The 57,671-nt window shown below is 47.6% G+C and carries 44 protein-coding genes and 2 pseudogenes (1 of these 46 running past the window's edge); 21 read left to right on the top strand and 25 right to left on the bottom strand.

Annotation, left to right across the window (positions count from 1 at the left end):
- Positions 1-221 (top strand): four helix bundle protein (locus tag AB1611_04550; protein ID MEW6378859.1); only part of this gene is annotated, 221 nt, incomplete at its 5' end.
- A gap of 149 nt (positions 222-370) precedes the next feature.
- On the opposite strand, the gene AB1611_04555 is transcribed toward AB1611_04550, so the two are convergent.
- The 19 genes from AB1611_04555 to yidD form a co-directional block, all read right to left on the bottom strand.
- Positions 371-4,696: a hypothetical protein gene (locus AB1611_04555; protein MEW6378860.1), complete on the bottom strand. Its 4,326-nt coding sequence runs from the start codon at positions 4,694-4,696 to the stop codon at positions 371-373.
- A gap of 55 nt (positions 4,697-4,751) precedes the next feature.
- Positions 4,752-5,606: a DUF4007 family protein gene (locus AB1611_04560; GenBank protein ID MEW6378861.1), complete on the bottom strand. Its 855-nt coding sequence runs from the start codon at positions 5,604-5,606 to the stop codon at positions 4,752-4,754.
- 38 nt (positions 5,607-5,644) lie between these two features.
- A complete protein-coding gene (locus tag AB1611_04565) occupies positions 5,645-10,957 on the bottom strand; it encodes a DUF87 domain-containing protein (GenBank protein ID MEW6378862.1) in 5,313 nt (1,770 codons plus the stop codon).
- Positions 10,954-12,624, bottom strand: a complete 1,671-nt coding sequence (locus tag AB1611_04570; protein ID MEW6378863.1) for a hypothetical protein — start codon at positions 12,622-12,624, stop codon at positions 10,954-10,956. The genes AB1611_04565 and AB1611_04570 overlap by 4 nt, the downstream gene beginning before the upstream one ends.
- Complete coding sequence (locus AB1611_04575; GenBank protein ID MEW6378864.1) at positions 12,617-15,016, bottom strand: hypothetical protein; 2,400 nt, start codon at positions 15,014-15,016, stop codon at positions 12,617-12,619. The genes AB1611_04570 and AB1611_04575 overlap by 8 nt, the downstream gene beginning before the upstream one ends.
- Positions 15,013-15,807 carry a phosphoadenosine phosphosulfate reductase family protein gene (locus AB1611_04580; protein ID MEW6378865.1) on the bottom strand — a complete coding sequence of 265 codons (795 nt, stop codon included), beginning with the start codon at positions 15,805-15,807 and terminating at the stop codon, positions 15,013-15,015. The genes AB1611_04575 and AB1611_04580 overlap by 4 nt, the downstream gene beginning before the upstream one ends.
- The gene (locus AB1611_04585) at positions 15,808-19,242 is read right to left on the bottom strand and encodes a hypothetical protein (GenBank protein MEW6378866.1); all 3,435 of its coding nucleotides are present in this window, start codon (positions 19,240-19,242) and stop codon (positions 15,808-15,810) included.
- On the bottom strand, positions 19,239-20,150 hold the full coding sequence (locus AB1611_04590; GenBank protein ID MEW6378867.1) for a DUF4007 family protein: 912 nt from the start codon (positions 20,148-20,150) through the stop codon (positions 19,239-19,241). Before AB1611_04590 ends, AB1611_04585 begins: the two co-directional genes overlap by 4 nt.
- Before the next feature lie 578 nt (positions 20,151-20,728).
- Positions 20,729-21,055, bottom strand: a complete 327-nt coding sequence (locus AB1611_04595) for a hypothetical protein (GenBank protein ID MEW6378868.1) — start codon at positions 21,053-21,055, stop codon at positions 20,729-20,731.
- 433 nt (positions 21,056-21,488) lie between these two features.
- Entirely contained in the window at positions 21,489-22,532 is a 1,044-nt protein-coding gene (gene lpxD, locus AB1611_04600) for a UDP-3-O-(3-hydroxymyristoyl)glucosamine N-acyltransferase (GenBank protein MEW6378869.1), read from the bottom strand.
- A 42-nt stretch (positions 22,533-22,574) separates the two neighbouring features.
- Entirely contained in the window at positions 22,575-23,222 is a 648-nt protein-coding gene (locus AB1611_04605; GenBank protein MEW6378870.1) for an OmpH family outer membrane protein, read from the bottom strand.
- Positions 23,223-23,276: 54 nt separating this feature from the next.
- Complete coding sequence (gene bamA / locus AB1611_04610; protein ID MEW6378871.1) at positions 23,277-25,547, bottom strand: outer membrane protein assembly factor BamA; 2,271 nt, start codon at positions 25,545-25,547, stop codon at positions 23,277-23,279.
- A gap of 68 nt (positions 25,548-25,615) precedes the next feature.
- Complete coding sequence (locus AB1611_04615; GenBank protein MEW6378872.1) at positions 25,616-28,051, bottom strand: ATP-dependent Clp protease ATP-binding subunit; 2,436 nt, start codon at positions 28,049-28,051, stop codon at positions 25,616-25,618.
- A 186-nt stretch (positions 28,052-28,237) separates the two neighbouring features.
- Positions 28,238-28,912 carry an ABC transporter ATP-binding protein gene (locus tag AB1611_04620; GenBank protein MEW6378873.1) on the bottom strand — a complete coding sequence of 225 codons (675 nt, stop codon included), beginning with the start codon at positions 28,910-28,912 and terminating at the stop codon, positions 28,238-28,240.
- Positions 28,909-30,153 carry a lipoprotein-releasing ABC transporter permease subunit gene (locus AB1611_04625; GenBank protein MEW6378874.1) on the bottom strand — a complete coding sequence of 415 codons (1,245 nt, stop codon included), beginning with the start codon at positions 30,151-30,153 and terminating at the stop codon, positions 28,909-28,911. Before AB1611_04625 ends, AB1611_04620 begins: the two co-directional genes overlap by 4 nt.
- Positions 30,154-30,181: 28 nt before the next feature.
- Positions 30,182-31,277 (bottom strand): peptide chain release factor 2 gene (prfB, locus tag AB1611_04630; protein ID MEW6378875.1). Its coding sequence is split into 2 segments (ribosomal slippage): positions 30,182-31,207 and positions 31,209-31,277, totalling 1,095 coding nucleotides; the frame shifts between segments, so codons are not numbered across the junction.
- Between the two features lie 9 nt (positions 31,278-31,286).
- Positions 31,287-32,870, bottom strand: a complete 1,584-nt coding sequence (gene lnt / locus AB1611_04635; protein MEW6378876.1) for an apolipoprotein N-acyltransferase — start codon at positions 32,868-32,870, stop codon at positions 31,287-31,289.
- Positions 32,857-33,402, bottom strand: coding sequence for a CDP-diacylglycerol--glycerol-3-phosphate 3-phosphatidyltransferase (gene pgsA / locus AB1611_04640; GenBank protein ID MEW6378877.1), 546 nt, complete (start codon positions 33,400-33,402; stop codon positions 32,857-32,859). Before pgsA ends, lnt begins: the two co-directional genes overlap by 14 nt.
- Positions 33,393-33,830 (bottom strand): membrane protein insertion efficiency factor YidD, encoded by a 438-nt coding sequence (gene yidD / locus AB1611_04645; protein MEW6378878.1) that lies wholly within the window; start codon positions 33,828-33,830, stop codon positions 33,393-33,395. Before yidD ends, pgsA begins: the two co-directional genes overlap by 10 nt.
- Positions 33,831-34,168: 338 nt before the next feature.
- On the opposite strand from yidD, the gene AB1611_04650 reads away from it, so the two are divergent.
- The 10 genes and pseudogenes from AB1611_04650 (at position 34,169) to AB1611_04695 (ending at position 42,846) form a co-directional block, all read left to right on the top strand.
- Complete coding sequence (locus AB1611_04650; protein ID MEW6378879.1) at positions 34,169-34,441, top strand: integration host factor subunit alpha; 273 nt, start codon at positions 34,169-34,171, stop codon at positions 34,439-34,441.
- A gap of 128 nt (positions 34,442-34,569) precedes the next feature.
- Positions 34,570-36,855 carry a hypothetical protein gene (locus AB1611_04655; GenBank protein MEW6378880.1) on the top strand — a complete coding sequence of 762 codons (2,286 nt, stop codon included), beginning with the start codon at positions 34,570-34,572 and terminating at the stop codon, positions 36,853-36,855.
- 212 nt (positions 36,856-37,067) lie between these two features.
- Positions 37,068-37,385 (top strand): annotated as a pseudogene (locus AB1611_04660) (transposase).
- A 76-nt stretch (positions 37,386-37,461) separates the two neighbouring features.
- A complete protein-coding gene (locus tag AB1611_04665) occupies positions 37,462-37,647 on the top strand; it encodes a hypothetical protein (protein MEW6378881.1) in 186 nt (61 codons plus the stop codon).
- Between the two features lie 67 nt (positions 37,648-37,714).
- Positions 37,715-38,842, top strand: coding sequence for a type IIL restriction-modification enzyme MmeI (locus tag AB1611_04670; protein MEW6378882.1), 1,128 nt, complete (start codon positions 37,715-37,717; stop codon positions 38,840-38,842).
- Positions 38,843-39,057: 215 nt separating this feature from the next.
- A complete protein-coding gene (locus AB1611_04675) occupies positions 39,058-39,363 on the top strand; it encodes a UPF0175 family protein (GenBank protein ID MEW6378883.1) in 306 nt (101 codons plus the stop codon).
- Positions 39,364-39,508: 145 nt separating this feature from the next.
- Complete coding sequence (locus AB1611_04680) at positions 39,509-39,877, top strand: hypothetical protein (GenBank protein MEW6378884.1); 369 nt, start codon at positions 39,509-39,511, stop codon at positions 39,875-39,877.
- Between the two features lie 832 nt (positions 39,878-40,709).
- Positions 40,710-41,201: a hypothetical protein gene (locus AB1611_04685; GenBank protein MEW6378885.1), complete on the top strand. Its 492-nt coding sequence runs from the start codon at positions 40,710-40,712 to the stop codon at positions 41,199-41,201.
- Positions 41,202-41,618: 417 nt separating this feature from the next.
- A complete protein-coding gene (locus AB1611_04690; protein ID MEW6378886.1) occupies positions 41,619-41,918 on the top strand; it encodes a HEPN domain-containing protein in 300 nt (99 codons plus the stop codon).
- A gap of 178 nt (positions 41,919-42,096) precedes the next feature.
- Complete coding sequence (locus tag AB1611_04695; GenBank protein MEW6378887.1) at positions 42,097-42,846, top strand: glycosyltransferase family 2 protein; 750 nt, start codon at positions 42,097-42,099, stop codon at positions 42,844-42,846.
- Positions 42,847-42,975: 129 nt separating this feature from the next.
- On the opposite strand, the gene fetB is transcribed toward AB1611_04695, so the two are convergent.
- The 5 genes and pseudogenes from fetB to AB1611_04720 form a co-directional block, all read right to left on the bottom strand.
- A complete protein-coding gene (fetB, locus tag AB1611_04700) occupies positions 42,976-43,785 on the bottom strand; it encodes an iron export ABC transporter permease subunit FetB (GenBank protein ID MEW6378888.1) in 810 nt (269 codons plus the stop codon).
- Positions 43,786-43,788: 3 nt separating this feature from the next.
- Positions 43,789-44,475: an ATP-binding cassette domain-containing protein gene (locus tag AB1611_04705; GenBank protein ID MEW6378889.1), complete on the bottom strand. Its 687-nt coding sequence runs from the start codon at positions 44,473-44,475 to the stop codon at positions 43,789-43,791.
- Positions 44,465-45,094 (bottom strand): L-threonylcarbamoyladenylate synthase, encoded by a 630-nt coding sequence (locus tag AB1611_04710; protein MEW6378890.1) that lies wholly within the window; start codon positions 45,092-45,094, stop codon positions 44,465-44,467. Before AB1611_04710 ends, AB1611_04705 begins: the two co-directional genes overlap by 11 nt.
- A 127-nt stretch (positions 45,095-45,221) precedes the next feature.
- The gene (locus tag AB1611_04715) at positions 45,222-45,770 is read right to left on the bottom strand and encodes a class I SAM-dependent methyltransferase (GenBank protein MEW6378891.1); all 549 of its coding nucleotides are present in this window, start codon (positions 45,768-45,770) and stop codon (positions 45,222-45,224) included.
- 171 nt (positions 45,771-45,941) lie between these two features.
- Positions 45,942-46,073: pseudogene (locus tag AB1611_04720) on the bottom strand (transposase).
- A 355-nt stretch (positions 46,074-46,428) separates the two neighbouring features.
- Here AB1611_04720 and AB1611_04725 point away from each other — a divergent pair.
- From AB1611_04725 to AB1611_04755, 7 genes are all read left to right on the top strand, one after another.
- Entirely contained in the window at positions 46,429-46,992 is a 564-nt protein-coding gene (locus tag AB1611_04725) for a formylmethanofuran dehydrogenase subunit E family protein (GenBank protein MEW6378892.1), read from the top strand.
- A 33-nt stretch (positions 46,993-47,025) separates the two neighbouring features.
- Positions 47,026-49,761 (top strand): formate dehydrogenase subunit alpha, encoded by a 2,736-nt coding sequence (gene fdhF / locus AB1611_04730; GenBank protein ID MEW6378893.1) that lies wholly within the window; start codon positions 47,026-47,028, stop codon positions 49,759-49,761.
- A 48-nt stretch (positions 49,762-49,809) separates the two neighbouring features.
- Positions 49,810-50,316, top strand: a complete 507-nt coding sequence (nuoE, locus tag AB1611_04735; protein MEW6378894.1) for an NADH-quinone oxidoreductase subunit NuoE — start codon at positions 49,810-49,812, stop codon at positions 50,314-50,316.
- 33 nt (positions 50,317-50,349) lie between these two features.
- Positions 50,350-51,114, top strand: coding sequence for a molybdate ABC transporter substrate-binding protein (gene modA / locus AB1611_04740; protein MEW6378895.1), 765 nt, complete (start codon positions 50,350-50,352; stop codon positions 51,112-51,114).
- 46 nt (positions 51,115-51,160) lie between these two features.
- Positions 51,161-51,847, top strand: a complete 687-nt coding sequence (gene modB, locus AB1611_04745; protein ID MEW6378896.1) for a molybdate ABC transporter permease subunit — start codon at positions 51,161-51,163, stop codon at positions 51,845-51,847.
- Positions 51,848-51,904: 57 nt separating this feature from the next.
- Positions 51,905-52,981: an ABC transporter ATP-binding protein gene (locus tag AB1611_04750; protein MEW6378897.1), complete on the top strand. Its 1,077-nt coding sequence runs from the start codon at positions 51,905-51,907 to the stop codon at positions 52,979-52,981.
- A gap of 102 nt (positions 52,982-53,083) precedes the next feature.
- A complete protein-coding gene (locus AB1611_04755) occupies positions 53,084-53,320 on the top strand; it encodes a DUF433 domain-containing protein (GenBank protein ID MEW6378898.1) in 237 nt (78 codons plus the stop codon).
- A gap of 107 nt (positions 53,321-53,427) precedes the next feature.
- Here AB1611_04755 and moaA read toward each other — a convergent pair whose 3' ends face one another.
- Positions 53,428-54,426 carry a GTP 3',8-cyclase MoaA gene (gene moaA / locus AB1611_04760; GenBank protein MEW6378899.1) on the bottom strand — a complete coding sequence of 333 codons (999 nt, stop codon included), beginning with the start codon at positions 54,424-54,426 and terminating at the stop codon, positions 53,428-53,430.
- 235 nt (positions 54,427-54,661) lie between these two features.
- On the opposite strand from moaA, the gene AB1611_04765 reads away from it, so the two are divergent.
- From AB1611_04765 to AB1611_04775, 3 genes are all read left to right on the top strand, one after another.
- Positions 54,662-55,705, top strand: a complete 1,044-nt coding sequence (locus AB1611_04765) for a molybdenum cofactor guanylyltransferase (protein ID MEW6378900.1) — start codon at positions 54,662-54,664, stop codon at positions 55,703-55,705.
- Between the two features lies 1 nt (position 55,706).
- The gene (gene glp, locus AB1611_04770; protein ID MEW6378901.1) at positions 55,707-56,903 is read left to right on the top strand and encodes a gephyrin-like molybdotransferase Glp; all 1,197 of its coding nucleotides are present in this window, start codon (positions 55,707-55,709) and stop codon (positions 56,901-56,903) included.
- A gap of 658 nt (positions 56,904-57,561) precedes the next feature.
- A protein-coding gene (locus AB1611_04775) for a hypothetical protein (GenBank protein ID MEW6378902.1) crosses the window boundary here: on the top strand, positions 57,562-57,671 show its 5' portion. It continues 769 nt past the right edge of the window; the window shows 110 of its 879 coding nt (coding positions 1-110); the start codon lies at positions 57,562-57,564; the stop codon falls past the right edge of the window.

Raw genomic sequence — 57,671 nt, forward strand, 5'->3', positions numbered from 1 at the left:
CTAATATCGCCGAAGGGTTTAGGAAAAGCAGTAAGGTGGATAAAAAAAGATTCATGAATACAGCTCGAGGCTCACTTGAAGAATGCCGCTATTATTTGATCCTGTCAAAGGATCTTGGCTATGGGGAAACTGCTGGAAGCCTATTGCCGATCCATTCCGACTCCTGGCTCCTGACTCCTGACTCCTTTGCCCGAATTGGGCTTTCAGGTTCACCTGGCTAGTTTTTTTCTGCCCATATAATACCGGAAACTTCAGTCAGGGGTGGGGGAATTTTGCGTTGTCACAAACCCCTAAAATGGGGGAATTTTAGATTATCACAATCACACCACCAGACCAAAAACAACTGGCCGCGTAATTATGGCGACCTGTACTAAGATTCGCTCAATATCTGAGAAGCAAGCTTAAGGAACTTTTTCTTGGCGGACTCAGGGAGAGCTTGAAATTTTTCGATGAGCCAGTCTAGGGCGAGCGTCTCAAGTCGTACCTCGATCTGTTTGATGAGTTTGGCAAGGCGCTTTTCATGTTGTTCTGTAAGGACAGATGGCGGGTTGTTTGCTTTCGTGTGCAAACGGTTAGCATCGGGAGCGGGCATGGTTGCAATATCAGATGCCTCAGACTCGACGGCCTCAATCCAGGATAAGCTCGCTTGGTTACGTTGCTTGGTGATAATATCGACGAAGCTTCCAAATGTTTCATCTACTGGCCAAGGGATTTCCGCTTCGCCATAGGTAGCTTCGATTTCCTGCCGAAGTTTTTCTGCCCGCGAGTTGAATTCCTGCCAAGTTAAACCTTCATTTTGCAATTGACGATAACACCCTTGATATGCCTGCAAGACGCTTCGAATAACACGGAAGTCATCAAGATCATCTTGGCAACCCTCGAATGCCCCTGTCAGTTCCTCTACTTCGTCAATTAACCTCTCAAGTTCCTCGATGGACCTTAATTTTGCTAGCCAAATTCTCCGAGTGCGTGCCATTATTTCGGATTCAGCTTTTTTTAGCTTGTCCATGAACTCAGCAAGGTCTGAGCGAATTTCACTAAGCTCAACCATCTCAATCATCTCGGTTCGCCGAGACATCCCTTGTAGTTTGTTAGAAAAATCTTTGCCAACTTCAAGATACCCCCGGATTTTTGCAATGCGGGGTATCCGGCAAGCGTCTCTATGTTGTTCGAGCCAGGACCGTACATCTCGGATCAGTTTTCGTGCGTCAGCGGCTGTTTCCGCATTGCGGATAAGTAAATTAGTGCGTGCCTCAAGCTCATTATACTGCTCATCAAGCCCAAGCCTTTTCAGGTTATTTCCTACTAAACGGAGCATCTTATGTTTAAAGTTGCCGATGGAATCGGGACTATCATCTTTCGGTGCCTGACGTGCCAGCCATGCAGGGAAGATTTGTATAATTATCTGCCGAGCACGCTCAACAAGAGGCTGCAACTCCTCGGTTTGGTGCCGAGTCCAGAGCACCCCTTCCGAAGTCATACGTTCTATTAGCTCCATGAGTGAGACCGCTCCCCAACTGAGTATACTGATACTATCTTGTTTAAATCCTAATTCGAGCTTGTTGATCGCATCATTTTGAGCGCTATCCATTTTCTTAAGCTCAATTGAAGCAGCCTTTGCCAGCTCTTCCAAATGAAAGAAGCGGTAGTTCGATGCTGGAGGCACTGGAACCCGCTTTTTCAATTCCTCGGCTCGTTCCAGACAATTGGCACGGTCTAAATAGCTCTCCGCCTGCTCCCACTCATCGAGAAAGCTCTCCCATTCTGAAGAGGCTTCACCAATAAAAGCAAGGGCAACATCCTTAAGGGCCATGAGATCGAGGAATTTGCTGCGAAATATTCTATCTTGAGAATCCATTACCCATTGAGAAACATCATATTGCTGGCCGTCACGAACTATGGCAAGCTTCTCAACACGTGGTGCGACAAAGATCCCTAAAAGCAATCCTGCAGAAGCGATATTAGCGCCATAGGGTGGCAGGCAAAGCTGGCGCAGCTCATTTCCAATGATGAATTGCTGCTGATTCGATTGAAGCGTATCGTCCCACTTCTCGGTAACGGCCCGTGCAACTGGATGTAATGGTCTCATCGACATAGCTCCGGACTTATGGAAAAATCCCCAATTGTCTCGCAAGACCGTTACCGCACGGTTCTTAACTTTTATCGGTTTAGCCATCACTGCATCATAATCAAGTTTCCCTCGCAGCAGTTCAATAGTGAGTTCCTGACAACTATCGGCAGCATTGCCTTTGGCTGTGCTGAAACCATCAAAAGGAAATGACAATGGTTTCTTGTAAATTCTTTTGAAAAGTTCAGTGCATGCAGGAACTAAACGATGCGCTTCTAACTCCTCACTCAATGAAGTAACATACTGCCGATTCTTGATCATTTCTTCAATTTGGTTTCGAATTCCCTGAAGCGTTTTCTCTTTATGCGCACCTATGAGGTTCCCGAACCGAGCGCGATCTTCATCGGTGATCGACTCCTCCAAAACTGCCAGTTCAGCCAAAGCTTGGCCCAATGTTCCATTTTCATCATAGAGGAGTAGGACCAATATGGGCAGCGCAGTAGTACCGTTTTCACGAGCTACATCGCTCTCACGAGCCGCACTACGAAGCAGCCTTTTGGCCTCGGAAGCTGCCGCATCAGGATCATAGCTCTGGCCGACATAACAATAAATAATAGTTCCTCTTGGTTCGTCAACCGCTACGGCTTTTTCCCATCGATCTGTAGCGAATTTAATATGCGTTTGTAAAATTTCAAGATTCGATGTTATCCCTTGATAACGCCATTCCTTGGTAGTGATAGAGTTATCTTCAGCAAAATTGCTTTCTATATCCCCAAGCAGGTCGCACCACTCAGATGCTTTTCTTACAAAAAGCTTGGCTTTTCCGTCTTCGTCGAAAATACTCGCTACCCTTTGCCTGATGAACGCCAAAAACTGCGTCCGTGGTATGGCGTCGCCCAGGATATCAAAACTTTTAAAGCGATCATCCCAATCGAGAACATTGTACTCCTCTTGGAGTTGAGTAGCTCCATCGCGTACCACAGGAAGCGATAACCCTGTGAGTGCAGCCAAGGCCATAACAGCCTCGTCACGGGAACCAACCTGCAATCCCATCTTGGAAGCCAGAACGACACCTCGAAGGATTCGTATGAGACGGTCCGGCAGTTGGGCACCATGTCGTGCATACACGGATGAAAAAGCATGAGTAATAGATCCCTGCTGGCCAGTTTCCTCAGATGAAATGAATTCCTGCTGTAGTTCATCTGACCACAGATCAACCGGTGCTAAAGACCAATTCCCTTCATCACTGAGCGTGAAGCCTGGGGAATTTTGGAAGAAATCACCAAGTAAAGTCAGGGCAGACCGCTCCTGGAGATGCTTGCCTGCTGCCGCAAGATAAAACAAAAACCATGTTGCATAGGGAGATAGCGGCCAGCAACCTTTTCTGATCACGGTATGAAACTGTTCGGGATCGCTCCACAGCCTGTAATTACGGGATTGTGGAAACCATGAATTGAGGTTATTTATTATTTCTTGTGATTTCCGGCGAGCTAACTCTCCATCAAACCATGAATCCAGCTTGTCTGGATCTTGCTTCTCCAGCAGATGAGCTATAAGCGTCTCCAGATTGGTGGAGAGATAAACTTTGCTGGCAGATTGATACCGTGTGACGTAGCGAAGAATTTCGTTTTTAAATTCCGGGGCAACTCGCTGTACATAAGCGTTAAGCTCAAATTGAATAAAACCCACAAAGCAAGCTGTGTCGGCATGCCCTTGAATCCCCTCAAACATGTCCTGAAGCACACCGCTTCCGGCAACCTGGCTGCGGACCGTTGCAAATTCAGTATATCGCCCAAATTCATCAAAAAGGATAAGAAGTCGTCGAAAAGGTTTGTCTACGCCGCAATACTCTCGTGCCACTACGTCAATCACATCTTGCACAGACTCGCCACCTAAAGCGCGGATTGGCATACCTTGTGAGGCGAAAAATTCATGGACTTTAGCATAAACATGTTCGTCCTGCCTTTCGAGCGCGTTTAAAATGGCATCGCGATTTACTGTACCACACGCATCGAGAAGCTCTTTGATGATAGTGTCGCTCGACATGCGGATCAGAGTGGCAGCTTGCTTGAATCGTGGCCTCAGTTCGTCAAGCGGCCTCGTGTCCATGTTTCTGACTCTTATTTGCTGTACCACTTGCCGAATTAACTCGGCTGTCAGATCGAAGCTCCCCATGCCGTTAAGCGCTACGATGAGGCAGGGATGGTTTGTTTCTCTCAGCATAGCACGGATTTCACTGCCGATACCTGAATCAGCAACGTCGAGGGATGATAGGATATGCTCAGAAATGCCATTTGTCGGATTGGCGAGTAATACGGCAAGAGTAAGGGCTAAATGTGACTTGCCTGTTCCGTAACCTGCAATCGTCAAGGTGAAGGGCTGGTCCTCAAGTCCGCAACAGCGCCGAACAATTGCACGTATGAAGCTGGCAGTGTCTTGCAGTTGATGACCGTGAGTGCTCCCCACATCTACTTGAGTAACACCGTGGTACTTTGGTCCGTGGAAGATAAATGCTTCGGCAGCCGCGCGGCACTTTTCTTCATCATTAAGAAACCAGTCAATATTTACAGCACCATGAAAGAGCCTATCACCTCGGAATTTAACTACATCCTGGACTTGTATTGGCATTACCTAAGCCTTCTTTTTATAAGAATCTGACATCAAGTAGTCTTTATATCAGATGTTATATCAGGTCGTTGTAGATTCGACACCACATCTCCTCAGCAGTAGCTTTTCGCCGCAAAATCCACGGATCCATGTGCCGGTCTACCTCAATGATTCCCTTCCGTTCAATCAAATAAAGAACACGTTGCACATTGGAAATATCCCAGCCGGGTATCGTACGCCAGCCAGCTTTCGCGTCCAATTCAGTAACCGTTACCTGACCAACCTTGGGGAAGTGTTCATCCATAAGCTGGAGCATCCAGGCACCATATGCGAAACCAAACTCATCAGCAGTCGGCGCCTGTTGCCGGGAAATGATATCGTTATTATCCGACGATAATACACCGCAATTTTTGAAAGACGCTTCGTCCTCATACATTCTTACGAGAGGGCCGATCAGACCACTTTGCTGAGTACTGTAAACAAGAGCTAGATATTCTGCGAGTTTTTCTCTTGGGAAACTCATGCCTAATGCCTGGGTGCCATCAAAAAATGCATAATACCAGACGTCAGCGCCCATCAGTGGTCCGCAGAGGTTAAAATGAGCAATCCACTGAGTTACCCGCTCTTTCAGGTATGGATCTTCCAGAAGGACAATACGCCCAAACGGTGTCAATTCTGGCCGTTTAATACCTGGCTGCTCCCCTCCTGCCAGCCTCACTAAACCCATGCCTCGGCAGTAATCCAAAATGGCAGGCACTTTGCCGCTGGAAACTCCCGTTGGGATACCCGTCACTGCCGATATCTCCTGATAATCTCCTGCCTTCCCAGAAGCAGCATACCGCAACATCGCATGGATATACTGTCGTTCTGGGATAAATGTCTTGTGAAAGTTACGCGGCAATCGCGTTGGCGTCTGACTTGCTTTAGACACTATCGCTCCTCTTAGGCATTAACGCTTCGCTCCGATGCTTAGATATTACTGCTCCGCTCCGATAAAGAGGTAATCCGGATCCTGAAGGGTTTAGCCTCCAGTTTTCCTGTTGCCTCATTCAGACTGGGACCGAGCGAGTAGCATTCTCCCTTTTCGAGTGATGTCAGATGGTTCATCCAGATATCGGCTTTTTCGTTCGTTGAAATAGCGATGATGTCCGCATATGTCCGGACTTCAGTGTCCGCTGGCCGGAAAAACAGCTTATGAGCTGCATTAAAGAGTCGATCGCGCTCGTCCTTCTGTAAATTACTCATAATCTGGGTGGCAAGGATGAGGGAGAAGCCGAACTTGCGACCTTCACGCAGAAGCTTAGCCAATGGGCTTTCCTCCCGGTGGTCCAGATTTTGCACTTCGTCTAGTACCACTACCCGTGGACAATCTTTTGTTCCACGTCCACGGTAAAACCAGAAAAGATCAATAAGTGAAAATTCCGTAATCAGCCGTGCTGCATCTGGTAGAAAGCCTGCAAGCTGAATCACGTGACAGCGTTGTTGCGAGTCATTAAACAACCTCTCCCAGCTTTCCGGATCTTCCACACCGAATGGGTTTTGATCTACGAAGGGGAGAATTTTACTAATAACGCTTCTTGCAGATGAACCAATAGAACCTTTCTCTTTAGATATCTCTTCCAAATAGGGGATAAGGTCAGTTAAAGTCATTCCTGCTTCTCCAGATGCAGTTATTCCGCGTTTCACTGCTTGGTACAGGGCTGACTTCTGCTGATCGCCAAAACTGTATACTTCCCCAAAAACACCGCTGATACGCTGGGCCGTGTTAGCATCTCCTTCAGAAATAGATTCTCCATTGATCACCTCGACCTGCTGTTGCCGGAAGGGATTGATAGAGAGAGGTTTCTTGCGAACAACATGCTGGACAGGCTGAAGAAACGCTTTAAATTCCTCCTCAAGTTGATTGTCGAAAAAACCATTTGTATAGTCCACAATGAGCGAGTTTTGCCCGCATCGGCCAAGCTCGTATAGGAGACATTGAATCGTGTAGGTCTTGCCCATCCCGGAAGTGCCAAAAACAAGCATGTGCCGGTTAGTCAATTCCTTATGACCGAATTCCCAGTAAACAGGCCGAGAGCCTTTCGACGTCGTACCCAAAAGGATTCTATCGGGTATCTTGATTTCCATAGGTGGTAGCGTGCGCTGCTGCTGCCCTACATCCCCCTCTTCATCTGGGGGCTGCATCAAAGGCACATTTGACTCTTCATGGTCAAACTCAATGCATGAGGCACTCGGTTCGATACTTTCCTTTTCTTCGCCATCTTTGGGCATTATCGGCAGCTCAGGAATTATGGTGGCATCGAATTGGATAGGGCTTCCTTCCCAAGGAAAGGCACTTGCAGCCTTAGCTGTGCACAAGGTCCGTACATAAGTACTCCCGGCAGACACTACGTTTATTCCTAATTCCTGTTCCTCAAAAGCATATGGCCACACATCATTGAGTGACAAATTTGCGCCGGCATGGTCTGTCCAGAAAAAAATGGCAGCGGCACGCCATTCGATATCATAATCTCCTTCGGCAAGACGTTCTAAAGCGGTCAAAACCCGCCGCTCCTGGTCACGCCTGGTGATTTCTGCTTTGCTGGCAATTAGCCGGTGAATTTGCAGCCACCAATACCGTTGATCTGGACGATCGTCTTCAATACTTCTGTTGTTAAGTCGTGGTGTGAATACGGCTATTAAGTGACGCAGCCCGTTCTCAAGCTGCTGTTGCGATTTATCTTTATGCGTATCTGCCATCTTGGCCAATTTGCATTCAATCAGCCGAAGATCAAGGTGAAACCGACCATCGTCGCCTACACGGGCTATAATCCATAGGAGATCCGGACGAGTATCACTGTCTGCTGAATCAAACCAGTGCCGATAAGCATCCAATGACACGAGCTGGTCGCACAATGCATCTCCACCTGCGGATAGGATTTTGCGGGTGAGTGCATAGGCCATGAAATCACGAATGTAATGGCCGACACCAGTAGCGCGCACTAACGAGAGCCCTGACAACCGACGGGACTCTGCAAGGACTCCTTTAGCTACACTCTCATAAACGTCGGCAGACCAACCACTATAAACTTCTCTGATAGAAGCCGTGAGACGGTACAAAACATCCGCTAGGCTGAACTGTTCAGTAGAAATTGTGTAGTTCGCCTCGCCATGAGATCCGACCCCAGAACCAAAGCCGATAATCTCACGTTCTTCCAGCGTATCACTATGCTTCTGGTAAATCAATTGCTCATCTATGCTTGGATCAATACAAACAACCCATTCAGCTCGCTGGTGAAGCTTATCAACAACTCCCTCCCACGGTTTGTAATCACCAAACCCGAGCACAACATGGTGTGTGTTTTGTTGCGTCTCTTGATTTTTCAGACGGGCCATCAATTCTGCGTGTCGTGTAGTAATATGAAATTGTCGGTTACTCAATATACGTGCCCGCTGGAATTTCCTGCCAGGGTCCCTGACCGCGCAGAATGACTTTTCGAGAATAGGAAATTTAAGTGTACGAGAGGTCACCACATAAGGCTCGACACGTTTAAAATCGTTCTCCTGTTCACCAGCTCCAATAAACCTATTCAGTATGGCGATATCAACCTCAAGTCCTTCATCAATTAGCTTCCGAAATTGATGATAATAATCCTGATGGGAAACAAGCCGGTGGGCAACAGACAAGTGGCTGTACTGGTAGTGAGCGAGTGATCCCAGCGTCTCAGATGCTTCCCATCTCTCTTTCCACTGGTTGATCCATCGGGAAACACAGGCATCGTCGCTCGATTCAGTGAATATGGTCACTGACATTGTATACTTATGGGGTTTGGTTAAGTTATCCTCATAGACCTCACTATAGACCTCACTCAAAAACTGATCTACGGCTGCGATTATCGGCTGAATGTCCTGGTTTTGGTAGATCGCGATACTCAACCCATCATCAGCGTGAGGATGCATTTTTCGGTAATCTCTCAAGATGCGATATATCAACATAGATTCTCGGCTCTTGTGGAAAAGATCGGTATCGCTCACATCTTCCTCATCAAAAGCATCGTAGCGTAAGAGCATCCGCGTAGTAAGAGAGGCTTCCCTGTTACCTATGCTGCCAATTCGATGGATCAGATTTTCTCCTCGCACATTCGTATCCAGGATATGGTTCCGGTCCTTTATTAGTCCGGATAGAGGCATCTGTATAGCTGCTAGATCGATATAGTTCTGCCAAACGGCACTGGCACTATGAAAGGCTCGTGGGTCAGATGCACTCAGGGCATTCCCTGCAATGGTTCCAAAGCAGGTAAACAGATATCGCTCATGTGCCTGTAACATCTCTAACAAAGCAGGATGCAAAATTGTCACTACTCCCGATGGCTCAAATTTATCCCACACCCATCTATCGCCCTCTTCACTCCGCCGTCGGCAGACAATGAGGAATGACCGGAACAGTAGCTGTGCAAGCGGGCTACCTGCACACTCAGGTTCACGGAAAAGATAAGCATCGAATGCATCTTCATACGCTTTTCTTAATGAGTCCCAATCATCTTCCAAGGCTGTATGTAATCCTTCGGTCTGGGCTTTCTGTATGAAGCGGCCGTATTCAAAGGCCAGTTTTTGTACATGCTTCAAAAGCGGGTCATCTTTGTCCAAGTCTGACACACTGAGTAGATTAAATATACTGCCGCCTTCATCCTGAATGCACTGGCGGAGAACACGGCGAATCTCCTCATCATCCTTGGCAAGCATAAGCTCTTCATAGTACGGCACGTGAAATACCGGCAGACAATAGCCGCCCGCCTTTTCTATGCCCTGTGCAGCCCACCGCACAAGCTCATCAACTATTCTATAAGGTTCAATTTCCGGTAATCGCCATGCAAACTGCTTGGTGACCGGTCTTTCCCACCCTTCTCCCACCAATTCCACGGAAAACTGCAAGAATGGCTCTGCACTACGAGCCGACTGGCAATCGATATCTTCCCTCACAAGGTGCGAATGAACCAATACGTTCTGATCCTCTCTGCACAGTTTCGTCTGTGCGATCTGTTGCTCTAGCAGATTATCAATCCCTCCCAGCAAGCGGGTTAAATAAGTGCGCGCCTTTAGCGCACGCTCATCAGGGGATTCTCCGTCACAGTCATGTTTGAAAAGACATGATTCAATGCGTATCTCTCTCAAGCTCAAGACATCCTGGGCAAAAACTCTCTGCCTTACTGCTTCTTCTTTGAACTCAGCCAGCGTGTTCCATAGAGCAGTCAGTACGACTTGGACAGGCCCACCTGTCAGCTTTTTAACTGTCTCCTTCTTCGGTTTTGGCTCTTTGGGAGCCCGGAAGCCAAGAATATGGTCACGAATAGTGACAAAGTCGCATCTGCGTAACTTGATGCAGAGTTCATCATTCCCTGTCTTGATGTATTCTGTAAGAGCATCTATAAAAGCTTTATCACTATCGAAAGGCTCCCGAACACTCTGGTCGAATAATTCCCCAAGTTCACGATGCTTTAGAAATTTTTCAATTGTTTCAACTGCCCGCTGGCGAGGGCGATCCTCAAGGAATGCATCATAAGAGAAGAATGATATAGCATCACCTACATATGGCCCAAAAGACCGCCGAGTGGAAAATTTATACGTTGAGAAAGAAGGTAAACCAAAACACCCAAGGCTGCGCAGCAGAATCTTTTCTGCATCTCTTCCATCTTGCGCTGCTTTCAGGTTGAGCTCTTCCAGCAATGTGCTGATCTGGAGGATATCCGCTAATCCATACTCGATCGATGATTGAAAAATAACGTCAAAATGATGGAGTGTGTTTTCCTCAAAACCTACCGATGACTCATTCAAAGCTATAGAGACCCATGGAGCAAAACTACCCTGTAGTTCCTCTTTCCAGATCGTGCGAAAATCGCAGTGATGAAAATCCGCCAGACTGGAGGAATCAGTGACCCTATCAACTCCTATCAAGAGAATTACAAGAAATTCACCTTGCTTAGCAGAGGCATTGCGATAGCTTGTCAGGTTGCCCTGTTCGTCGCGCCATCCCTTATTGTAAATTTCGGTGATTTGTTTTCTTATAGCAACATCATCTGCCGCTTCCCACTCTCGGTAAAGGATATTCGCAACCTTGATCAGTGGTGAGATCGTTCGGCTTTGCTCGGCACAGTAATTAACCAGGCGGTTCCCAACTTCCGTAACCACAGTAGCCGGTACGCTAGGCATCATGAATAGGAGCTTGCTGCCAGGTTCTCCCTGGCGAATATGGCGCTCTATTTGCTTGCGGATATGCTCAAATACAGTCTTTGCAAAGAACCTCATAATCCGTTCTTTCTGCCATCAAAGGGATTAGTGACTAGAGAGCAGGAATCAGACAACCGGATAAGCACTCCGGACGCATTAAGCATTTCCACTACCCATGCATCTAAGTTCCCGTCCAGCATAGTAAGCCGCGTAGCCCCATGCCATTCACATGCCTGGCCAATTTTCTCGCTGTCCAGAGCAATACCATAGTGGGTAAACACCAGCTTTTTGAATGTCTCGTAGGTAACTCGCTCCCCTGGGCGAATCACGGACATCACGAGAAATCGTAGCAGGCGATCATTCAGTACAAAGCGGGCTCCGGTACCTCGCTTCGGTACAACCAAGCCAATTCGCTTGGCTAGAGTTAGAAATAGCTTGTACCCATAACGTCCATCTGCCTCCTTATAAGGATCAACCCACTTCTGTCCACAGGCTCGATCCTCGCGTTCCTGCTGGGCCACTACCGCGCGAATATCTGGATGCCGAATCGCATCGTAAATCATGCGCTGAATGGCACTTACACTACGCCGGGATATCTGCTTCAGGACACTATCCCGTCCCTCCGGATCGGAAACAGCCCACACAAATGCCAGAGGGCCAGCTTTTTCCCCTTGTGCTTGCGGCCAATCAACATAGCGAGCGCTCTGCGCACAGAGACTGCGCAACACCTGCATAGCACAAGCGATTTCCAGTAGCTCCAGCCGTTCAATTGGATCGACGGCTGCATCACAAAGGCGCAGTAACTCAACTGCAAATAGCAGCCCCTCCTGCCAGCTCTCTGCTGGACACCATCCGCAGCGTGTGAACCTTGGATTACCATTCTCATCTTTGTCTGTATGTTTAGAAGTCTCAGGATCTACCCCGGAATCAATAAAAGTAGCTAGTTTGCCCAGGGTTTTCGGACAAGCATTCAGAACTCCGCTGATTCCATCCTCCAGAGCCTTATGAAGGCATTCCGGCGTGCGTTCTTGCTTTGAAAGGCCGAGGTCTGCTTTGGTATTCCACATTTCGATTAAGCTCTCTTCTTGCCTTAAGGCATTGCAAATCTGAAGGTAGAGAAGTTCCCCTCCTCGTGCGAGAAATAATTGTTGGTTATGTGAAAAGAAATCTAAGGCGTCGCCCCATCCTTGTACGTTTGCATCTTTAGCACGTGTTTCTCTCCAAATACTCTCTCCACCAATCAACTCCCGAATGAGAGGCAGGAAACTCTGCGCGCACCAAGTTCTTTCACTCCCTACACCCTGGAACCCCAAAAAGAGGTTCTCTAGTGTGCGTAGTACTTCCGTCCTTTCGGCTGTGCTGGATACTACCAACCTCTCCTGACTACTCAATAAATCTCTCAGTTTATGATAATGTTCCCGGTGGCTTTGATGCCTAGTTTCCAGTTTTGAAGCTCCCAGGAAAGCAAACAATTTTAGGTTAAGACATGCCTTCGCTGTATAGTCAAGGTGTACTTTATCCGGCCATGCTCGAAGTAGATCAAGATATGGAAACACCTGCTTAGATAATAATAAAGTGTTACCTATCTTTTTAGCGGACGAAGCTACAAGTAAAAATTCTACCAACAATTCTGGAACTGTTTGGTCAACAAAGAAGCGACGACCGAAGAGTTGAATGGCGGGATTGCGGTCCTGGCCACGATGTGTGATCATTTCCAAACTTATATGAGGAAAATGTTTAACCATCAGTCACCTCCAGCCGACTTCCGCGCAATGCATAGATCTGCCGCTTGAATGTGTGGTTTGTGCGGGCTCTAATGAGCATAATACCTTCGCCTTGATCCACATCTGCCAACCGAATGAGTTGACCCTTGAACCTCTCTAAACGGTCGATGTAAGATGCCTGTAAACTCTCTCCAATTTCTCCTTGATTTCGCATCATGACATAGTCCAAAAACGGCAATCCAAGCCGAAGCGTAGTATCCCTGTGGTTTTTGAGCATTAGTTCAAGTCGCCCCCCCTCAGCACCATCGTTATTTGGCGAAATAAGGCTTAGTTTGAAATCATCCGCGGGAAAACGTGCTAATACGACTTGGGCACTTTGGCGTACCCTATATGAGCGTCGGCTTAATGTAACATATAGGTGGTCGGAAGGCGTACCCTCTGGAAACCTGATACCTGTGAAGTGTTCCTGAAGAACATGAAGAATCCGTCGAAGCAGGTCAGTTGTCTCCTGCAACGCAAGACCCGCATTAGGTCGCTTCTGCCACCGAGCAAAATTTAAAACCATCAGTGAATTTAAAAAAGTCTTAATATATGTGTCTATGCTATCATCAGTCGAAGTAGACTTATGCAAAAAGAAAATCATTCGGCGTACTTGTTCTCGCGCTTTTGTATCCTTTAGGTTCTCATCAAACTTAAGCCTTGCCCCGCACCTGCGTAATTGCTCGAATTCCTCATCACAGCCTTTCGCATCCAAGCGGAAGACAGGGCCTTTGCTCTGCATCCAGAGTCGCCTTTCCCAAGTAGGACATGGGTGACTGCCGAATCCCTGTTCTCGTATCACACTCACAGTGCGAAGTTGCAGCGCAGGGCTATCGACATCTCTGCCATTATCTCCAAAAAAACGATTGAAAAACATGAACTCAGTACTTAACGGAGGGGCAGCCTTCTGCGACATCTTAACAATGTCCTCACAGTTGAGTCCTGATGTAATCATGTAGGCCAAATGTCCAGACAGTTGGCGCAAAGTAAACCGTGTCCCATACTCGTACATGCGGCGGTAAATTAAAAAAATACGTTCCCGAACAACATCCTCATTTTGTTGAATAAGATCTATGTTTCGGGAAATAGGGCAATTCCTGAAATAAACGCATATCTTACATGCTGCCCAACGGTCAGCTTTAATCATCCGCTGAAAGACCCTTTCAGCAAGTTCAAGATTATCCATCATTGATAGATTAATTATAGAAAAAAAGACGTTATGGAATTGCATTTCACATGGTTTATCCATACTAATTCTGTGGAGTATTTCGCTTTCGGTATACACCCGGTTACCATCTGGAGACTTCCGCTCATAATTGGAGAATGTTTCCAACAACGTGCCTGTATTTGAAATTAAAAGGAACCGCCTTGCGTCACCTTTCAGCATTTCATCAACCAATGTAAGACGTTCGACTGGAGACCATTCACTAAAGTCCTTTATAAGAGTAATAGCAATGCCATTAAACATCAAATTTTCACGCCGAGTCAGATCGTTGGGCAGTGGCTGCTCACAGGGTAATTCCTTGAACCGCTTATAAAGTTCTGTAGCAATAGTAGACTTTCCGTCACCAGCGTGACCAGTAAGGATAACATGCCGCCTTTCTTTACCAAGTAATATTCCATTGATATACGCAGTCAGCGGATGAGAAACATGGATAAGCCCAAAAAAGGCATTTCGAGCCTGGGACTCTGCAAGAGCGTTTTCACTCCCGGCATTCCGGCAGTGAAGTGAATTCAAGTAAGCAACAAAGAGATTCGTTTGCAGCCCCTCTTCAGGTTTTGGTTGCATATGTCCCCAATTCTCTCTTACCGAACTCAAATCCATAACGTTAGCTCCATATCGTAAGAGCGAAGTCTCCTCTGGTACAATTTTCTCTGATCTTTGCACATGTGGATTGGTTATATGTCTGAGTTGTTCATGTAAATATTCAATTATCCTTTGCCGAGAAACCAGATCACGAAGGCAGGTATCAAATTCTTGACTCGCATATCCAAATTCTACAGTCTCCACCAAACGTCGGCGAGTAAGGCGCAAGTTTGGAGTCTCTTTATAATAGTGAAACAATGCCTCTGCATCAGTTTTTACCTTTAGATGCCAGATTTGATCATTTGATAAATGGTAGTAAGGATGTTCGATCAGAACAGTTTTGGGGTCCGTCTCTGGAAAAACGCGAAGCCATGTATCAAGAAATTTGTCATCGAGCCATGATTCCATCGGGAAGCAGTTTTCTCGACAAGGATTCTCCTCATAGAGATTAGCCAGCATCAATAAGAAGATAAACTTATGCGGACTTATTTGTCCATTAGCTCTCATGATGTGTAGAGATTTTAACTTTGACAATATGTAATTTAGTAGGCCCTCTTGCTCACTCATTTTTTGTCTCTGATGAGTAAATTTTCGGGATTGAATGGTTGAACATTAATACCAGCCATACTATCAATGAGAAGTGGCCGGTTTTTTATTGCTTCGGGCATACCATTGCCCGCCGTGGAGGAAAGATCGCGAAGGCTGCCATTATCCCGCCAAGTGTAAGTCCGGCCATCAGAATGCTGTTCCTCGTATTGACATGCCTTCTCAAAGAGGGTTGGATGGTTTGTCCGGAGTCCGCGCCATTCGTTATCCCGTTGAAAAAAACAAAAAAAGCATCCTGACCGTTGACGCCAAGAATAATATGATGGCATTCCGAGTCCTACGTCACTCAGAATTTGGATGATATCGTCTATCATAAGCCTATTATCTATAAAAGGATGGACAGGAATTATATTTTCGTCTGATGGACGGTAGCCCTCTCTATCTTCATCCGCCCGAAGTCCAACATAGCTATAGACGCGGGTACCTCGGCAGTGTTGTCTTAACCATTCTTTATAGGGCCTTAGCTTAAGTTGGCGAGTACACCACCTATTGGTAGGAGAGGGGAGAACCCCACCGTAGTACTTCAGCCAATATTCAAAGCCCCGAGGAGAACGAATGCTTATTATTTCTATGCTTAGCACAGCTCTAATTCTATCTAAGTATTCGTATGTTTCAGGCAACTCACATCCGCTATCAATAAACACATATTCCAAAGGAATTTCAGGGTGTTTCTCACGCATATATACAGCGAGGGCTGCACTGTCCTTACCGCCGGATAATGCCAGAATGTGTCTTTCACGTTTCGCTGTCATTTACTTCTTCTCCTCAAGCGATTCTGAAAGCAAGGCACAGAGCGCAGCACGCATATCGAGCGATTGACTAAAGATATTCGAAAAATTTTGCCTGAGCTTGCGGCGTGTTACCTCGTCAAGTCGAACGACTCGACGATGGGTCTTTCCATCTCCACGGGTCAGGGTAACGACTACGTTGCTATCGTCCCCTAACCCTAGCCCGGCAGCAACCAACTCTCTGAGAGACTCAATACGGGCAGACAGCTCCAACATTGATGCACGGAACGGCTCTATATCGGTGTCATGCCATGAATCTACCGGCTTTTTGATCGTCTGGCCTGCAATACCACGTATCCATTCAGCATCATCTTCACATCTATTGATAAAAGCGCTTAGCACGGATTTAAGACCCTTATCTTGACAAGGGTTGATGAGCGGCGATATGCGTTTTTGCATTTCCTTGCGGAAAGGCTGTAAGGTATTAGTCTTGGCATGGAAACCAAATGCCTCCATAATAATTTGTTGTACTTCGATATTCAAACGGTCAAAGGCATTATGGAGTTCGAGAAGAGCTTCCTGGAGACGGTCTCGCAACATCTCTTTCCATGCACGGTCCGGGTGACCGTCCTTGAGTACAGGCGAAATTCCGAGGGCAATGGGTATTTCCTCAAAAAGAAGCTGAATTGGCTCCCTGGCATTAAGGATAGCTCCACGCAATTTCTGCGCTGCAAGCGAAATCCGGCGAGTGAAGCGAGTATATTGGGGTAGTTCCTCCATAAATCGAACCAAAGGTGTTACTATCCGCAATAGAGAGGGATTGCGGACATTTTTATCAAGTTGGAGAACGTTGGTATCCAGTACCTGCATATACGCCTGAACGACCTCTCGGCGAAGACCGGTTGGTGCATAGCGCCGTAACGAGAATAATTCCGGACGATTGACCATGAGAGCGATTTCGGCTTCCCCGAAATAAGGTTTGAACGCTCTTTCCTGATACAAAGCAATCTCATCAGCATTCACAATCAGATAGTGGCAGAGGAATAATGGAATAGGCCCTTCTCGCATGCCGAATGGCGGTTCCTTGAGCCGGTGAATGAGGGCACGGACATCGATTCCCTCATGTTTGTCTTGGGCAGCATCAAGCATTCCATCCAGCACATTCCATACAGCCGCCAGTTGAGGATGGAGGGTAGCATCAGGGCGTATGAACCTCCATTGTCCGCCAGTATATCGATGAAGTCCGGTTGACCGAAAGAGTGAGCGATAGATTGCGACTTCAGGCCCATAACCAGTGAGTCCAAGATTCTCTTCTCTCTCCCTCGCTACCATAGCCTCTCCCAATTCACGACGGGCACGTGCTGCCGCGCTTGAAAGCTGTTCATAGTTGATCATCTCATTACCGATCTTAGGACATTGGGCAAACACTTGATCACAGAGGCTTGAAATCAGTGACGAGAGATCACGATAATATCTCACTTTCTGTAGTTCACCGAATGCATACCATTGAGCATCCTCAGAACCAGGAGCATAGATCTCTCCGACATAACTCCGCAGTCGATCTTCCGCTGCCTGGACGCGGAAGCGGGCTTCCTTCCGGGCGACACCATCATGAACAAGCTCTGGAGCCTCATCAAAGACCGCCCTTGCCGCGGCTGCTTCGAGAATCAACTCTCTGATTTGATTCTCATGAGCAGTGTATGCAACCAAGATAGGGCGTCCATCTGCACAAGCTGGAGGTAACTCTTGAATTGTGGTCTGATTTCCGAATGCGTAGACGAGCAGTCCATCGTATCCACGCTGGGGTTTTGGTGCTGCTGCGATCAAATCCGTTATTGCCATCCATCGGCACTCAAATCTTCGGACTGTGCCTGTTTCATACGAGTGACGCGAGGCTATTATCGGGACTTGCGGACAGTAACTCTGAAGGGTTTCCACCAAAGGGCGTGTTTCGAGTAAAGCCCTTTTTTCATGGATCGCTCCGATGATGTCAAAGTCCGATCCCTCCCAGAGCCGGTACTCCTGTGCGTATTGACGAAAAATGAGAACTTTTTTCTGAGACAAGTCAGATATCTCATTATCCAAAGTCTGCTGGTCAATACCAAGTGGCTCCAGGAGTGCCAATCGAAGGACCTGTGGGGTTGCCGGAAACCCGAAGGGGCCGGATATAAGGTTCAAAACACCTACGGCTTTAAGAATAGCAAGGCTTTGGGGTGATAGTGAATGCGCCTGGCCAATGATATCTTGAATCTCGACCCATCGTTGTGCTTCAGGACGGTTGATGAAAGTAGTGGTAGATACGGAAAAGAAGTAATCATAGAGATAATCGAGTCCTAATGAGGGTAATCGCTCATCTGTGCCTACCTTGTGATTCAGCAGATAATGGGGCAAAGCGTATGGATCGCCGCTACAGAGGAAAGACAGAAGCGTCCTGTCGTTCTGGGCGAATCTCCGGCATAGCTCGGTCAGCACGATCGCTGACACTGGATGCAAGGGATAGAGTGAAGCTATCTCATCCTCTGTCATGCTCTCCACGCTTGGAAGCTTCGCCGCTTTTGCCTGCTGGGCAATAGTCGCTGCCCACTCCTGAATCTTGACGGCCAAACGACTTTCCTCTGGCCGTTGTACTAAAATTCGCCGGGCTAGTGCCAACATCTGAGGTGTTGATTCAACAAACGAGATATCTTCAAAGCGGCCTTGCACTTTGTTCCACTCTTGTCTTTGCTGAACGGTAAGACCCGACGCATAGCCTTCAAAGGATTGGTGCAGGCAAACCCACAAATAAACACCTGAAATTTCAGCCAGCATCTGCATGACAAAGATATCACCCTTATCGGGGTGATGAACCATATATTCAAGGTTCTTTCCAAACTCATCTATGACAATGATGATAGGCCGATAAAGCTTTTTGTGTAATACTGAAATGCTTTTTGCAATAGTATGGGAATCAGGGTGCTCCTGCTGGCATAGCTGCTGCAGCTCAGATATAGAGTTTTGAAGTTGGGTTCGCCAATGAAGGTCTAACTGTCCGTTGCCCAGTGCCCGAAGCAACCCAGAGAGCAGGGTACGATTAACAGGTTCATAGGTCGCAGTTATCGGAACGCGGAAAAAGCCCTTTCCATCTGTTGATGTACTAATGGCATCGACCAAGTCCTGCTGAAGTTTGTGGTCTACATACCGGAGCTTCTCATGGGCAAGGTTTGTTTCCGGGAGCGCATCGTTTCCAGTAACGGCCACAAGGTAGTTTGCAAAAGCAGACTTGCCCATCCCATATGGCCCTGTCAGCGACCAGGCGGAAACCTTTTCGCCGCGTAGCGCCGAGATGAACCGACCGAGAATTTCACGCGCCTTGCCCGTTATCTGATAATTCTCAAGGGCAGACGAGCAGCCTCTATCCCGTTCCAGATTTACGGAACGAGCGACATTTACGTCAGGATATACAAGGTCAGATAATTTCACTTTTTAGCACCTCGGAACTCCTCATCTGCGTAGTACAGTTCGAGAGCATGCCAGAAAAGGTCGATAGGATTCTCATTGAATAGGAGTTGCCGATTACCCACGGATTCCATAAAATCCACACCTTGCATTTGCGCAGCAGCATCATCCAGCAACCTGCCTGCATCCATTTCTGAAAGCTTGAACACGACCCCTGGCGAATTGAACTCATAAACAATCTTATGCAGTGAGAGGGTCTTTTGATTTGGCTGAGTCAAGTTGGCATAGGAAAAACAGCAGGCTGCAAATATGAGGCTGGGGAGAGTTTGCTTTTCCGCTGTCACGAACCGGAAGGTGTTTGACTCTTCGACGGTGCGGATAATATTGAGTTGAGTAAACGGGCAATCGATACCTACCGTTGGATCAACCTTACCACCTGTATACATTCGGATCAAACAGGATGCGTCATTGTCAAACGAACTCTCCGAGAGTGCCGAGAGTTTATCATACTGCTGCGCGGCAGACACTAAAACCCTTGCAAGATGTTTGCGATCGAAAGCTGGCAGAACACAATGGTTGAAAGCCAGCGACCACGACGCTGACTCAATGGGAGGCACAAACAGTTGCCAATGCAAAAGCCAAAGACTCCCAAGGTCTTCGAGGTATGGGTCCCAGCCATCGTCAGCAAGTAATCGATTTCCCAACTGCGTGGGCTGCAAGGCACCATTTACCCCCTTTTTCCCCTCGCCCTCGCATGGTTCCAAGAGATGAAACGCCAAACACCACGACCGAATGGATCTAACCATATTTTTCCCCACGCCAAGCCTTTCGATCGCGTCTTGGGCAATAAACACCCTCCCATCGCTTATAGCTGCCTCATATCCCTTCTTCAGCCATCCATAGCGGGGCGTGAATGTTTCGTGCCGACTCACTCCTCCTTTTGAAACATGACTCCGTAAATCAGTCATGTTTATCCCACACCCACACATTAACTGCTGCTTTTTGTCCAAAATTCACCAACTCGTCTATCCCTCCATTATTTAACTTCCGTAGGTGAGCCAGCCGCGTAGACCGAGATATGCGGCTAGTAGAGGCATTGCTGCGATCTACTTACAGAACATCTATCCCGCTTGATTGAGGCTAAGATAGGCAGTAATCTAATCCGCTGAGGATCCTTATCTTTTATCATTGGCTTTGCTCACTACAGATGTGATCTTACTTCAAAACAGCTTCTTACTACTGGCTTAGGGCTTGATGTAGGTTGGATCAGTCCTCTACGTTCACATCATCGACAAATCATAAACAAGGGCAATCAAACTAACTGGGCAGCATTAACCGCATGACTCATTCTGTAAGTGCCATTCGGTTTAAGCCGATTAATCAAAGCATTCGATTATCAATAGTTCCCCCTCCCCATTTTGTCCTGACTGTGCGGTCTCTCCTCCCGGACCCGCCATACCTCCTTTTTGTCCACATACGAGAAAAGGGCAGGGATAGTTCGTATCATTTATTATTTTGTTCGCTGTGATGCACAGTATACCACCACCATATCCTTCTCCGGCACCACCGTGATAGGACTTTCTCCTTCGGCACCAAGTCCTTGGCCACCACCACCGCTAGTCCATCTACCGCCATTATTACCATTAGCTTCTCCGGGTTCACCGGCTTCTTCTGGTCTGTCGGAAAATGGAGTATGACCACCATTTCCTCCAAGGCCACCATTCCCACCTTTTCCGAACATATCTTCATAAAACCTATAACTGCCACGATCCGTCAAATCAGCAGTCATCATGGAGATAGGTTTTTTCGCTTCATCAGGATAATATCCATTCATCATCTATGAGCGCCCAAAACACCCTGATGTAATATAATATATTCAGAACCTCTATCTAAAGTCAAAAAAAATAATCTGCAAATATTTTACAGTAATGTATGATGTTGAATTTTGAGGTGATAGTGTGAATGGCGTTTATAGCGGTTTTCAGTTGTGCATGCTACGAATATAGTACAGAGCGAGAATTATCGTGATCTGTCCTTAGATAGAATGGCACTTACAGAAGCCAAGTTGGAACTCATCCACCGCCGCAGAAGGCAGGAGCATTATCTTTTAGGGTGTAGGAGCGTCATTGCCCCCAGAGGGAGATGAGATCGGATTAGCCGTATGATTCGTTCTGTAAGTGCCATTCTCCTTAGATCAAATGCCAATGCCCCTCAAGGGAAGGGATCGGGAAATATCATGAGCTTTTCACTCTCTGCTTTTCTCTGGCTCTTTATTGTCTCTGTGGTGTCCTTATCTTTTCTTCCAGGTCCAGTACCTTTTGCTGAAGCTTTCTGACTTTTTCGAATAATTCGGGCAGGAGGCGAAGGCTTGCCTCCGATTTTCTCCATTCCTGGATGGGTCTGCCAATGAGTCCGGCCAGGACACTATTGGGAGGAACGGTTTTCGAAACCCCGCCTTTGGCAGCCACCATGGTGTTATCTCCGATTTTCAAATGTCCGGCTACCCCTACCTGGCCGCCTAATGTCACCCGTTTTCCCAGTTCCGCACTCCCTGAAATGCCAGCCTGGCTGACAATGATGGATGATTCGCCGATGACGACATTGTGGGCTATCTGAACCAGATTATCGATTTTGGTTCCCCGCCTGATGATCGTATCACCCATCGTGCCCCGGTCTATGGTGGTCCCTGCGCCGATTTCCACAGCATCTTCGATGATCACCCGTCCTGTCTGAGGAATCTTGTAATGTTCCTGACCATCCCAGACATACCCGAAACCGTCGCTTCCGATCACCGTGTTGGCGTGGATGATTACCGAGGATCCGATCAGAGTGTGATGATACAGGGTGACGTTCGGGTAGATGATACACCCGTCGCCGATCTGAGAGAAATCTCCGATAAAGGCCCCGCTGTAAATCTGAACGTTGTTGCCGATCCTGACCTCCCTGCCGATGACTGCCAGCGGGTGGATAGAGACATTCTGTCCGATAATTGCAGAGGGGTCGATACAGGCCCGGGGATGGATCCCGGATGGCAGGTGAGGTGTTTCGGAGAACAGGCGCAGTATTTTGGCAAAAGCAAGATATGGGTTAGCTGTCCTGATGGATGCGATTTTGGTCTCCGGGTCCTTAGCCGAAAGGATGACTGCCGAGGCCCCGGTGTGGGGCAGCAGCGGCAGGTATTTTGGATTGGCAATAAAGGTAATCTCACCTTCATGCGCCTCCCTGACCCCGGCCACACCCCGGATAAGGGTTTCAGGGTTTCCCCGGACCGCTCCACCAACAAACTCAGCGAGTTCCTTGAGTGTTTTTTCCATCCGTAATTACTCTTCCTGCCCTAAACAGGCGGGTAAATGGTGTTATTTCTGTGTTCCCCTGGCCATGCTCTTATCGTAGGCTTCAATGACCTGGTTGGTAATATCATGGTTGGGATCGGCATAAATGATACTGTCGTCTTTATTGACGACCAGGGTGTATCCTTTTTCCTGGCCGATCTTCTGGACAATCTGAATAATTTCCTCTTTGATCTTATTCAGGTGCTGGAAGTACATCTCTTTTAATTCCTGTTCCTTATCCTCTTTGAACCGTTTCAGTTCAATCCCCTTGCGGCGGATTGCCTCCTCTTTTTTATTCTGGGCATCGGGAGAAAGAGCCATTTTCTGTTTCTGCAGCTCATCTTCCAGGTCCTTCATCTCCTTATCCCGTTTGGCCAGCTCATCTTCGTTTTTCTTTTTAAAGTCCTCCAGTTCCTTCAGGGATGCCTTTCCGGCCCTGGATTCATCCACAACGCGCTGACTGTCAATGTAGGCTATGCCTCCTGCGGGCGTTTGAGCCTGGGCAGCGAAAAGGTTCCAGGGAGAAATAACGGCAGTTGCCAGTAAGGCAAGCGGAAAAACAAGGATACTTCGGGGTTTCATCATCATCCTCCTGTTCGATTTAGGTGTTATATAATCAGGAGTCAGAAGGCAGAAGGCAGAAGTCAGAATAAAGACTTTTCCTTTCTTCATTCTGACTCCTGACTCCTGACTCCTTTCCCTTATGACTGTAAGTAGCAATTTGGACTAAAAATAGGTGCCGATGGCAAAATGGATCTGAGACCGATCGCGACCATCTTCCTCAGGGCGATAGTTTATTATCCTTCCCCAATCCAGTCGCAAGGGCCCTATTGGGGTAAAAAAGCGGACACCGATCCCGGCTCCCATTCTCAATGGCCGGTGAACAAATTTCTCCCGCTGCTCATAGACGTTTCCCGCATCCCAGAACAGGACCCCCCGAATGATGTCGTAGATGGGGAAATGCAGCTCCACATTGGTCACGATTGATTTATTCCCGCCGACAGGATCACCATCAGCGTCTTTTCGCCCGATGGACCGGTCCCGGTATCCCCGCACGGAATCCAGTCCTCCCACATAAAACCGCTCAAAAACGGGGAGACTCCGCCCTGCATACCCTCTGGTATAGCCAGCCTTGGCGTGAAGGGAGAGGACCAGTTGTTTCCAGATCGGAAAATGCCATCCACTCTCCAGCATCGTCTTGGTAAAGTAATTGCTCCCTCCCAGAAAGCCTCCGGCAAACTGAAAAGAAAGCTTATTGAGCGAGCCGGTTGTCGGTTTTATCCGGTTGTCCCTGCTGTCCCTGATTAATGATAACCGGGTGCTGCTGGTCGTGGATCTGCCTGCTGCCTCCTTGATATCTTCCGATGCCGAATCAGGATCATCCACCTCGATATTCACGTTTTCGTTCAAATAGGTCCCAAAGAGATGAGTATACTCGGCCACCGGATAGCCGAGCCGGATATCTCCTCCCCTGGATGTTTTGGTGTAATCTTCCAACTCTCTATCCAGGTAGTAAATATCAAAGCCTGCACTTAAGGGAATATCGAACAACCAGGGTTCGGTGAAGCCCAGGTCATAGGTGCTTCGCTCGCCGTTACCGGCAATTTCAGCAGAGAGAAACAGTTGTTCTCCCAGGCCGAATAAATTCCCCTGCTTGATTTCTGCCGTTCCCACGAAATGATCCACTGAGCTGTAGCCCCCGCCAATGCTCATTTGTCCGGTCATGCGCTCCTTGACCTTGACGGCTAAATCCACCTTATTCCTTTCCGGATCGGGCTGAATGTCCAGGTTGACTTCCTCAAAGAATCCCAGATTGTTGATATTATTGTAGCTTTGCCGGACCTTGCGGCTGCGGAATATATCACCCTCCTGGACTTCGATCTCCCGGCGGATAACTTTATCCCTGGTCTTGGTATTGCCCGTAATCCTGATCCGGTTTACGGAGGTCAGACCTCCCTCCTCAACGTCCAGAGTAATATCGATTTTTTTCTCTTCGGGTATTTCATGAGTCAACGGAGAGACACGGGTAAATAAATATCCCTGATCGGCGTATATGTCCTGGACTGCCGAGACATCCTGACGCAGTTTGGCCCGGTTAAAGAGTTCCCCTTCCCTGATCTGAAGCTGCTTCTGAATTTCCGGCGTAGAAACGACCTTGTTCCCCTGAATGCTGATCTTTCCAATCCGGTATTGATCCCCCTCCGACAGGGTAAAGGTAATGACCAGACCCTGTTTTTCCGGATCAAAGGAAATTGCCGGCTCCTGGACAGCAACCTGAATGAATCCCTGATTAAAGTAGAAGTCTTCGATCTTTTGGATATCCTGAGACAGGGCTTCCTTTTTCAGGTATCCTGAAGAAGTAATAAACGAGTAAAAACGACGCTTTTTGGTTTTCAGGATCTTCTTGATCTCTTTGTCCGAGAAATTCCGGTTCCCCTCAATGATTACCTTCCGGATTTTAACTTTTTTTCCTTCCTGAATATCAAAGATAAGCTCGACCTGCTCTTCGGAAATCTTTTCCGTCCGGGAATCAATCTGAACCCGATAATACCCCTCATCTTTATAGTATTGAGTCAGACCTTGAACATTTCTTTTAACCAGGTAGGGGTTGAAAATACTTCCCGTGGTAATATCGATCTTTTCCTGGAGGGTTTCGGTTTTGATCTTCTTGTTGCCGGAAAAGGTGATTTTTTTGATCAAAGGCCTTTCAGTAACTATATACGTTACCGAAAGGCCTCCTTCAATTTCTTTGACGTCTACCTCGATATTCTCAAAGTATCCGATATTGTAGACGGCCTTAATATCCTCGTCAACCTTCTGAGGGCTGAATGTCTCGCCGATTTTTGTCTGGATCTTATGCAGGATGGCCTGCCTCTCGATCTTCCGGTTACCCTGAACATCAATCTCTCTGACAGGCAGACTCTCCCATCCTGCTCCCAGAATAAGACTGGTCATAATGCAGAATACAAAATAGGCGGCTGTGCTTCGGATTCGCATGCCCCCTACTTTACCAGATTCCGGGGGCGACTAGCAACGGTAAACATTTCCCTCCTGATGAAAAGAAGCTACAAAAGTACAAGTTCCTTTCGCAGACTCTTCTTGGCGAAGGTAATCTCTCCATTCTCGACTCCGATCTGGAGGATATCTCCTTCCTTGAAATTTCCCTTCAGCAGCTCTTCAGAGATCGGATCCTCGACATACCGCTGGATGACCCGCTTGACCGGACGAGCGCCATAATCAGGCTGATACCCTTTCTTCAAGAGCCACTCCTCTGCCTCCGGCTTCAGCTCCACATAAAGATTCTTACTCTCCAGCCGATGGTTCAGCTCTTGAATGGCCAGCCCCATGATCTTGCGGATATGTTCCTGATTCAGAGCATGGAAAACAATAGTCTCATCAATCCGGTTGATGAATTCCGGATTGAAGGTTTTTTTCAGAGCATCCATGATGGTATCCTTCATCCGTTTATAGGAGAAAACCTCATCTGCTTTTTGAAAGCCAACGGTTGTCTTCTGCTCAATGTTCCGAGTTGCAAGATTGGAGGTCATAATGAGAACCGTATTCTTGAAATCCACATGCCGTCCGTGACTGTCGGTTAACCGGCCCTCATCCAGAACCTGCAGCAGGATGTTGAATATTTCCGGATTGGCTTTTTCAATTTCATCGATCAAAACCACCGAGTAAGGCCGCCTGCGCACCCGCTCGGTCAACTGTCCGCCTTCCTCGTAGCCCACATATCCCGGAGGTGCGCCAACCAGCCGGGAGACCGAAAATTTTTCGCTGTACTCTGACATGTCAATCCGGATTATGGCATCTTCCTTGCCGAATAGAATCTCGGCCAGCCTCTTGGCCAGTTCTGTTTTCCCCACCCCGGTAGGGCCGAGGAAAATAAAGGAGCCGATAGGACGGTTGATGCTTTTGACCCCCGTACGGGACCGTTTGATGGCCCGGGCTATAGCCCGGATGGCCTCATCCTGGCCGATGATTTTTCTGTGCAATTCATCTTCCAGATGCAGCAGTCTGGTCGATTCTTTTTCTTCCAGCTTGAAGAGCGGAATACCGGTCCATTTGGATACCACATAGGCGACATCCTCGGCGGTCACGGTCAGAGTGGCTTTCTTTTGCTTTTCAAACCACTTTTTGCTCAGGGTTTCAAACTTCAGCCGCATCTTTCTTTCCATATCACGCAGGGAAGCGGCTTTTTCAAAATCCTGGATACGGATGGCTGTCTCTTTTTCCCGCTTGGTCTCTTCAATTTTAGCCTTGATTTCCTTCAGCTCGGCAGGCAGGGCTGTGCTGTTTACCCTGGCCCGGGAGCCCGCTTCATCGATTACGTCAATGGCCTTATCCGGTAAAAAGCGGTCGGTGATATACCGGTCGGACAGTTTGACAGCCTCACTAATAGCCTCGTCACTGAAGTGAACGCCGTGATGCTCTTCGTACCGGTTTTGCAGCCCTTTGATGATGTGGATGGTCTGTTCCACGGTTGGAGGATTCACCATCACGGTTTGAAACCTGCGTTCCAGAGCGCCGTCCTTTTCGATGTATTTCCGGTATTCTCCCAGCGTCGTAGCGCCGATGCACTGCAATTCTCCTCTCGACAGAGCAGGTTTCAGCATGTTGGAAGCATCGATCGAACCTTCGGCGGCTCCGGCACCTACAAGTGTATGCAGCTCGTCGATGAAAAGGATAATATTATCAGCCTGGGAAATTTCCTTCATGATGGCCTTGAGCCGTTCTTCAAACTGGCCACGGTATTTGGTCCCGGCCACCAGAAGACCCAGGTCCAGGGTCACGATCCTTTTATTGGACAACAGCCGCGGAACGGAATTATCGACGATCCGCTGAGCCAGTCCTTCGACAATAGCTGTTTTTCCAACTCCCGGCTCTCCGATCAGGGCCGGGTTATTTTTGGTCCGTCGGCTCAGAATCTGGATAACCCGCTCGATTTCATCGTCCCGGCCAATGACCGGATCGAGCTTTCCGCTCCGCGCCAGTTTGGTGATGTCCCGGCCAAACTCATCCAGAGTTTCTGTCTTTGGGGCCTCTTTCAGATCATACTTGGAGGCATTGGCATACTCCATGACTTTCTTTCGCACTTCCGACAGGTCGAGCCGCAGGTCTTCCAGCACACCGGCACCGATCCCCTCTCCTTCCCGCATCAATCCAAGGAGCAAATGGCCGGTCCCGATATAATTGTGTCCCATCAGCTTTGCTTCATCAATAGCCAGCTCAAGCACTTTCTTGGATCGGGGTGTGAACGGAATCTCTCCAACTTCAGGCTTGGCCACCTGCTTCGAAATTCTTCTCTCCACCTCGAACCGAATTTCATCCAGTTCAATATTACTTTCCCTCAGGATTTTTACGGCCGTATTATCGTCCTTCTTGACCAGTCCCAAGAGTACATGCTCCGTTCCGAGATATGGGTTTCCCAACCTTATCGCTTCCTCACGGGCCAGGACAATGGTTCTTCTTGCTCTTTCGGTAAATCGTTCAAACATTTTACAAACCTGCCAATTTTTTCAGGAGTTCCATAATACACCAGAGAAAAACGCTTCTCTTACTCACTTATCCGAAGACATCCGGCCCCCTTGCTACCGCATCTCTTCGATTTATATTTTACGATAAAAGCAGTTTGATTTCAATTAAATCTTCCTGTTTAAGCACATTAACCAAAAAAAAGCCGACTACATAAACTTTAACTTTCCATCGGATAGATTTAAGCAATAATCAGCCCTGCTTCCCAAAATTTCGTTATGGGTTACCATGATTATCGTAACATTGCGTTCCCGATTGATTTGCTGGAGCAAGGCGTAAATCTTCTCACTCGTCTGCGAGTCGAGATTTCCCGTTGGCTCGTCAGCCAAAAGCAACTCGGGTTTATTAGAAAGAGCGCGAGCAATGGCCACCCGTTGTTGTTCTCCTCCTGAGAGTTCGCCCGGTTTATGATGTTCCCTGCCCTGCAATCCAACCTCTGCCAGCAACTGGTTAGCCCGCAGCTCGGCTATCTTGCGGTTTTGCCTGTTAATTATTATCGGCATCATGACATTTTCCTGTGCACTGAATTCCGGCAGCAGATGGTGAAATTGAAAAACGAAACCGATCTTTTGGTTCCGGAACCGGGCCAGTTCCCGATCGTTTAAGGAAAACAGATTCTTACCATTATACCATAATTCTCCGCGCGAGGGGCGGTCAAGGGCCCCTAAGATATGGAGCAGAGTGCTTTTTCCTGCACCCGAAGCCCCCACAATGCTGAAAATTTTCCCATGCTCGATATCAAGGGTAATATCCTCAAGGACCTTCAGCTCACCTTTGCCATTAATGTAGGATTTATAAACATCCCGAACCTCAATAATTGTCATTCATACCTCAGGGATACGACCGGATCGAGCCTCGAAGCCTGCCAGGCCGGATACACGGTTGCCAGAAAACTGATCAGCAGCGAGGAAGAAGAGACCAGAAGAATGTCCACCAGCTTCATCTTGAATGGCAGATAGCTGATATAGTACACATCTCCCTGAAGCTTAATCAAATGGTAGGTATCGGCAATCCAGCAGGCCAGGGTTCCTCCCAGACAGCCGAGAAACGTCCCGACCAGGCCGATAATCAGTCCCTCGATAATAAAAATCAGTAAAATGCTACGGGCCGTGGCTCCCATGGACTTGAGAATGGCGATGTCTTTGTTCTTTTCCATGACCATCATCACCAGCGTACTGATAATATTGAAGGCAGCGACCAGAATGATCAGGACCAGGATAACGAACATGGCCAGTTTTTCCAGTTTAAGAGCGGAAAACAGGTTCTTGTTCATCTCCATCCAGTCCCGCGTCCAGTAGGGAAATCCCAGGGTTTTTTGAATTTCCCGGGAAATATCCTGGGCCTGAAAGATATTGTCAACCTTGACCTCAACGCCGGTAACCATATTTTTCATGTTGAACAGGCGTTGAGCCGTTTTTATGGAAACGTAAGCCAGGCTGCTGTCATACTCATACATCCCCGAATTAAAGACAGCTACTACCTTAAACCGCAAAAATTTGGGAGCAAGACCCATCGGAGATATCCGCTCCACCGGCGAGATGGCGGTAATGACATCTCCCACAAACACGCCAAGGTTTCTGGCCAGCTCCTGCCCAAGTACAATCCCGGCCATCTGCGGCTGAGCATCGCCCGGTGAAGGGGTTTCCAGTTGCCGGAGGTCTCCGCTTACAATATTGCGGGCAAGATCGGTCACCTGAAGTTCCTCCTTCGGATCAACTCCCCGCAAGACCAGTCCGGAGGCACTCCGGCTGGAGGAAAGCATGACCTGACCGTAGATGAAGGGAGCTGAGGACCGGACTCCGGGCACCTTGGCTATCTTCGATATGAGCCCTGCATAATTCTCGATACCCTGGCCATTATATTCCAGGACGACGATATGTGAATTGGTGCCGAGAATCTTATCCCGCAAATCCATTTCAAAACCGCTCATGACCGCAAGAACGATGATTAAGGCCATAACTCCGAGGGCCACACCGCCGATCGAGATAATACTGATAACCGAAATCACGGTCTGCTTTCGCTTGGCCTTCAGGTAGCGCAGCCCGATCATAAGCTCATAGGGCATGTTCATGACAGATAAATCCTTTTTTCTTTTACACCTTCAACCTGAGATATGCCTGAATGAAAGAATCTACCTCCCCATTCATGACCGCCTCGATATTACCAATCTCAAGGTTGGTGCGATGATCTTTCACCAACTGATACGGCTGGAAAACGTAGGAGCGAATCTGGCTCCCCCAGGCGATCTCTCGTTTTCCCTCTTCCAGGGCATCCCGTTTTTTCTGCTGCTCCTCTTTCTCCAATTCGTATAATCGGGCACGCAAAATGTTCATGGCCACTGCCCGGTTCTGATGCTGGGAGCGCTCGTTTTGACACTGCACGACGATCCCGCTGGGAATATGGGTGATCCGGACCGCCGAGTCGGTGACATTGACATGCTGCCCGCCGGCTCCACTGGAGCGGTAGGTATCTATCCGCAGGTCCGTTTCGTCGATTTCCACCTCGATATTTTCGTCGATCTCCGGATAGACAGACACCGAGGCAAAGGAAGTATGCCTTCTGCGGTTGGCATCGAACGGAGAAATCCTGACCAGGCGATGGACTCCTGTCTCACCCCGTAAAAGCCCATAGGCATAATTTCCATAAACCATGAAAGTAACACTTTTAATTCCGGCTTCGCTGCCGGGCAGAAGATCGACCTGCTGGACCCGGAACCCTCGTTTCTCCGCCCAGCGAAGATACATCCGGAGCAGCATTCCGGCCCAGTCCTGGGATTCGGTTCCCCCTGCCCCGGAATGAATGGAAACGATTGCATTGCGATGATCATCCTCATCACTCAAAAGCGCCTGAATTTCCAGTTGGGTCACTCCCTCCTGGAGCACTTTCAGAAGATTTTTCACCTCCTCGGCCATCGACTGGTCACCGCTCTCCTGACCCAGTTCGATAGCTACCTCAAGCTCCTCCAGGTGTTTTTCCTGCAGGGAGATTTTTTCAACCCATTCCATGAGGGCCGAGCGCTCCTGAATCACTGCCTGGGCTGTCTCGCTGTTCGACCAGAAATTGGAAGCTCCCATTTGATCATCGAGCTCTCCCAGCCGTTTCCGTTTTCCTTCAAGGTCAAAGGTAACCTCGAAGGTTTTCCATCTTGGATTTTAATTTTTGGTACTCGGAAATATATTCCTCATACATGATCGAGTCTTATCCCTCCATTTTTTTCGTTTGATGGACTTTCCAATATCCCAAAACCAGGAAAAGGCCAAGAGAAGCCAGGCAGGATTTGGCAAAAATATCTCCATATCGAACATAAAAAGTACTTTTTTTCGCAAGCCGCAAGGGTCTGACCAGGGCCAGCCGGCGAAAAAGCGGTGTCTCCAGCACAACCTTGCCCCAGGGATCGATAAAACCGGAAATGCCGCTGTTAGCTACCCGCACGACGCTTACTCCATTTTCAATAGCCCGGAAGACAGCCATCGAAAAATGCTGATACGGGGCAGAGCTTTGATCGAACCAGGCATCATTGGTAATATTGACCATAAAATTCACCCCCTGCCGGGCAAATTCCCGAAACAAGTCGGGAAAAATCACCTCATAACAGATAACCAGCCCAAAGCGCCATTGACCGAGGTGAAAAGTAGTGTATCGGTCACCAGGGCTGAACTCACCGACCTCATTAACCACGGTTCCCAGGTGGGACAGTATCTCTCCCAGAGGGAGATACTCGCCAAACGGGACTAAGTGTATTTTATCATAATAATCCACAATTTTTCCATCGGGAGCAAGAAGGAAGGCGCTGTTCTTGAGCTGTACCTTGCCTGTGCTCTCCCTCTCGATCCGGGGGCTTCCGACCACCATCGCAACTTTTGCCTTTTGCACCAGGGGAGAGATGCGCTCCAGATACTCTCCGTACTGCTCGTTAATAAAGGGAGCGGATGTTTCAGGCCAGATGATGATATCCGGTTTCTGCTCGGCAGCCAGAAGAGTCAGGGATTGATAGGAACCATACACAAGGTCCTGCAGCCTGTGGTCCCACTTTTCCTCCTGAGGAATATTCCCCTGAATAATGCCAACGCTCAAAACATCTTCTGCCTGCAATTTGCGGGAATGCAATTTATATGCCCCATAGCCCTCAATCAGACCGATCACGGTCACGAGGATCACAAAGGCACCCATGGCCGAGGTGAAGCTGACCGCACTGCCTTTCGCTCTTCTGGCCAGAATATATTCCAGGAGGACAGCCAGGCCGCTGTTGACCAGAGTGAGGACAAACGATACCCCGTAAATTCCGGTTATGTCTGAAAATTGAACAAGTTGTAAGTGAGAATACTGGGAGTAGCCCAAGGTGGACCAGGGGAAACCGGTCAGGAGATGGGCGCGGAGAAATTCCAGAGATGTCCAGATCAACGGGGCGATTACCAGAGCGAGCATTGGGGGAAAAAAACGGCGGAGCCAGTTCCGGAGCAGGGCAAACCCTCCAATGTATAACGACAGATAGCTTACCAGTGCCAGTGAAATAAGCACACTCTGCCAGAGCACTATGTGGCCGTAGACGGCCATGGTTTCAGCGACCCAATACAGCGTTCCCCCAAAATAGGCTAAACCGCAAATCCATCCAAGGGCAAAGGATGACCGCAGCGAAGATGCCCTCTCCAGGGCAAAAAGCAGCGGCACCAGCCCGACCCAGGCCAGGATCGAAATATTAAACCGGGGAAAGGCCAGCGTGAGCAGTCCTCCGGACAGAAGAGCCAGACAAATGTGCTGAATCGAAAGTTTATGATGTCTCATTCAACATTTCCATGCCGATATAAAGGTATTGGAAGCCGGAAGCAACGGTAATACCGGCGGTCAGCCAGACAAATGCCGGAAGACAGGAGCTGACCCGCTGAAGGTGATACCCTATCAGGACAACCAGAACGGTCAGGATTTGTACCATGGTCGTCATCTTTCCCAGAATCGTGGGAGAAAAATTGAGGTTTCCGGTCAGAATATAAACAATCAGAGCCCCAAGTACGATGATAATATCCCTCGAGATGGTAATGACTGCCAGCCAGGTCGGCAAAAGGTGCAAAACAGCCAGGGTAATGAAGGAAGTAACCAACAGGGCCTTATCGGCCATGGGGTCCAGAAATGTGCCCAGTCGGGTCTTCTGATTCCATCTGCGGGCGATAAGTCCGTCCGTGGCATCGGTTACACTGGCCAGACCAAAGATGAGCAGGGCAGCGGTAATATTATGGTATATCAGCAGAATCACGAAAAAAGGTATCAACACGATCCTGAAAATCGTCAGCTTATTGGCAGTATTCATGTTCAGTGCCATAGTACGTTGCCTTCCAGTGGATCGAAAAACCGGTATTCCCCCCGGCTTCGGACCAGCGGATAGTCAGCTTCCCGTCCACACCGCAGGAGACGGTCTGAAGTGAGAATTACTCCCCGAAAGGGCCCATAGCGGCGGATGGCCTCCACCCCATACTGTGAGCATGAAGGGAACATGGGACAGCGATCCCCGTCTGCTGGTGAGATAAAAACCTGAAAGAACCGCAACACCAGGAGGAGTTGCTCCTGAAAGAAGCCGCTTTCAGAAATTGCCCGGTATTTGTCCCCTGGTGCGGCCTGGGCGGAAAGCCGCACAGATGCAGACCTGGCTGGCCACGGCTGGCGCATCGGGTCTGATGCGGCATAAGCCTTTGGACTCCCGGAAAGGCATCCTGCCAGTACCCGGAAGATCAACAGCCAGCAGCACAGCATTACTCCCCTCCGGGAAAAATGACCGATTGTTTTCCAGCTCTTAAGGCCGCTCGAAGAGCGCAGAACCAATCCCCCCTTGATCTTGCTAACTATATAATAATTATAAATTTTCCAAAATTATGGCATACTCGGAACAACAAATCAAGCTCATTTTTTGTCCTTTGTTATCAGGTAATTACTGGTTAAGCTAAAAAAAACAACAAAAAACTTGACAACCCAAAATAAGTTGTTATAAGTTGTAATAGTTTTTCACTGTCTGATTTCTATTTTCAATATCTCTATAAATCTTTATCCAATCTTTACCCCAATTTCATGCATGATAAAGAGGAGGCAACCAGATGACCAAAGAAGATATCATTAAAAATGTCTGGGCTGAACTAAATATCAGCAACAAACAAGCGAGAGATGTGGTGGAGGCGGTCTTTACTACCCTGAAAAATGTTCTGGCCAACGGAGACCAGGTGGAAATCCGCGGATTCGGTAAATTCATCATCCGGGAAAAAAATACCCGAATCGGCAGAAACCCCCGGACAGGGAAAGAAGCGGAAATTACCGCCAGGAAGGTTGTGACCTTCAAACCATCAAAAATTTTCAGAAATACAGTAAATTAATCCTGATCTTACCTGACTATCTGCTTACAAGAGCTTTGCATTGCCATTGCTATTCATAAACCTGTTGCGCTCTACTGGCACGATATTTTATACTGGGGATACTCCTTTTATCTTTGTCCGGACACGATATGACCAATTTTACCGGTGAAGTAAAAATACAAGCTGTCTTGCCGAGAATTATGTGTGCAGGTCTGTGTTTCTTCCTGACTTTATCCGTTGTGGATCAAAGTCCTGCTGAACAGCAATCGTCCTCACCGGCATTTCGTGAGCAATTAAACCGGGAAATATCCAACCTGTTCCAGCCGTCCCGCGCAGGATCGCAGCGGTCTTTTTCTTCATCCGCCGCTCCCGTCCCCCTGAAGTGCGGCACTCCCCTCATACGTCAGGCGCTGAGGCACCGGGAGTTATTGAACCCGGAAAACCGCTTCATTCTCCACCGTCCCACGGATCCTCCGACTGACCCTTATGACGATTATTATGAATATAACGTCAGGGTATGGTATTATGACACCCCGCACTTTCGTTTCTACTACACGGAAGATGGTTATTGGGACAGGGTTGAAGGGTCTGATGGAATCCAGGAGACTATCCCTGCATTTGTAACTGCCTTTGCCAGCTACTTTGAAGAATCCTGGTCATTCCTGGTTTCTGATCCTCATGGTCTTGGCTACCGAGCTCCGGTCAGTCAGAAGATCGAGGTGTTTATTCTCTCCATTGGTGCCTATGGAATTACCAGCGCTGATAGCAGGGGTCTGTATATTTTAGTAGACAATACCTATCAACGGGCCAGGGAAAACCTGGATAATGAGGGGAAAGCTGCCGGAGCTATGAAAGTAACGGCAGTTCATGAGCTTTTTCATGCGTTTCAGGCAGGTTATGATCAGTGGCCGACATCTCCCGCAGACACCATGTGGTGGGAAGAAAATACCGCTGTCTGGGTTGAGGACGAATTCTATGATTCTGTTGACGACTACCTGAATTATCTTGGCCAGCCCTTTCAGGATGACAACGATAACGGCAGGTATAATACTGGCGAGCAGTATTTTACTATCGAGGGCAACGAACTCACTTATGGCCGGGACTCCGGATGGTTCGACTATCCCGATGTCTCCCTGAATAAAACTTCTGATGATCCCCCCTACTACCGATATCTTGAATATGGCGGAGTCATCTGGGCCAAATTCCTTTCGGAACGGTTTGGAAGCGGGATCGTCCGGTCTGTTTTTGAACGGATGCTGCCCCCTTCTTATGATGTTCTTACCGCTACCAGCCAGTCGCTGGAAGAGATCAGCGGAGGGCGGACATCTTTTGCTCATGCATTTACCTGCTTCAAACTGGCCAACCTGGAGCAGGATTACGAGGAGGGGAGTAAATATCCTATCCCCCGCCATGATACTTCGATAAATTACCTGGAACCTCTGAGCTGCCAATACCTGATTTTCAGCGAGCCTGCCCAACCGGGATCGACTATCCGCATCCAGGTAGATGGCGACAGCCAGACGGATATTGCTTTCCTGGCCGTTCCCTCCGGCTCCTATCAATTCCTGCCGGAATCCCGGCCCCAATTTGGCACAGCCCAGCTTATTCCCCTTGATGGAAATCAGCAGGGTACCTACGATTTTTCTTTTACCGGGAGTCAGGACTATTCGAAACTGATTATCATTCCCATTAACCGCTCCCGGGACACGATGGCCTCTTATGCCCTGGTGAAGTCTGATGTCCCGCCTGATGAGTTACCTCCTGTCCCCCAGTTAGCTGGCCCTCCCTCAGCCAGGATCAAAGATGGATACCTTTCGATCCGCCTTGCCTGGGAGCCTGTCAGGGAAACAGGCCGATATCAGGTCTGGCGCGGCCAGGCCGGGGAATACCAGACCATGATCTTTCAATCGGAGGAGATCGTCTATCCCTATCAGGACAGTAACGCTTATGAAGACACCGATCCAGCCTTCGACGGGGAACAGACCTATCTGTATCAGGTGAAATTTGCCAACAGCGCAGGTGACTCCTCATCCGAAACCGTGCCGGTCACGACCCCGAAATTTCCCCTCTTCAATGCCCATATCCGGTATAAGACTGCGGCTGCCCCCACCCCTTCAGTCGAAATCTCCTTTGAAGTCGATCCGAACATTCTTGCCTATCAGATCGAACGAAAAATCAAAGGGACATCATCCACCCCGGATACTCTGGTGAGCAGGAAGGAAATTGAATCCTCAGACCGATCCATTACCTATGATGATTATCAGGCCCAGGCGAATACGGAGTATCTCTATATCATTACTGCCTATAACGCTCAGGACGATTACTTCCGGAAAGAAGTTTCAATCAGATTACCCCAGCCTGTTGTTGTCCCTATTCCAATCCCGCCACCATCGCAGAAAGAGTCGAGCGGATGCTTTATCACCGCTGTGCTCTGATTTGCCGCATAATCCAGACCTTCTCCTATGCTGAGATTTTCCCTTGCAGGAGATTTTCCTGTTATGATAGAATTAGTTCATAAAAAATGGCCTATGCAGACAGGATTGAGTGAATTTTTTTTTCAGTGGGACTAAGAGCCTATCCGAAAAATAACGGGAAGTATGATACACTAGAGAGGATAAATCAATGAAATATAAAGGAAGTGATAGAAATGCAAAGCAGTTGCATATCCTCTCTGTATCAGCTTCCCGATATTCTATGGGAGCATATGGAAACCCTCTTACCCGCCCCAAAGCCCAAGAAGAAGGCAGGACGACCACGGATGGATGATCGTCAAGCTATGACAGCTATATTTTACCTCCTTCGTACTGGATGTCAATGAAAGCATTGCCTTGATGTCTTGGGGGCAGCCAGCACGGTGCATGATCGATTCCAGGAGTGGGAGATAGGAGTGGCAGTAGATGGGGCCAATCGACATGATAAGAAAATGATGCTCCCAACCCTGGAGGCTGATGTTATTGAGCCTCCACAGCCCACAGAAGGATAACCCACAAAATATGTACCCGTGCGGTGAGCACTGCAAAGCAGCTTCCGCTGCGCTCCCGATGTCCACTCCAAAAGGCAATGGATATTATAAGGCAAGCCCGGCTATTTTCAAAAGTGACGGTATTGAGTCATCCACAAGGAAAGTGGCCGCCAGATTATCTTCAATCCAGGAGAAGGAAAGCGGTATCGTGCTGCCGCAGTCCAAAGCGGCTGCCGCCGCAGAAGGCAGGAGCATTATCTTTTAGGGTGCAAGAGCATCATTGCCCTCAAGAGGGAGACGAGATCGGATTAGCCATATGATTCGTTCTGTAAGTGCCGTTCGGTTTAGCTACGATCATTGAAACTGGTGGTACTATTACTTTTGCTCATCGTTCAATTAAATGGTTAGGGGCTGCTACTGTTGAAGTTGATCTTGTAACTATCCGTAGAGGACTAAGTAATGATTCCTGTACACTCGATGGTGAAGCCGTGGAATTTATTTCCTCTCGCTTGGATAATGGTCCGGAAGTGCAACCTCAATCACTCCAACAAAATAAAGATAAAAGCTTCAGAGGGCAAAGTATAGGCGGTAAGTTTATGGTTGAGCCAGAAATCGCGGAGCAATTGATGTTGAAAAATCCACAGAACCGTGACTGCCTTCTCCCGTTCCTCAATGGGGAAGACCTAAACAATCATCCTTCCCAATTACCAAGCCGCTGTATCATTTGCTTTTTCAATTGGCCAATAGAAAGAGCCCAAAAGTATCCTGATCTATTTCATATCATAGAAAAAAATGTCAGACCTCAACGTATTCAAAGTAACTCAAAGCAGGATCGGGATAAGTGGTGGCTCCATGCACGCCCCGGTATAGATATGAAAAAAGCGATTGCCAGTTTGAAGCATGTGCTGGTGCGAAGTCGCGTAAGTGAATTCCATATGTTAGTGTTTGTACCGACAAGCTATGTTTTTGGTGATGCCTTAGTCGTTTTCGCCTTCGACGATAACTATCACTTTTCTTTACTCCAATCCAATATTCATGAGGCATGGGTTTGGCGACATGCATCAAGCCTCGAATCACGAAACCGCTACACCCCCACCGATTGTTTCGATACCTTCCCCTTTCCCCAGAACCCATCATCAGAAGCCAGACAACGTGCAGATCAAGTCGGTGGCGAATACCACGAATGTCGCCGTCAGATCATGCTCGCCCGGCAGATTGGCATGACCGCGACCTATAACCTATTCCACAATCCTGCCTGTGCCGATCCTGATATCGCTCGTCTCCGGGAACTGCATACGGAAATGGATCGTGCCATTCTTGCCCGCTATGGCTGGGACGATCTTGCCCCTGCACATAATTTTTACCAAAACGAGCGAAAGCAAATCCGGTTTACTGTCTCACCGTTAGCCCGGCGGGAAATTCTGGGGCGACTATTGGATCTCAATCTGAAATTAGCTTGAGTATTCAAAAAAATATTAGTATCATATAACTTTGAGGGCTTGTTCGTAAAATGCGTCTAAATCTTGAATCTCTGAGAGACTGTCTGAAAAATAGTGGGATCTGTTCTTTGGGATGATTTTTAGATAGGCCTGCCGCAAACTGCCCTTGACGGGTGGCCTTGTCCGTTAAGCTGGAAAAGGCTATAATATATTAAACCTTGATGGAGGAAATAATTATGAAAACCACATTGACTGAATTAGATGAAATATTGGTTAGAATAGGGAGATACCCAGGCAGAAAGGAACTCATCGAAGATGCCTTCCGCGCTCTTCTCAGAGCAAAGCCTGAGCTGAGGAGGGATTTAGCAATTGAATTATATAGGACAAATAAGGTGTCTATGTCAAGAGCCAGTGAAATTTGTGGACTCAACAGAGAAGATTTTAAAGAATTATTGAGGGAGAATGGTATTCAAATCTCAGTCCCAAGTATTCCTGCTGAAGAAATTAACAAAGAGGTGGAAGGAATTTTGGAGGCAATCTGAGTCTCATGATAATCTTCGATACTGATATCCTTAGCATGTTCGCCAAGATAGATGCAGTTGATTTATTGAAACAACTTTTTAATGAAAAGGCAGCCATAACACCTAAAATAAGGGATGAAATTTTAAAATAAGGGATGAAATTTCGGTGCCATTGGAATATGGATATATCTTCCCGTTAAAGGTAATTTCGTCAATAAAAACTGTGCCTTTAAGCAATCATGCTCTGGAAGAGTATATTAAACTAGAGGGGAATTTCAGTTTGGGAAAAGGAGAACTCGAAGCCATTGCCTATTGCAAGACGGAAAGATGTCTATTTGCAACCAATGATATAAGGGCAAGAGAATTTGCCAAAAGCGAGGGAATTTCTGTTATCTCTTTGCAGGCAATCATAAAGGCTCTTTGGAAAAAGAAGATAAGCAGTAAAAAGGGTGCCAGGCAGATACTTGAAAGAATCAAAGAGGCAGATAATCTTGCCATAAGCAGAGAAGTTGAAAGAGAGATATTTGATGAATAAAAAATGAAGTTAGAGAGGCTGTCTGAAAAATGGAGTTTGCTATATAGCAGGATTTTTCAGACAGACTCTTAGGCAAAAGCAAGCAAGATTCCTCGCTTCGCTTGGAATGACAATGGGTGAGTAGTTAAAGAAAGTAAAAGGGCAGAAGGATAAAAGGGTGAGTGATGGCCAAGGAGAGCTTTTCCCACGATCATGGTTATACACGATCATGGTTATAAGTATTGCAAGATAGCCGAGAATGAGTTTTCAAAAGAGATATTGCGCAAGCTGAAAAATCTGGTTTCAGCCCTGTTTTACATAGAAAACGGCTCAGAGACGATAAGGGCGAGGATTATCGTCTTTATAACCCAGAGGAGGTAAGGAATATGCTGACCGCAACGTTACCGGTATTACAATGAGCTGGGGGCTGTCAAAGTGGCTTGCTTATGGGTCTTGGAACACTGCACGAATAGCAAAACAAATGTCATAAATAGTAAATCCAATGCTCGATAAAACCGCCCATATTGATGACCATAGGGCTGTTAAGGCAAAGGTCATTATTCTAAAGGGCCAATTTGTAATTTAGCATTCATTAGTTAGAAGGTAATAAAATCAGTAGCTATGTCTGAACTCACAGATCGGGAATTTTGGTTTATCACTGTATATTTCAAAAATCATCATGGTTTCCGTGGTTCACACGATATTATCAGTATTTATAATTATATGAGCGGCTTGCTATGCTACGATTCGGAGACCCTTATCAGTTCACTTATCATAAAAAAACGTTTTTAGTCTTTCTCCAGATAAAAGGAAGATAAAATTTACAGATTATGGTATTGAATTATTTAGGTCTATGGTTAACGCTCAAAAAGAATGGGAATCTCAGGAGATTATAAAAGTATCTAATTTACGCCGTGAACAAATTTTAATTCGTTCAGGTGAAACTTTTAAGGCTAATCATGTGCTCAGGGAAATAATTTCCAATATACATAGCGAGCTTTGTGTTATCGACCCATACATGGGAGAGACATTTTTTGATATTATTGAGGGTAAAACTGGCAAAATATCAATAAGGATAATAACATCGGCCAAAGTATCAAAGGCTGCACTCATTTCTTACGAGGCATTTAGGAATCAATACCCCAATACAGAGATGAGGAGATTGGATTCAGAAAAGCTCCATGATCGCTACATTCTTTGGGACAAAGCACACGGGTTTCATATTGGCCATTCCATAAAGGATTTAGGTAAAAAGGATACACAATTAAATCTTTTGTTAAACCCTATTGAGCAAGTAAATTTGTTTGAACATCGATGGAAGGAATCTACCCCAGACCTCAAATGATGTATTGGTCTACTTCGGGGCATGGTTATTATGAATCTATGGAGTATAATAGATTATGAGGCTTGCCACATAGGGCACATGTCCTTAGCTAAGCTTATAATATAGAGAGAACACAAAGCGCACAGGGGAAAACGATCTCCCGCAGAGACGCAGAGGCGCAGAGAGCAACCAATCCGGCAAGGGCCTGATGAAAGTCGGGATATCCCGATGTGTCAACGGCATGGAAGCAAGCAAAAAGTAAAAAAGCACAAGGAGGAACTTATTTTACTTTTACTTTTCAATGATATCCTCTGCGTCTCAGCGTCTCTGCGGGAAAATTACTAATTCTTATGTAAGTGCCATTTCCCCTAGACCAGAATCTGGTGACCAAAATAAGAGATCATCTCTACGACCTGGAATTAGAAACAGATTGAATTAATCCGTTATCGACTTGGGCGGACCCGTGAAACATTGGAAGAGGCCTTTCTTATGCGGCGAGAAAGTCATTGGAATGCTTGTGTTAATCGATTATATTATGCCTGTTTCTATTCTGTTACGGCTCTATTGGCGATAGAAGGGATAAGCTTAAGTAAACACAGTGGAGTGAAATCCCTTTTTAACCATCACCGGGTCAAAACCAACAAAATCAGTAAAGAGCTTGGTCGGCTGTACAATAACCTTTTCGAAAAACCGGCAAGAGGGAGATTATGTCGATTTTGTTGTTTTTCAGAAGGATAACGTTGAGCCGTGGATTTCCCAGGCTGTTGATTTTATTGATGCTATTTCGAGGATAATTGAAGAAACGATTCAACAAGAAGAAAATCCTGGGTGTTCATAGGATAGACTTATTAGCTTACCTTCTGCAAAGGTATTCCGAAGGAATTGCCAAAAATGGAGAATAAATGGAGAATATTGAATGCCGAAAATTTCAGCCACGATCATCTGCCTGAATGAGGAGAGAAACATTCAGCGATGCCTGGAAAACCTGGATTTTGTCGATGAAATCGTGGTCGTGGATTCGGGAAGTACGGATAGAACTTTAGAAATATGCCGGAAATTCACCGACCGGGTTTTGTATAACCCCTGGCCTGGTCATGTGCAGCAGAAAAACTTCGCCCTCGACCAGGCAAAGCACGAGTGGATACTCAGTTTGGATGCAGATGAGGTAGTTACCCCCAGGCTGAAGGAAAGCATCCTTCATGCACTGCAGAATGACCAGGGGAAATACGATGGATACCGGGTCAACCGGCACGTCTTTTATCTGGGCCGGTGGATCAACCACTGCTGGTACCCGGAATATAAAATCCGGCTATTCAAAAAATCCAAAGGCCGGTGGGCAGGCAAGAACCCCCATGACACCGTCAACCTGGATGGCAAATACCGCGACCTTGACGGCGACCTTGAGCATTATACTTACCGGAATATCTCACATCACCTTCGCACCATAGATTCATTCTCCTCCATCGGAGCACAGGGGAAATTCGAAGAAGGCAAAGCCCCCCGTCTTTCCAGCCTTATTTTGAATCCGCTGTTCCGTTTCCTGAAGCTCTATGTGGTGAAACGAGGTTTTTTGGACGGCATGCCGGGGTTCATCATCGCCGTTCTTGGCTCCTACTATTGCTTTTTGAAGTATGCCAAGCTCTGGGAGATGCACCATACCTCCTGACCCAGTGTCAATGACTGAGGGGCTATTTTACACCCCAAGAGCCCCTCACCTGCCAGAGAGACTCTCTGTCGGCCTTCTTCCCCGGCGGGGCGAGGGGGGAAACCCCTCTCAGCTTCTCTTTCCCCTTTTTCAGCGCGGCGCTCCGGCAGAATCGAAGGCTTTTTTATAGGACCACAGGGCTACGGTGATGGCACCCAGGGAGGATGCCGCGGCCAGCATCAGCATAATCACGATCTGATATCTGGCTGCCATAAGGGGATCGGCTCCGGCCAGAATCTGGCCGGTCATCATGCCCGGAATGGAGACCACGCCCACGGTGGCTGTCCGGTTGATCGTGGGCACAAGTCCCGCTCTTACGGCGGCCCGGATGCTGGGCAGGGATGCATCCCAGGGAGTGGCCCCCAGCGTAATCAACAGGCGCACCTCGTCCCGTCTGGCTTCAAGATCGGCAAACATCCGCTCCGCGGCCAGGGCGATGCCATCCATGGAATTGCCAAAAACCATTCCGGCCAGGGGAATGACGTACTGGGCCCGATACCAGGGGGTTACGCCGATCACCGCCGCGGCCACGATAAAGGTAATGGGTATTCCGGTCACGGACATGGAGGTCACAACCGGCCAGAACAAACGATAGGGAGAGCGCTTCAGGAGGCTGAGGATGTTCTGGACTCCAAAGCCGATCATGACCAGGAGAACCGCGACGGTAAGCCAGGGATGATCGTGGCTGAAGATGAAGAAAAGAACAAAGCCCAGGAACAGAAGCTGAAGATAGCAGCGGGCAGCGGCTGTCATAAGCCTTCGGGCAAGACCCAGCCGAAGCCAGAGGGCAATGCCGACAGCTATCAGGACAAAACCGAGCGCCAGAACCAGTTGAAAATTCCCGATCGGTATAACCTGACTTCCAGGTGATGCGGTGTAAGCCGCAAGGCTATGCTTCACGGTTTATACCTCCTCGAACACGGTGCCTTCCCTGACCGTCAGGGTACGGCTGGCTGGCTCATCCCATGCAAAATGCCGTATTCTGATGGCCGCAGCCTGATTTTCATTCAAATAGCGCCGGATGCGTCTGTTGACCAGTCGGGCAGAATCCCTGTCCAGGCTGGCCTCCGGCTCATCGAGAAGCAAAACCCGGGGCTGAAGCAGCACAAGGCGCACCAGGGCAAGGCGGGCCAGTTGACCTCCGGAAAGCTCTGAAGCCCTGACATCCAGGGATACTTCCGAAAGGCCGATTTCTTCCAGCTCCGATTCGAGGCGGAGTACCGATGGCATATCATGATCGGGCTTTCTGGTGAATCTCCAGGGCAGAAGAAGGTTCTCCCGAACGCTTCCGGGCGCAGCCACCGGTGTCTGTAGGTAAAGAGCGACTTTTCTCCTCCACTCCGGGGGTGAAAAAGCCGTGTACCTGCGGCCTTCGAGAGTCATGTTCCCTTCAGCGATGGGAATGAGCCGGGCGGCAGCCTCAAGGAGTGTACTTTTCCCTGCCCCGGAAGCACCGGCAATATCCACCAGTTCTAAAGGTTCCAGGGTGAGGGAAACCTGAGACAAAACCAGGCGCTTTATCCCGCTCTGCTGGCGGAAAACCGTAACATTGTGCAGGGAAAACAGAGGTAAACTCTCCTCACTCCACAAGTACCCCCCGCTGCTCGAACCAGCCGATATCACCCGCTCCCTTGCGGATAATCTCTATCTGGTCATCGATCAGCTCAACCACTGTGGAGTCACGGGGGAAAATGGGGCCGCCGTCGATAATCAGGTCAATCTCGTGCCCGAGCCTCTTTTCTACATCCCAAAGGTCGAGAGGCTCATCCTCCCTGGTGTCCGGAAGGCCTGCACTTAAGATAGGCCCGCCATACTCCTGCCCCATCGCGAGCAGTATCCGGTTATCCGGCATTCGCACCCCGATGGTTTTTCTTTTGGACAGCGTGATCTTGGGAAGAATTCTGGTTCCAGGGAGAATAAAAGTATATGGCCCTGGCAGAAGCCGTCGCATGACCTTATAGGCCAGGTTGCTGATCTGGGCATACTTGCTGATTTCATGAAAGTCAGTACAGATTACGCTGAACAGCTTTTTTTTATCTGCATGGGTGATGCGGTAAAGTTTATCCACAGCCTTTTTATTGAACAGGTCACATCCGATGTCATACTTGGTATCGGTAGGAAAGAGGAGAATGTTACCATCCCGGATTACCTGTGCGGCCTGCTTGATCAGCCTGGCTTGAGGATTCACCGGATGTATTTCGATAATCATCGTCGTTCACCATAACTCATTATAACTTATTTGTTGATAAGCGGTAAGGGCTTCTTTTGTCTGGTAGATCGGCAGAAATTATAAAAGGTATGACCGAAAATTACCAGCATTTTCTGTGCACAGGTGCTCAATGACGGCTCTTGATTTGAGAAGCCGACTGGACATTACCGTCCATTTCCTGTCTTCGAACCACTGGATAATAATCCTTTCTGATTTCAAAATAACAGGCATTGGCGATCTCTTTCAAGTCAAAATATAGTACATAAAATATCCCGCCTGGTTTCAGGACCCTGCATACTTCCTTGACAATAGCCTGTTTGCATTGAAAAATGACGGGTGAATAGGCAATTACCACCCGATCGAAGAAGGCATCCGGCATGGGTAATTCGGTCAGCCGGGCGTAAAGGAATGTCAGATTGTGACGCTGGGTCCAGCCTGCTGCCTTTTCATTTTCTCGTTCATCAGGGCTCCCCAGGATGACATACAGGTGACCCTTTTCGTTACGCTCTACCATCCCCTGGGCCGCTTCCCTGGTGCCCCGGCAAAGGGTCAGCACCCTTTGCCCATCGACGATGGGGATTTGCCTCATCAATTGATTGTAAGCCTCTTCCAGTTTGGACTTGTCCAAATCTGACAGCAGGACATTATCCATGTGAGATTCTTCCGATAATGACATTGTCTTCTCCTCATAATCCTGGTAATATATACAAAAATCTGTACCTTAAGAATACCAAGGGAAAGAATCGATGTCAAAGTACCGGGGATCGGTTCATCTTACTCATATACCGGGGGCAAGGGCGGCCTGGAGGACAGTGCATTTCTCATTGCTCCTGCTAGAAAATATCTGTTTCCATTTCCTTATCTGTCCTGGATGCACTTGGTACTCTCCAGCCAACTCTGCTGAGGTCTTCTCCTCCTTGAGTGCTTCCAGGGCCACTTTCGCTTTAAATACCGGGGTATGTTTGGTTCGTAAACCCATCTGCGGACCTCCTTATCTTTCAGCTCCAGTATAGCTCAATTCCGCCTCCAGTGTAACTTAATCCGCTGTCCGAATTTCCGAATCCATTATATTTTTTTATATCACATGGCTGGATTATTGTGAACCAATTCTCGGAATTCTGATTAAAATAATCTGCGGGCTAACAATTGGTTTATTCCCACAATCTCAGAGCTATAAGGAGCTCACCTCGCACTTTTTCCCGATCGTTATTATAAGTAATTTTAGGTTATAATTTTCTTGATATCATGAGGCACTCTAAGCTAATATATGGCAATATACCGAATTGACATTCAGCAGCGTATTACTCCCCCGCCTGGGAATAGAGGAGACAAATATGGACTATATTCGAAAGGTTGATAGTGAGCTCATGGCAAAACTTGAGAAATTTCATGGAGCGCTCGTTCCTGGCCTGCTCATAGGTGCTTATATGGTGGAGCTTGCCTATGAGAAGCTTAGCGATGATGCCCGGATGATAGACGCTGTAGTGGAATCGAAAAAGTGTATTGCAGATGCCGTTCAGGTAATGACCTCCTGCACGTTAGGGAATGGTTGGCTGAAAGTCTACGATTGGGGGATATTTGCCATCACGCTCTATGATAAAAAAAGTAAAAAAGGGGTCAGGGTTTACCTCGATGTAAAAAAATTACCCAAAGAATCAATAACATATAAATGGTTTTTTCGAGAAGTCGACAAAGATTCACATGAAGAAGTGAACAAGGAACTGTTAGTATTCAAAAAGGAAATATTTTCCCACGAATATGTTCAGGTCGAGATAAAGAAGAAGGAACGTGCCAGGGTAAGTCTCTGTGCACGATGCGGATACCCTTTTCTGAGTGAAGGGAGTAATGAATGTATAAGCTGTCGCGAAGGATCAACCTATTACCTGAAAGTCTCATAAGAGTGAAGATAGAAGGAGGATAAGGAATATAGTATGATAAAGCTGACAATTGATGGTCAAGAAGTATGGGCTGAAAACGGCGATACCATTCTTTCTGCCGCCCGGAGTGTAAATATCCATATCCCCACTCTGTGTCATTTTCAAGGTCAGTTGCCTGAAGCTGCGTGCAGGGTATGTCTTGTGGAAGCCAATGTTTTGGGGGGAGTAAAACTCGTTGCCTCCTGCTCTACCCCGGTTATTCAGAATATGGTTGTCAACACCTCAACGGAGAAGGTTCTCAAAACAAGAAAATTCGCTTTGGAACTTTTGCTTTCGGAAGGAAACCATGACTGCATAACCTGTGAGGCAAATGGAGAGTGCGAGCTTCAGGAATTGGCCTACCAGTATGGCGTTAATAATACCAATTTGAGATATACCGGTGCCAAAAGGGAAAGGGCTATTGATGATTCGAGCCCCTTTATTGTTCGCGACAGCTCGAAATGCATTTTATGCAATCGATGTGTCGTAGCCTGCCATAACAGGGGAGGGCATGGCATACTGTTCAGAAATAGCCGTGGGTTTGCAACCGACATAGTTTCGGATGACTGTCTTTTGCATGAGAGCGGCTGTGTTGCCTGCGGAGAGTGCATTCAGGCCTGCCCGGTAGGTGCTTTATATGAGAAAAAAAGAGTGGGAATGGGACGGTCGTGGGAGTTGAAAAAGGTGAACACAACCTGCCCTTACTGCGGGGTCGGCTGTCAGTTGACCGTCCATGTCAACGAAAGAGAAAACAAGCCGGTCAGAGTCACCGGAAGGTATGTCGAGCCAAACGATGGAATGCTGTGTGTGAAGGGAAGATTTGCCTACGATTTCCCTCTCAGTGAGAACAGAATAAAGAGCCCCTCCATCAAGAAAGATGGGAAACAGGTTGAAGTAAGCTGGGATGAAGCTCTGGATTATACTGCCGCGAGGCTCAGGGAAATACGAGAAAAATACGGTCCTGATTCTTATGCTGCAGTCAGTTGTGCCCGAAGTACCAACGAAAATAATTACGCCATGATGAAATTTACCCGCGCGGTGATCGGTACGAACAATATCGATCACTGCGCCCGTACCTGACACGCCCCGACTGTTGCCGGTCTGGCAACTACATTCGGGTCAGGTGCAATGACCAATTCAATACAGGAAATCCGGGATGCAAAAGTTATCTTTGCTATCGGCACGAACACCACCGAGGCACATCCGGTTATTTCCTATTATATGAAACAGGCAGTAAAAAAGGGTGCCATTTTAATTGTGAATGATCCCCGCAAGATAGATCTTTGTAACTTTGCCACTATCCATGTCCAGCATAAGATCGGGACCGATGTTGCCTATTTAAACGGTCTTATGAACATCATTGTCAGAAATGGATGGTACGATGCGGAATTTATTCAAGAGCGCTGCGAGAATTGGGAGGAAATGAAACAGGTTATCAATAATTATCCTCCTGAGAAGGTGGCGAAAATTTGCGGCCTGTCAGTCGAACTTATGTATGAAGTGGCCAGGATAATCAGTACCAATAAACCCATGACCCTCTGCTATACGCTGGGAATTACCGAGCACACTAGCGGCACCGATAATGTCAAGACTTGCGCCAACCTGCAGATGCTGTTGGGAAACCTGGGTAAGTATGCAAGCGGCGTCAATCCCCTGCGCGGGCAAAACAACGTGCAGGGTGCCTGTGATATGGGGGCTCTCCCCAATGTTTACCATAGCTATCAAAGCGTGACCGATCCCCAGAGCAAGGCCAAATTTGAAAAAGCCTGGAACAGGGAAGGACTGTCAGATAAAGTCGGGCTGAAATTACCGACCATGCTCACAAGCTGCCTTGATGGCTCGATCAGGGCCTTTTTCTGTTACGGCGAAAATCTGGTAATGACCGAACCACATATGGGCCATACAAGGAAGTGTCTGGATGCAGTGGACTTTTTCATTGTGGCGGACATATTTTTTAATCAGACCACACCCTATGCCGATGTTATTTTCCCGTGTACCAGTTGGGCCGAGGAAGAGGGGACGTATACCAACTCCGAGCGAAGGGTCCAGAGGGTAAGGCCATTCCTGAAGCCGCATAAGAACCAGCGGGAGCTCTGGTGGATTGTCAACGAGCTTGCCAAAAGGCTTGGGTACGATATGGGATTCAGTTCAAGCAACTCGGTTTGGGAGGAGGCGCGCAGACTGGGCACAATCATTCACGGCATAACCTGGGAGCGGTGTGAAGAGGTAGGGATCCAATGGCCATGTCCGTCGATAGATCATCCGGGTACCCCAATTTTGCACAAAGACAAGTTTTCCCGCGGGAAAGGGCTTTTTTCTCCTGCGGAATGGAGACCACAGGCAGAGCAGCCTGATGAAGAATACCCCTTCATCTTGTCTACGGGCCGGCGGTTATGGCATTACCATACCACCCAGACCAGAAATGCCAAAGGCTTCAATGATATTTTCGGTGAAGAATATATCGAGATCAGCTTTGCAGATGCCAGGGGATTAGGGCTGCAAACAGGTGATTATGTTGAGGTATGTTCACGGAGGGGGGCTGTCAAGACCAGAGCCTGGGTGACGAATCGCTCGCCACGAGGGGTTTTGTGGATGTCCTTCCATTTCTTCGAGGCATGTGCCAATATGTTAACTATAGATGCATACGACCCGGTTACTGAAACCGCGGAGTTTAAGGCATGTGCTGTTAAGATTGCTAAAATTTCAAGCGCTCCTTTGGAAATCAAGCGGGAAAGACAGGCGCGGCCATAAGATAAACGTAAGTGTATACTTTTACAGGTTAATGAAAGGGAGATCGATATGAGTGGTATTACTCCTGCATATCAAAATACCATTGTGACCGATGATCAAAAGAGAGAAGATTTATTAAATATAATAAACAGGTATGAGAATATACCAGGTTCTCTGATTACGGTTTTGAGTCATGCTCAACGAATGTTCGGCTATCTTCCAACAGAAATATTATATGATATCTCTTCAGGATTGAAAACCCCGCTGAGTATCGTTATGGGTGTTGTCACATTTTACTCATATTTTTCCACTACTCCGAAGGGGAAATATACCATCAAAGTCTGTAAGGGGACAGCGTGTCACGTAAAAGGCAACAAAGACGTACTCCAGGCCATTCAAAACAGACTGAAAATTACGGATGGGGAAACCACCGAGGATTTGAAATTTTCCCTGGAGACCGTTTCCTGTTTAGGGGCTTGTGCTTTGGCTCCGGTGATGATGATTAACGATGAGTATCATGGCAAACTGACAGCCCAGAAGGTGAACGAGATTTTAAACCAGCTAGTGGAAAATTGATTCCATATTCCATAGCGAGTAGAGGAAAGCCATATGGATGACCACACAAACCATGCCTTATGTATGGTCCTTTTGATAGTTGTGGTGCTCACGGTAACCGCCAGCAACCTGTGGGCTGCACAAATTCTGGTTTCTGCGGCCATGAGCCTGAAAGATGCTTTCACGGAAATTGCGCGGGATTTTGAAAAAAAATATCCCCAGGACAAAATTCTTTTGAACTTCGGCTCTTCCGGTCAACTTCAAAAGCAAATAGAGCAGGGAGCGCAGGCGGATGTATTTGCCAGTGCATCGGTGAACGAGCTCAATTCTCTTGAGAAGAAAGGGCTTATCATCAATACTACCCGGTGGACATTTGCCCGAAATTCGCTGGTTATTATTTCTTACCATAAAATCAAAGCCATAGATGACCTAGCACAAGATGGATTTGAAAAATTAACTATCGGTGACCCAGGTACTGTCCCGGCAGGTAAATATGCACAAGAGGCCCTCGAACACTACAAAATGTACGACAAGGTGAAGAACAAGATTATTTTTGCCGAAAATGTCAGGCAGGTTCTTGACTATGTCGTAAGAAAAGAGGTGGATGCCGGTATCGTTTTTACAACCGATGCCCTGACTGTTAAAGATCCTGCTTTGACTGTTCTGGCTCTGGATGCCAAATCTCATGAGAAAATAGAATACCCAATGGCAGTAATCAAGGGGACGAAAGAAGAGGGCACCGCCAGATTGTTTACCGATTTTATTGCCTCAGAGACCGCCTCCGCTATTTTAAAAAGATATGGATTCATACTTCCCTGATGAGGAGAAACAGATGCTGTAGTCCCCCGGCTGGGGAAAAAAGTACATGATTGAGACAAATGATTTATTTGCATTGGCATTATCGCTGAAAGTAGCGATTGTAGCAACGGCCCTCAATGTCATCATCGGTATTCCAGTCGCTTACATTCTTGCAAAAAAGAAATTCTTTGGGAAAACGCTGTTAGAAGCACTTATCACGCTGCCTCTAGTGCTTCCTCCGACTGTGGTAGGATTCTATCTGCTGGTTTTAGTAGGGAGGAATGGATTCATCGGGCGTATCGTATACGATATGTTTCATGTATCGATTGTCTTTACCTGGTATGCGGCAGCATTGGCAGCACAAGTAGTATCAATGCCCTTGATGGTGCGGGCTTCGAAAGCCGCGATAGCAACCGTAGATCCAGAATTTGAGAACGCCTCATATACACTCGGTAAATCCAAGCTTGATACGATATTCAAGGTGACCCTTCCCCTGGCGAAAAAGGGAATTATTGCCGGTATTGTGTTGGCCTTTTGCCGGGCATTAGGAGAATTCGGAGCAACGATAATGGTAGCAGGCAATATTCCGGGGAAAACCACGACCATGCCGATTGCGATCTATTCTGCCTTTTATGCTTCGGAAAACCGGAGGCTCCATTTCGGAGTGGCGATTTTGACTATCATGTCTTTCGCGGCTACATTTATCGTTAACGGAATGGAGGAAAAAGGTGTCCTGCAGCATATTAAAAGTTAACGTAAAAAAAAACTCCAGGACTTTCATTTAACGGCATCCTGGTCAACGAAAGGTAACATAACCTGTTTGTTTGGCTACACCGGTTCCGGCAAGTCTCTTACCCTGAAGACAATCGCTGGATTGATTAAGCCTGATTCCGGTTATATAGGTCTTAATAATACAACATTTTTCGATTCAGAGAGGCGTATCGACATCCCTCCACAAAAACGGGATATAGGTTTTGTTTTCCAAAATAATACGCTCTTTCCGCACATGACAGTTTATCAAAACATTCTCTACGGTCTGTCCGGCACGGAGAATAATAAGAAAGAGAGAATCGGAGATATCCTGAAAATTTTTAGACTGGACTCCCTGGAAAATAGATATCCACATCAAATATCGGGAGGGCAGCAGCAAAGAACGGCTATTGCACGGGCTGTTATCAGAGGTCCAAAGCTTTTACTTCTTGATGAGCCGTTTAATTCTCTCGACTATGCGGTCAAGATAAAGATGTACCAAAGTATCCGCATATTAAGAGAATATTTCAATATACCGATAATACTGGTGACCCATGACATGGATGAACTCCTCCGCCTGGCCGATTGGATCGTTTTATACAACGAAGGCCGCGTTGAACAGGAAGGGACACCGGAAGAAATTTTCCTGATGCCCAAAAACAGAGTATCGGCCAGACTTGTCGGCACGAAAAACATCCTGGATGGAGAAGTATTGGGTATACAGGATGGAATGGCTGAGATACTGACGGAAAAAATTACCTTGTTCGCTTCGGTAAAGAATATGGCCAATAGGCTGAAAACAGGAGATAAAGTAATTTGTTGCATCAGACCTGAGCATATTTCGTGTGTAGCCGATGGGGCATCAATTGAGAGCCCTCGAACATATGAGAATAAACGGATAAATGTGATTGCCGGATCCGTGGTGGACTTCATGAGAAATGCTGCATCATACGATGTCTTTTTCAGGCTTGAGGGCAGGAGTTACAACCCGGAAAATGACGGCTATGACATTGAGTTGAAAATGGGAGTTGAGGATTTTATGAATATGGGGCTGGTTAAAGGGGAAAAAGCGACTATAACGATTAACGAAAACATGGTCTATCTTATAGAAACAGTCAAGGGAATGAACATGGAGTAACGGAGAAAAAACGTCGAACTTGGAAATGGTTTTTTACTCTGTCTCTTGACCCATCAATCCCTTTCCATTATGATTAAAGAGGGGAATTTGGGGAGGTGACCTATGTACGAGCGTATCGTAATTAATCCCAAAGTTTGCCACGGCCAGGCATGTATCAAAGGAACATGCATCCCTGTCCATCAGATCATGCGGATGTTGGCTAATGGAGATACCATTGAGGAACTCCTCCAAGAATATCCATCACTGAAAGGTGATGATATCCTTGCTTGTTTTGACTATGTTGCCTCATTAGCCGAAGAGCAGGTAACACCCCTCGATGGGCTGGTAGGCAACTTATGAGGATCTTTGCGGATGAGAATATACCTCTTATGACTGTTCGTGCCCTGCGTGAAATGGGACATGATGTTCGTGACCTTCATGGCACAGAAAATTAACCTCCACTCAACCTACCCGCCGATACTGTTCATGAATCGGCTGCACTTCATCGATGAGAGCTGGCTGTGGTCAGGCCCTTTTACCGGCTTGTTTTCAATTCCCTGGATAAAAAGCTGCCGCAGGTCCTCGTCACTTCCTCCCGACCGCAGGGCTGCTTTGATGTCAATCTCCTGATCGGAAAACAGGCAGCTTCTCAGTTTTCCATCCGCCGTTATCCTGATCCGGTTGCAGGTTGAGCAGAAATGATTGCTCAGGGGACTGATGAAGCCGATCTTGCCGGGGGCACCTTCAAATTGAAAGAGCCGGGCCAGACCATATTCCGGCTTGAATGCCGAGGAGGAAGGAGGCGGGGTGACAAGAGGGCGGTAGGCTTCGATGACTTCTTTTATTTCCTGGCAGGGGAAATAGTGCCGCTCCTGCCAGAGCTGGCTGTTGCCGATGGGCATGAATTCGATGAACCGGATGTGGAAAGGATAGGTAAGGCTCAATTTGGCAAGGTCCAGGATATCATCGTCGTTGATGCCCCTGATTATAACTGTATTGATCTTTATGGGAGCGAAACCGGCTTCCCTGGCCTTTTGTATCCCCTGTAAGACCTGAGGCAGCCAGTCCTGGCCGGTGATATCCTGATACTTTTTTCTGTTTAAAGAATCCAGACTGATATTTATCCTGCGCAGGCCAGCCTCGTAGAGATCAGAGGCCATCTGGTTCAGCAGTACCCCATTGGTGGTCAGGGCGATATCCCTGACTCCATCCAGCCGGGCGATAGACCCCACCAGATTGACCACATCTTTTCGAATCAGCGGCTCGCCTCCGGTGAGGCGAACCTTGGCGATTCCACAGGTGACCGCCACCTGAACCAACCGCACGATTTCCTCATAGGAGAGAATCTGCGACCGCTCAGGCTGACGGAGCTTCCCGGATGGCTGGCAGTAGATGCATTTGAGGTTGCACTTATCGGTGATGGACAGGCGGATGTAGTTGATCTGGCGCTGATGTAAGTCTAACATATCCTTCCCTTGCTATATCTTCCCCTGATTAAAATAACAGGTCATGGATTTCCCGTGCGAAAAGCCTATGGGCGGCAATATTCTATAGTATACCATCCTCTCTGGCACCCTTCCACAGTGGCGGCAGATATTTTTAATATTTTTGTTTGCTTTCTCCAGGCTCTATGGTAAAAAATATTGGCAAGCTGCGCGAGATTTTCAAGTTGGAACCACTTTCAGGAGGTGAGGACAACCAGTGAAAACCATTGTGATTTCAGGTGCCTGCTCTAACATTGGCAAAACCACACTGGCCAAAGCAGTCTGTGATGCCCTGCCCGGAGCTGTATTTGTCAAAATCGGCACCGGGGTGAAAAAAGAGGATTCTTTGGACATTCTGTATCCTTTCGGCACCCCTTTCCGGGATGTGGAGGCCGATCACAGGGGGGCAGACTTTTTAGTCATTGAAAGCAACCATATCCTGGCCGAGATTGATCCTGACCTTTGCATCTTTTTGGACGGACAGCGGGTAACACCCATATCTCAAAGGGACTTGCCGATGCATGAAAAGCCATCCGCCGCCTTGGCCAGGCAAAAGGCGGATATCGTCCGCGGACAGAAGGTGACCGGAGAGCAGGCAGCGGCTTTTTCCCGCAGGCTGGAGGTTCCCCTGGACAAGATGCACGAGCTGTGCTTTCTGGCTGGAGCGAATCCGGAGCCTGTCAGCGCCATCATCATGGCCGGGGGAGCAAGCTCACGGATGGGCAAAAACAAGGCCCTGCTCAGCATAGCCGGGAAAAGCATGATCCGGCATATCTATGATACTTTGCAGCCGCTTTTTGATGAAATTATCATTTCGGTCTCGAAAAAAGGGGAACCGCTGATTCCTGATGCCAATAACGTGGTTACCGTGATCGACCTCAAGCCCGGACAGGGGCCGCTGATGGGGATATACTCAGGTCTTTCGGCTTCATCAAGCCGGGTGAATTTCGTTATTGCCTGCGACATTCCCACCATCGACCTGCCTCTCATGAGGAAGCTTCTTTCCTGCTCATGCCGGTATGACATTGCCGTTCCGTCATTCAAGCCGCAGGAATTTGAGCCGCTTTTTGCCGTTTACACCAGAGAAGTGACCAGGACAGCCAAAACTCTTCTGGATCGCAATCAAAGGAGGATTGGCGAATTGTTTCCTCTGGGTAAGACGAAAGTGGTGGAAATTGCAGACTGCCGCTGGTATGCAAACCTGAACACACCTCATGATTATCAGTGCTTTATTAACGAAAAAAGAGAGGGGGATGAATAAAATGATTTACTTTGATGATGCCTTGCAGATAGTGCTCTCATGTGCATCAGCCCCATTGGATAGTGAAGAGGTCAGCCTGACCAGGGCATTGGGAAGAATCCTGGCCGCAGATATCACTTCTGACATGGATATGCCGCCCTTTGACAAATCGGCTATGGACGGCTATGCCTGCCGTGTTGCTGACCTTGACAGGCCATTGAAAGTAATTGAAACCATACCGGCGGGGTATCAGCCCCGCCTGGCAATCAGCCAGGGAGAATGCTCGAAAATCATGACCGGGGCCATGATTCCCGAAGGGGCCGATTGTGTGGTCATGGTTGAACACACCCGGGAGGAAGAGGATGGATTTATCCGGGTGATGAAAAAAGATGGGCCGCCGAACATCAGCCGCAGAGCAGAAGACATTCAGCAGGGGGATACCGTATTGAAGCGGGGAACCCGGATAACCCCCGCCGAAATCGCGGACCTGGCTTCGGTCGGGTGTGATCCTGTTCCGGTTGTCCGAAGGCCGGTAGTAGGGGTTTTAGCCACAGGTTGTGAGCTGGTTGAGCCCACGCAAAAACCCAACCCTGTCCAGATCAGAAACAGCAACAGTTATCAGCTCTGCGCCCAGGTAGAGCGGGCAGGATGCCTGCCGCACTACTTCGGCATAGCCGAAGATAATCCTGAGACCATTGACCGGATGATCAAACAGGCATTGGCAGAATCCGATGTCGTTCTGCTGTCCGGCGGTGTATCAATGGGAGATTTCGATTTTGTGCCTGAAATTTTAGAGCATAACAAGGTTGAGATTAAATTCAGAAAGGTGGCGGTAAAGCCCGGCAAACCGGTTGTTTTCGGCACCCTTGACAGTAGCCGGGGAGGTAAGTATTTCTTCGGCTTACCGGGGAATCCTGTTTCAACCTTTGTTTTATTCGAAGTTCTGGTCAGACCTTTTCTTTTCAGGCTGATGGGGAGTTCCGATCAGCGGCTGCGGATTACGGCCAGGCTCAGAAAGAGCCTCAAGCGGAAAAAAGTGGATAGAATGGAATATATCCCTGTTTCCCTGGCCTCTGACGGGCTGGTTGAGCGCGTCGACTACCACGGCTCTGCCCATATCCATGCCTATACCGGGGCTCATGGGATAATTGCCCTGCCTATCGGAGTCGCAGAAATCAAGGAGGGGAGCGAGGTTTCAGTGCTGCTGATAAGCTCTTGAACCTTGCCTCATCTTTTTTGCCCGTTTTCGACTGCTGGCAGACGGTTGAAGGTCCCCTTAAGGCGTAAGGATCAGAAAACAGTTCCCGTCTGATAGATGGATAGGTTTATGGTTTTTATATACCGGAGCTGGTGAGGCATATCTCACTGAAAACTTATTTTTCAGTATTAACTTTTATTCAGAAATTTTTAGCTTGTAACTAAACCTGAATTTGATATAATGAGTCCATTACCTGATACCTATACGGATCTGACCGTACTTTTCAAAAAGTTACTGCCCCCATGATTCATCGAGAAAAACCAGGACAGAGGAGCATTGAATTTCTTACCTTCAGGATGTTAAAAGAGTTTACTATCCCTTTGTTAGGTGCCATTCGATGAACCTGTAAAAAGGTTCATCATTTCTCAAAGAACCCAGCTCATCTGAGAGAAACGTGTGTCCCAGACTTTTTATATTTTGGGGGCTGAGGAGTGTTACTCGACAAGGACGTTTTTTCAGCTTGTGAGGATAAGAGCAGGGTTTTAAATCAGTTATATTACGTAAGTATGAAAAGAAAGGAGTGGAAATTAGCCGCAAGAAGGAATAAGAGGGGGAAAGCAAGCTTGACTTTTCACTAAGATTGAATTGTTCTTCATTCAACAGGTTAAGGGGGATTTTTATGAAAAAGCCATCTAATCTTAAGATATTGTTAGTAACTTGCAGCTTATTCCTGTTCTTCAGTCTGCTGATCTTCTCCGGTGCGCAGGCTCAGCTGCCAATGACCACCTT

The organism is bacterium, from assembly GCA_040755755.1.
In the GTDB taxonomy this organism is placed as follows: Bacteria; SZUA-182; SZUA-182; order DTGQ01; family DTGQ01; genus DTGQ01.

Excerpts from the sequence above, each read along its gene's own strand:
- AB1611_04555 (MEW6378860.1), bottom strand. The coding sequence starts at position 4,696 with ATGCCAATACAAGTCCAGGATGTAGTTAAATTCCGAGGTGATAGGCTC.
- AB1611_04565 (MEW6378862.1), bottom strand. The coding sequence starts at position 10,957 with ATGAGGTTCTTTGCAAAGACTGTATTTGAGCATATCCGCAAGCAAATA.
- AB1611_04570 (MEW6378863.1), bottom strand. The coding sequence starts at position 12,624 with ATGGTTAAACATTTTCCTCATATAAGTTTGGAAATGATCACACATCGT.
- AB1611_04575 (MEW6378864.1), bottom strand. The coding sequence starts at position 15,016 with ATGAGTGAGCAAGAGGGCCTACTAAATTACATATTGTCAAAGTTAAAA.
- AB1611_04580 (MEW6378865.1), bottom strand. The coding sequence starts at position 15,807 with ATGACAGCGAAACGTGAAAGACACATTCTGGCATTATCCGGCGGTAAG.
- AB1611_04595 (MEW6378868.1), bottom strand. The coding sequence starts at position 21,055 with ATGATGAATGGATATTATCCTGATGAAGCGAAAAAACCTATCTCCATG.
- lpxD (MEW6378869.1), bottom strand. The coding sequence starts at position 22,532 with ATGGAAAAAACACTCAAGGAACTCGCTGAGTTTGTTGGTGGAGCGGTC.
- AB1611_04605 (MEW6378870.1), bottom strand. The coding sequence starts at position 23,222 with ATGAAGAAAGGAAAAGTCTTTATTCTGACTTCTGCCTTCTGCCTTCTG.
- bamA (MEW6378871.1), bottom strand. The coding sequence starts at position 25,547 with ATGCGAATCCGAAGCACAGCCGCCTATTTTGTATTCTGCATTATGACC.
- AB1611_04615 (MEW6378872.1), bottom strand. The coding sequence starts at position 28,051 with ATGTTTGAACGATTTACCGAAAGAGCAAGAAGAACCATTGTCCTGGCC.
- AB1611_04620 (MEW6378873.1), bottom strand. The coding sequence starts at position 28,912 with ATGACAATTATTGAGGTTCGGGATGTTTATAAATCCTACATTAATGGC.
- AB1611_04625 (MEW6378874.1), bottom strand. The coding sequence starts at position 30,153 with ATGCCCTATGAGCTTATGATCGGGCTGCGCTACCTGAAGGCCAAGCGA.
- lnt (MEW6378876.1), bottom strand. The coding sequence starts at position 32,870 with ATGAGACATCATAAACTTTCGATTCAGCACATTTGTCTGGCTCTTCTG.
- pgsA (MEW6378877.1), bottom strand. The coding sequence starts at position 33,402 with ATGGCACTGAACATGAATACTGCCAATAAGCTGACGATTTTCAGGATC.
- yidD (MEW6378878.1), bottom strand. The coding sequence starts at position 33,830 with ATGCTGTGCTGCTGGCTGTTGATCTTCCGGGTACTGGCAGGATGCCTT.
- AB1611_04650 (MEW6378879.1), top strand. The coding sequence starts at position 34,169 with ATGACCAAAGAAGATATCATTAAAAATGTCTGGGCTGAACTAAATATC.
- AB1611_04655 (MEW6378880.1), top strand. The coding sequence starts at position 34,570 with ATGACCAATTTTACCGGTGAAGTAAAAATACAAGCTGTCTTGCCGAGA.
- AB1611_04665 (MEW6378881.1), top strand. The coding sequence starts at position 37,462 with ATGTCCACTCCAAAAGGCAATGGATATTATAAGGCAAGCCCGGCTATT.
- AB1611_04675 (MEW6378883.1), top strand. The coding sequence starts at position 39,058 with ATGAAAACCACATTGACTGAATTAGATGAAATATTGGTTAGAATAGGG.
- AB1611_04685 (MEW6378885.1), top strand. The coding sequence starts at position 40,710 with ATGGTTAACGCTCAAAAAGAATGGGAATCTCAGGAGATTATAAAAGTA.
- AB1611_04695 (MEW6378887.1), top strand. The coding sequence starts at position 42,097 with ATGCCGAAAATTTCAGCCACGATCATCTGCCTGAATGAGGAGAGAAAC.
- AB1611_04710 (MEW6378890.1), bottom strand. The coding sequence starts at position 45,094 with ATGATTATCGAAATACATCCGGTGAATCCTCAAGCCAGGCTGATCAAG.
- AB1611_04715 (MEW6378891.1), bottom strand. The coding sequence starts at position 45,770 with ATGTCATTATCGGAAGAATCTCACATGGATAATGTCCTGCTGTCAGAT.
- AB1611_04725 (MEW6378892.1), top strand. The coding sequence starts at position 46,429 with ATGGACTATATTCGAAAGGTTGATAGTGAGCTCATGGCAAAACTTGAG.
- nuoE (MEW6378894.1), top strand. The coding sequence starts at position 49,810 with ATGAGTGGTATTACTCCTGCATATCAAAATACCATTGTGACCGATGAT.
- modA (MEW6378895.1), top strand. The coding sequence starts at position 50,350 with ATGGATGACCACACAAACCATGCCTTATGTATGGTCCTTTTGATAGTT.
- modB (MEW6378896.1), top strand. The coding sequence starts at position 51,161 with ATGATTGAGACAAATGATTTATTTGCATTGGCATTATCGCTGAAAGTA.
- AB1611_04755 (MEW6378898.1), top strand. The coding sequence starts at position 53,084 with ATGTACGAGCGTATCGTAATTAATCCCAAAGTTTGCCACGGCCAGGCA.
- moaA (MEW6378899.1), bottom strand. The coding sequence starts at position 54,426 with ATGTTAGACTTACATCAGCGCCAGATCAACTACATCCGCCTGTCCATC.
- glp (MEW6378901.1), top strand. The coding sequence starts at position 55,707 with ATGATTTACTTTGATGATGCCTTGCAGATAGTGCTCTCATGTGCATCA.